The following is a 48,922-nucleotide window of genomic DNA, read 5'->3' as shown; positions in this document are numbered from 1 at the left end:
GTACACGTTTCTGACTTGTCATGGACTAAGAAAATCAAACATCCTTCGGACTTCGTTAAGGTAAATGACGAACTTGAAGTTGTCGTTCTTGAGCTTGACGCTGAAAACCGTCGTTTGGCACTAGGTCACAAACAACTTGAAGAAAACCCATGGGATACTTTCGAAACGATCTTCGCTATCGGATCAGTACACCGTAGCACAATCGTTGCAAAAGGAGACAAATTCGCAACTTTGGAATTGCCATACGGAATCGAAGGAATTTCAGCAGTGAAAAACCTTACGAAAGAAGATGGTTCAGTTGCTGAGGTTGGAGAAAGCCTTGACTTCACAGTATTGGAATTCCTGAAAGACGAAAAGAAAATCGTTCTTACACATTCAAAAGTGAAGCCTTCTGCTCCTACTGAAGACAAGAAAGAAGAAAAAGCTGCTAAACCTGCTGCAACTCAGGCTAAAAGCTCAGCTGGTAATACAGAAAGCGCTGCCAAAGAAGGAGAGAAATCTACCTTTGGTGACCTAAGTGTACTTTCTGCTTTGAAGGAACAATTTGAAGATTCAGAAAGAAAAGGAAAAAAAGTAGCGAAAAAAGACGACGAAACTGAAGAGTAGTCAATTTTTTTAATACTTTTGCACCCGGGTTAGCTGTTGGCAGCTAAATGTTACCAGCTAACCCGATATGGTTCCGTGGCCGAGTGGCTAGGCAGAGGTCTGCAAAACCTTTTACAGCGGTTCGAATCCGCTCGGAACCTCGCAGAAATATCTTGATAAAATACCATTTGAAGAGACCGGCTTTTCGGTTTTTCTCAAATGGTATTTTTTCGTTAATACATTGAATGTCAACGGTTACAATAATGTAGCGTAGTTTTGACACGAAATGTCAAATTAGAAGAATTATAAATAAGTAAGCCATCCAAAATATCCCTAAAATACTTTTGTGGATAAAAAATCGTGCACTAGATTTGTCTGTTGAAGTATAATGAATAGTTGATTATGAATATACCATTCCGAGAAGACTCTAAGTTTTGTTCCTTCTTTCCCCGCTCAAAATCGTTTCTGGCTATTTTTGTAGCTATTCTTTTAAGTACTTGTAGCCTTACCTGGGCTCAGGACAGCACGGCTGCTGCCGGAGCTGCTGCTGCCGCCCCTGCTGGTGGAGGCGATGCTGCAAAAGGCGAAACGTTATTTAAAAACAACTGTGCCCAGTGTCACGCAGCGTCTGACGAAAGAGTTGTAGGTCCTGGTTTGAAAGGTGCAACGACTCGTAACAACATTGCATGGCTTACGAAATGGGTGCACAATTCACAAGCGGTTATCGCTTCCGGCGATCCTTACGCTGTGAAAATTTACAACGAGTACAGCAAAGCACAAATGACTAGCTTCCCTAATTTGTCAGAAGATGACATCAAAGGGATTTTTGCTTACATTGATAACGCTGCTTCTGCTCCGGCCCCTGCCGCTGCTGCTGCTGGCGGAGCTCCTGCTGCCGGTGCTGCACAATCAAGCGGACCTTCTGATCTTTTCATGATCGTTCTGGTTGCTTTGGTTGTTGTAATGCTCTTAGTATTAGGTGTTTTAGTTGTTATTGTAACTATTCTTTCGAAAGCTGTTGCCGGAGATGAAGGTGCTGCCAAAGGCGACTTCATGACTCGTTTCGGTGCTTCGCTGAAAAGAATAGCAGGTGACCCTGCAATTCGTTCTGCAACGCTTTGGATATTTGTACTTCTTGTAATAAAGGCAACACTTGACGGAGCATATAGTGTTGGTGTTCAGCAGGGTTATGCCCCTAAACAACCAATTACTTTCTCTCACAAACTGCACGCCGGAGAATACAAAATTGACTGTAACTACTGCCATACAGGTGTAAACAGAGGTAAATCTGCACATATTCCATCTGCGAATATTTGTATGAACTGCCACGGTGTTATCAAAAAGGAATCTCCTGAAATCCAGAAGATTTACACTTCGATTGAAAACAATACCCCTATTGAATGGGTACGTGTTCATAACCTTCCTGATCTTGCTTATTTCAATCACTCTCAGCACGTTAACGTAGCCGGATTGGAATGTGAAAATTGCCATGGAGACATCGCTAAGATGGAAGTTGTTCAGCAACGCTCTTCATTAACAATGGGTTGGTGTATCGATTGCCACCGTAAGACTGATGTTAATACAAAAGACAACAAGTATTACGACAAGCTGGTACAGTTACATGCGTCAGATAGTAAAGAAGCTTTAAAAGTAGCTGATATCGGTGGTCTTGAATGTTCTAAGTGCCACTATTAATCACTGCAAATAGATACTAGAATACAACTCATTGTATTAACAGTTTTATGGAAAATACTAATAAAAGATATTGGAGAGGGCTTGAAGAGCTGCGTAATGATGAAAAATTCATTAAAAACGCAGGTTCAGAGTTTTCTGAAGCACCAACAGAAAATCAATATGAAAGTCTTGTAGACGGAGCGGGAACGCACCGTCGTGACTTCTTGAAAGTGTTAGGGTTTGGTATGGCAGCGGTTTCTTTGGCTGCTTGCGAAACTCCTGTGAAAAGAGCAATTCCTTACGTAAATAAGCCTGAGGGAGAATTCCCGACGATTGCTAACTGGTACGCTTCCACTTATTCAGAAGGTGGAGATTACGCCAGCATTTTGGTTAAAACGCGTGAAGGTCGTCCGGTTAAGATCGAAGGAAATTCATTAGCGAAAGATGCCTGTGGTGTAAGTGCACGTGTACACGCTTCATTGTTAGGTCTTTACGATAATGAAAAATTAAAAGGTCCTAAAAAAGGTGATGACACAAAAGTTGCCTGGGATACCATTGATAAAGATATCACAAGCCAGCTTTCTCAGATTGCTGCAAAAGGAGGAGCAATTCGCATTGTTTCTTCTACTATATTAAGTCCTTCTACAAAATCAGTTATCGCTGATTTTACAACAAAATATCCTACGACGCGTCACATTGTTTATGACGCGAACTCATCTTACGCTATTGTAAAAGGAAATGAGCTTTCATTTGGTAAAGCGGTTCTTCCTTCTTATGATTTCAGCAAAGCGAAAGTGATCGTAGCGGTTGACGCCGACTTCCTTGGTTCATGGATTTCTCCTGATACTTATTCTCGTCAATATGCTGAGACCCGTATGGTTAGCAGTGCAAAAGACGGTAAAAAGGATATGTCCCGTCACTACCAGTTTGAAGCTGTTCTTTCTTTGACAGGTTCAAATGCTGATTACCGTTCTGCTGTGAAACCTTCGCAGTTGGGATTGGTAGTTTCTTCATTATACAACAAAGTGGCTGCAAAATTGGGAGGTAAGGCTATCGCTACACCTGCTTTTGATGCACCTCATTTAGATAAAGCAGCAGCTGATCTTATCGCTGCAAAAGGAAACGCACTTGTTGTTTCCGGTATCAATGATCCTTCAGTTCAGGTTGTTGTAAACGCGTTGAATAACCTTTTGGGTAGCTACGCTTCCACAATCAACCTGGATGTACCTGTTTATTTCCGTCAGGGAAATGACATCGCCATGAACGAATTCGTTGAAGAAGTAAAAGGCGGAAAAGTGGATGCAGTTATTTTCTATGCTGCAAACCCGGTTTACGATCACCCACGTGGTGCGGAAATCGCAACGGCTCTTCCAAAAGTTGCATTGAGCGTTTCATTCAACGACCGTGCTGATGAAACAGGTTCTTTGGTTAAATTCATTGCGCCTGCTCCTCACTACCTTGAGTCATGGAATGATGCTGAACCAAAAGCTGGTTTTTACAGCCTGGGTCAGCCGACGATCAGCTTGATCTTCAACACACGTCAGGCTCAGTCAAGTTTATTGAAATGGGCTGGACAACCTTCTGATTTCCACGAATATGTGAAAGCATATTGGAGAAAAAATATCTTTACCCAAGGCGGTAACTTTGAGCAATTCTGGGTTAAGTCTCTGCATGATGGTGTTTATGCATCAGCTGCAACGGCTGCTCCGGCTGGCGCTGCTTTCACTGGAAATGTAGACGAAGCTGCTTCTGCACTTGCTAAAAAATACAAAGCATCTTCTACTGGCATCGAACTTGCTATTTTTGAGAACATCGGTATTGGTAATGGTTCTGCTGCAAACAACCCATGGTTGCAGGAATTCCCTGAGCCGGTAACAAAAGCTTGCTGGGATAACCACGCAAACATTTCTCAGAAAACCGCAAAAGATCTTGGTCTTGAGCAAGGAGATGTTGTAAAAGTTGACTTCAAAGGAAAATCTATCGACGTTCCTGTTATCGTTCAGCCTGGTTTGGCAAATGGTACAGTAGCGGTTGCGATCGGTTACGGTCGTGAAAAAGCTGGTAAATCAGCGAATGGTGTAGGTAAGAATGCTTATCCATTGGCAGCGTTTGCAGGCGGTTTCTTGTCATTCGCACCAGGTGAAGCGACTGTTACAAAAACAGGCGAAACACGTGAGATTGCACAGACACAGACACACAACACCGTAATGGGTCGTAAGTCTGTTCTTCAGGAAACAGTTCTTTCGCATTTCCAGAAAGATCCATTGGCAGGACGTTTCATTCCGAAAATAGAAACTTCGGAAGGGAAAGTAGATGCAACCGATCTTTCTCTTTGGAATGGACACCAGTACAAGAACCATTCATGGGGACTTGTAATTGATTTGAATACATGTTTTGGTTGCGGATCATGTGTGATCAGCTGCCAGGCAGAAAATAATATCCCTGTTGTAGGCCGTCAGGAAGTGATCAATGCACGTGAGATGCACTGGTTGCGTATTGACCGTTATTACAGCAGTGATGCAGAAGTTGGAGATTATACAGCAATGGAAATTGCTTCGGAAAATCCTGAGGTTACCTTCCAGCCTATGATGTGCCAGCACTGTAACAACGCACCTTGCGAGACGGTATGTCCGGTATTGGCTACAACCCACAGTTCTGAGGGCTTAAACCAGATGGCTTACAACCGTTGCGTAGGTACACGTTATTGCGCAAACAACTGTCCTTACAAAGTTCGTCGTTTCAACTGGTTCAAATATTTTGACAATGATAACTTCGATTATCACTTCAATAATGACCTGGGTAAAATGGTGATCAATCCTGAGGTAACGGTACGTTCACGTGGGGTAATTGAAAAATGCTCAATGTGTGTACACTTGATCCAGGAGGCAAAATTGACTGCTAAAAAAGAAAGAAGACGTGTAGTGGATGGTGATGTGTCCGTAGCTTGTGGTTCATCATGCCCTACCAATGCGATTACTTTTGGTGATATGAATGATCCTGAAAGTAAAATATCTAAACTTCTTGCGGTAGAAAGAGAAGGTCGTGCTTTCCACATGCTTGAAGAGATTAACGTTCGTCCTCAGGTTTCTTATCTGACCAAGATCAGAAATAAGGATGCAGCGCCGAAGGCAGAAGCTCACAAGGAACACGCCTAAGCAGAGTTGTTAGTTTTGTATTTGTTTGAAGATTAAATCATTATAAATTACAGTAGTATGCATGTTACTTCACCCGTAAGAGAGCCCCTTATTCAAGGCGGGAAAACGTATGCAGACGTAACGGAAGATATATGCCGACATGTCGAAGGAAAGCCTACAAAGGAATGGAAAATTGCTTTTGGGATTTCTCTGCTTGTTTTGGCTTATGGAACTTGTTGTCTGGCATGGACCTGGTGGGAAGGTCTGGGCGTGTGGGGATTAAATAAAACCGTAGGTTGGGCATGGGATATCACAAACTTCGTATGGTGGGTTGGTATCGGTCACGCCGGAACGCTGATCTCTGCAATTCTTTTACTTTTCCGTCAGAAATGGAGAACATCCATTAACCGTGCGGCAGAAGCGATGACTATTTTCGCTGTAATTTGTGCCGCATCATTTATCCTGATGCACATGGGTCGTCCATGGATGGCATATTGGGCTTTACCATTACCTAACGCATTTGGTTCTCTTTGGGTAAACTTCAACTCCCCTCTTGTATGGGACGTATTTGCGATCAGTACTTATTTCTCGGTATCTCTTGTTTTCTGGTATATCGGTCTTATTCCTGATTTGGCTACAATCCGTGACCGTGCAACCAGCAAAGTTTCCCGTTTTATGTACGGAACTTTCGCAATGGGATGGGATGGATCTGCTAAAACATGGTCTCGTTATGAGTACATTAGCTTAATTCTTGCCGGTTTATCTACTCCTCTTGTACTTTCAGTGCATACAATTGTAAGTATGGACTTTGCTACCTCGGTAATTCCGGGATGGCATACAACAATCTTCCCTCCTTATTTCGTTGCGGGTGCGATTTTCTCGGGATTTGCCATGGTGCAAAACCTTATGCTGATCACACGTGTGGTGTACAAGCTGGAAGATTATATTACCCTTGAGCACATTGAAACAATGAACAAGGTAATCACCCTGACCGGTTCGGTTGTAGGGGTTGCCTATATCACTGAGTTCTTCATTGCCTGGTATTCAGGAGTAGAATACGAAAGTTATGCATTTATCAACCGTGCTACCGGACCTTACTGGTGGGCATACTGGGCGATGATGACTTGTAACGTAATCTCTCCACAGTTGTTCTGGTCAAGAAAACTACGTCGCAGCATTACATTTACATTCTTCATATCTGTTATTGTTAACATTGGTATGTGGTTCGAGCGTTTCGTAATTATCGTTACGTCTCTTCACCGTGACTACATTCCATCAAGCTGGGCGATGTTCTCCCCTACCCGTTATGATATTGGGGATTATATATTCTCATTCGGATTGTTCTTTACGTTGTTCCTGCTTTTCTCTAAATATTTACCAGTTGTAAACATGGCGGAAGTTAAAGCGGTAATCAGATCAACTTCTGCTCAATTGCCTAAGAAAATTGCAGGGGTTGCCAAAGTAAGACAGCGCGAAGCAGCAGCTCCGTTATTTAACAAGGATATCGAATAAGTAAAAGATCGCTTACAGGCGAAGGAATAATATTTAACATTAGTATAAATATGGCAGAATTATCTGGTAAATATCTAGTTGGAGTCTACGACGATGACGATACTGTATTACATGCAGTACCAAAGCTTAGAAAGGCCGGAGTGAAAATACAGGAGGTTTATTCACCTTTTCCGATTCACGGACTGGATGATGCTCTTGGTCACCCACGTACAAGAATAGGGATTGCAGCCTTTATGTTCGGTGTTACCGGATGTTGCGTGGCCTTAACCCTGATGATATGGACTATGGGGATTGACTGGCCGATGATTATCGGTGGTAAGGATTCAATCTCTCTTCCTAACTACATCCCGATTACATTTGAGTTAACCGTACTTTTTACAGCATTCGGTATGGTTATTACATTCTTTATCTCAAATGGACTGGGACCCGGTACGCATTTCCACGAAAGATTTGACGCTCGTGCTACGGACAACAAATTTGTAATGGCAATCAACTTGGGTAGAAATTCAATGAGTGAAGATGAAATATCCCGTGCACTAAGAGATAGCGGTGCAGAAGAGGTTAACATCAAACAATTTTAATGTGCTTGGATCGATGAAATTGAAAAGTTTATATAAGTATTCAATAGCCTTTGCTATTATTCTGATTGCAGCTGTTAGTTGTAAGCGTGATCCTAGCAACCCTGGTAAAGAATATGCTCCGAATATGTACCTGCCTGTTGGTTATGAACCGTACAGACAGGAGAAAGCCAATCCAATTAACCCAATGGGATTGACAATGCGTCTGCCGGTTGAAGGAACTGTTGCCCGTCGTAATTACAAGACGACTTTTGGTGACGGAGATTCGGCGAAAGTAGATTTGATGGTTTACAACATTCCTGCTGATAGCATTTCTATCTCAGAAAGAGTATTGAAAAACCCGGTACCTCTTAACGAAAAATCTTTAGCTGAGGGTAAAGTTTTGTTTGAGAGATATTGCCAGCATTGCCACGGGGCAACCGGAGCAGGTGACGGAAAGGTAGCTGCTATTTATAAAGGGGTTCCTAATTACGCAAGTGACGCTTACAAAAACCTTAATGAAGGACATATTTTCCACGTAATTACCTACGGTAAAGCACGTATGTGGCCTCATGGTTCGCAAATTAATCCTGAGGAGCGTTGGAAAATTGTACATTATGTACAAAAGCTGCAAAAAGGAGCATAGTCTATTTTTGATAACTGAGAAATAATATTTGAATAATGGCATCAGCACATTCGATTCCTTCTATTGAAGAACGGTTTGAATTCACTTCGGGAGCTAAAAGAAACCTTATAATTGGAGGCGCTATTGGAGCGGCTCTGGTTGTAGTTGGTGTCTATTTAGCAGCAAACGGTGGAGGTGGACATGAAGCAGAAGCGGCACATGGTGCAGTGAACGCTATAACCGGTCACGCTGCGGCTGGACATGAGGCGGCAGGTCACGCTGAGGAACATCATGTTAGCTGGTTAACCCGTATCTGGGCAAACCTTTGGGTAAATGCAGTATACTTTACTGGTATATCTGTGGTAGGTATGTTCTTTATATCTTATAACTATCTTGCACAAGCAGGATGGTCAGCTGTATTTAAAAGAGTTCCTGAGGCAATGCCTGCATTTTTGCCAATTACAGGTATCGTAATGCTCGCAGTGTTCTTTTTAGGTGGTCACGATCTTTTTCACTGGACACACCCTGAGGTCTACGAAGTAGGCGGACCTGAATATGATGAAGTATTGGCTGGAAAAAGCGGCTACCTTAATACACCTTTCTTTGTAGGGCGTATGATCGTTTACTTCGTTGTATGGTATCTGATGTGGAGAAAGATTCGTCAGTTTTCTTTGGAAGAGGATCAAATCGGAGGTACAGAATTATATGATAAATCTATACGTTTAGGAACAGCATTTCTTGTTGTGTTCGGTGTTACATCTTCTACATCTGCGTGGGATTTTGTAATGTCAATCGATCCGCACTGGTTTAGTACCATGTTTGGATGGTATACACTGGCTAGCTGGCACGTAGCCGGACTGGCAGTGATTACATTGACAGTTGTAATGTTAAGAGAAAGAGGTTATTTGAAAGCGGTTAATTCAAGCCACCTTCGTGACCTTGGTAAATTTGTTTTCGCGTTCAGTATTTTCTGGACTTATGTATGGTTTGCTCAATTCCTTTTGATCTACTATGCCAACCAGCCAGAAGAGATTATCTATTTCATCGAGCGTTTCAGAGGACACGGAAGTATTTTCAAAGCTCCTTTCTTTATCACTTTGTTCCTTAACTTCTTCTTGCCATTCCTTGTATTGATGACAAGAGATTCTAAGTTTACGCATTCGATTCTTAAAGTAGCTTGCTGGAGTGTAATTATCGGCCATTATATGGATTTTTACACGAACATTATGCCAGGTAGTGCTGGAAATACAGCGGGATTTGGCCCGTTAGAGTGGGGATTCTTTATTGTCTTCATTTGTGGATTTGTTTGGTCAATGGCGACTCAATTGGAAAAGGCAAATTTGATTCCAAAGCACCATCCAATGTTGGAAGAGTCATTGCATCACGATATCGCCTAATTTGCTTAACCTGTTATTATCATGTATTTTATCATCGCATTAGTTGCCTTAGTTTTTGTGGTTCTCACGGTTGTCGTGGTAACCCGGCTGCAAGATGTTCTCAAGAATGTTAAGAAACCAGAATCAGCTGATGAGACTCCGTCAGGAAACAGCTGGAATGGTGCAATGTTTATTGTACTTATTATTGCTGCGGTAGTAGGGATAACCTGGTCTTATCTGCATGCCCGTGAACACTTCCTGCCGATCGCTTCTTCAGTACACGGTAGAAGAACGGACGACCTGTTCTGGTTCTCGATGGGAGTGCTTACGATTCCTTTCATATTTGTAAACTTTTTGATTTTCTTCTTCTCATGGAAGTATCAGTTTAAGAAAGGTAACAAAGCTGCCTTTTATCCTGATAACCACAAATTGGAGTTAATCTGGACTATTATTCCTGCAATCGTAATGGCCATGTTGGTTTTTACAGGTTGGAAAGCATGGTCTGATATTACATCTGAGGCTCCTGCCGATTCAGAAGTAATTGAAATTACCGGAAAGCAATTCAACTGGATTGTACGTTACGGTGGTGTTAACGACAACAAGCTTGGAAATTATAACTATAAATTGATCGACGCACAAAATGAAGTAGGTATCGATTTGTCTGACGAAAATTCTTTCGATGACTTCTTGAACCCTACGGAAATGCACATTCCTGTTGGCAGACCCGTTCTGTTGAAGATTCGTGCCCGTGACGTTTTGCATAGTGTTTTCATCCCACACATGCGTGTTAAAATGGACGCAGTGCCAGGTATGCCAACGAAATTCTGGTTTGTACCGGACAAAACAACAGCTGATATGCGTGCCGAGCTTAACGACCCTAATTTCAAGTATGAAATTGCTTGTACTGAGGTTTGTGGACAAGGTCACTTCTCAATGAAGATCAATTTGGTTGTTGAAGACGAAGCTTCTTACAAGAAATGGTGTGCTGAACAAGCTACTTTCTTGCAGACTTACCCGGAATATCTTGCGAAAGTGCCAGACAATTTGAAAGCTAAGGCAATGAAAGGTTTGCCAGCTGATACAGCTGCTCCTGCTGACAGTGCAAAAACTGCTTCGACAGGTGGAGGAATTGGAACAAGTGCGGCTCTTCGCTAATTTTATTAATTTAAATACAAAACAGGCATATGTCAGCTATTGAAGGATTGGACACCGCTGTACACCACGAGGAACATGCGCACCATCACGAGCCACAAAGCTTTTGGCAGAAATACGTATTTTGTGAAGACCACAAAGTTATAGCTAAGCAATACCTTATCACAGGTATCGTTTGGGCAGTTATTGGAATTTCAATGTCGGTTATTTTCCGTATCCAATTGGGGATGCCGGATTCTAACTTATCCTGGTTGAAACCTATTTTAGGAGGCTGGATCAGCGAAACAGGTAAATTGGATCCGAATTTTTACCTGGCTTTGGTAACAATGCACGGTACTATCATGGTATTCTTTGTACTTACAGCTGGTTTGAGTGGTACGTTCAGTAACTTCCTTATTCCATTACAGATCGGTGCACGTGATATGGCATCAGGATTTATGAACATGTTATCTTACTGGTTCTTCTTCCTTGCCAGTGTGATCATGTTTGGTTCTTTGTTCTTACAGGCTGGTCCTGCTGCGGGTGGATGGGTTATTTATCCTCCGTTAAGTGCATTGCCACAGGCACACCCAGGCTCTGGCATGGGTATGACACTTTGGTTGATCAGTATGGCGTTCTTTATCGTATCTCAGTTATTGGGAGGTATTAACTACATTACTACGGTTATCAATCTTCGTACACGTGGTATGTCATTTGACCGTCTTCCACTTACAATCTGGTCATTCCTTATCACAGCGGTATTAGGTCTTATTTCTTTCCCGGTTCTTTTGTCATCAGTATTGCTGTTGATCTTTGACCGTCACTTCGGAACAAGCTTTTACCTGTCTGAAATTTATATCAACGGAGAAGCACTGCCTAACGTTGGTGGTAGCCCAATCCTTTTCCAACACTTGTTCTGGTTCCTTGGTCACCCAGAGGTATACATCGTACTTCTTCCGGGTCTTGGTATCACATCAGAAGTTATCGCGACAAACTCACGCAAGCCTATCTTTGGTTACCGTGCGATGATCGCGTCGATGTTGGGTATTGCATTCCTTGCCTTTATCGTTTGGGCTCACCACATGTTTGTAACGGGTATGAATCCTTTCCTTGGATCGGTATTTATGTTCCTTACATTGATCATTGCGGTTCCGTCTGCGGTAAAAGGGTTTAACTACATCACCACTTTGTGGAAAGGTAACATCGTTTTCACGCCGGCTATGCTGTTTGCGATCGGGATGGTTTCCTTATTCGTATCAGGTGGTTTGACGGGTATTATCTTAGGTAACAGTGCACTTGATATTCAATTACACGATACCTATTTCGTAGTAGCTCACTTTCACCTTGTAATGGGTGCTGCATCGGCTTTCGGATTGTTTGCAGGGGTTTACCACTGGTTCCCTAAAATGTTCGGTAAGATGATGAACACTACTTTGGGACAGATTCACTTCTGGTTCTCATTTATTGGAATCTATCTTGTCTTCATACCAATGCACTATGTTGGTATCGCAGGTTTCCCACGTCGTTACTACCAGTTTACAAGTTATGACTTCACGCACAAGTTTATGGACATGAACATGTTCATCTCTGTTGCTGCGATCTTGTCATTCCTTGCACAGTTTATCTTCTTGTACAACTTCTTCAGAAGCATTTTCAAAGGCAAAACGGCTCCGAAAAATCCATGGCGTTCAAACACCCTGGAATGGACTACGCCAATCGTGCCTGGTCATGGTAACTGGGAAGGTGAACTTCCTGCGGTATACCGTTGGTCATATGATTATAGCAAACCTGGTGCAAAAGAGGATTTCATCCCTCAGAATATACCTTATTCTCAAACACTGGAATCTAATTTCCCGCATGAGAACGAGCTGATTGCAACAGAAAAAGAGATTGAGGCTCAAAATTTTAATGACCAGTTTAACACAGCTCATTAATTCACGTGTCAACCGTCGTTTCCGGCGGTTGACACTGAATACTGTCATTACGCTTTACTGCCTGATTATGGTCGGTGGCGTGGTAAGAAGTACAGGTGCTGGTATGGGTTGTCCCGATTGGCCAAAATGCTTTGGTAGCTGGATCCCTCCGACAGAGGTCTCTCAGCTACCATTAAATTATAAGGAAATCTACGGAGCTAAACTGAAAGGCGAAGTGATTTTTAATCCCGTGAAAACGTGGATTGAATATGTGAACCGTCTTTTCGGAGCTTTTACCGGGATAATGATTTTTATTACCCTGCTGGCTTCAATTCCTTATCTTAAATCCAATAGAAAAAGCCTTTTCGTTTATAGCTTACTGGCTTTTATTTTGGTAGGATTACAGGGCTGGTTGGGAGCAAAAGTGGTCTCTTCCGAATTGCATCCGGTAATGATTACAGTGCACATGCTGCTCGCGATTGTTATCGTTTTCATTTTGATTTATCTGTATATCCGGTCTTCTTATTCAGAAGGCAAAGACGGAAAACCAATAAGCGGGAAAAACGTTATCAACAGGATAAGTTTTTTAGTCCTTTCATTATCTCTCATCCAGATTTTATTGGGCACACAAGTCCGCGAGTTGATGGATGAGGCGATCCGGGCGCTCGGTTACGAAGGAAGGGCAGAATGGATTGGAGAATTAGGAGTACCTTTTTATATACACCGCTCGTTTTCGGTATTGGTCCTTGTTTCGAACGTTTGGTGGATTAATAAAATTAACCGGTCGATAGCAGGGGAATCCAGAATAAAAGAAATGGGCAAAGGCTGCCTGGCTATTTTAGGTTTGGAAATATTGACAGGAATACTCATGGCTTATTTCGGGGTGCCGCCTTGGGCACAGCCAGTCCACCTGACATTAGCCATTTTAATGATAGGTTTGCAGTTCATGATGTGGTTATTGATGAATGCGGACAGGTTCTCCTGGAATAAAGAAATCGTTGAACTGAGAGGAGATTTAGTGTAGATCGGAAATTGAGTAAAGTAATGACAACAGCAGAGGAAAGCTTAGGTTTTAGTAAAGTTGGAGATAAAGTGAAGGCTTTGTTTGAATTGTTGAAATTCAGACTGGCTTCTTTGATTGCTTTTTCAGGTGCAATGGGATACAGCTTAGGTGCTTCGGACGTGAGCTGGACCAAAATGGTTCTTTTCTGTCTTGCATCCGTAGGTATTACCGGCGCTGCGAATATCATTAACCAGATTCTTGAAAAAGATCTGGATAAAATGATGAAGAGAACAGAAGGCCGTCCGCTGCCGAGCGGAAGGGTGACAGTGGAACAGGCGATTGTCTGGGCGATCTTTTTAGGTGTGGCTTCGCTGTTTATTTTCGTGGTATATTTTAATATGATCAGTGCACTGCTGGCTTTGTTATCGCTGGTTTTATACGGATTTGTTTATACACCTTTGAAACGTGTCGGTCCTATTGCGGTTTTCGTAGGGGCTTTCCCGGGTGCGTTTCCTCCAATGATTGGCTGGGTAGCAGCAACAAATCATTTTGGTCTTGAACCGGGCATATTGTTCGCGATTCAGTTCTTCTGGCAGTTCCCGCATTTCTGGGCTATTGCATGGGTTTTGGATGACGATTATAAGCGTGCAGGTTTTAAGTTATTACCGGCAAACGGTTTGAAAGATGCAGATACGACGATGCAGATCATGATCTACACGTTGTTCTTATTACCAGTAGGATGGTTGCCATATAAACTGGGTATGACAGGGATCAATTCGGCTTTTATAGCAACAGTGTTTGGCGTATTGTTTTTAGCGCAGACGTTCCACCTGATGCGGAAGTGTACGGATAAAACAGCTAGACAACTGATGTTTGGGTCTTTCATTTACCTGCCTATTGTTCAGATCGCGTTTTTGTTGGATAAATTGTGATATTGTTTTAAAGTGAAATGGAAAATATTCAGCATTTAAAAGTAGATAAAGAACCCAAGGAGACATTGGCGATGGATCCAATGAAGTTTATCCTTTGGTTGTTTCTGGTAAGTATTATCATGCTTTTTGCATCACAGACGAGTGCCTACCTTGTGCGCAGAGCAGAAGGTAACTGGCTTGAATTTGAGATGCCAAGGATTTTCTGGTATAGCACAGCTGTACTGATTGTGAGTAGCCTTGCCATGCAATGGGCATACTTCTCAGCAAAAAAAGATGATTTCAAATCATTGAAAATAGCAATTTCTATTACTTTTGTACTGGGTCTGGCGTTTTTGTGGATGCAGTTTGAAGGATGGAAACAGCTCGTTGCAATGAATGTTTATTTCGTTGGTAACCCGTCTGGTTCGTTTTTTTATGTGTTTACAGGATTACACGGGTTCCATATCATCAGTGGTATCATCGTTTTGATCTATGCATGGAGAGCTGTGTTTAAGCAGAAAGTGCATTCGAAAAATTTACGACAAATACAGATTTGTGCCACTTACTGGCATTTCTTAGATTTACTTTGGTTATACCTTTTTGTTTTTTTATTGACTTTTAATTGATAATTTTTCACCAATGGCTGCACATGTAACAACACCTGGCACGGTAGAACCCAAAATGTGGATGGGCGGGATCGAGCCTATGAGAGCAAGTTACGGGAAATTGATGATGTGGTTTTTCCTCATCTCGGATACGTTTACTTTTTCCGCCTTGCTGGTGGCTTATGGAACGGCTCGTTTTAGTTTTCCATCTTATCTGGGAAAAGCAGCTGATTTTACTTTTTCCAATGTGTATTGGCCAATACCTGAAAAGGTATACGAATCGGTTCCTTTCCTTCACGGAATCTCATTGCCGCTGGTATTTGTAGGTATCATGACCTTCATTTTGATTGCAAGTAGTGTTACAATGGTACTTGCCGTTGAAGCTGGTCACCGCATGGACCGTGCAAACGTTGAAAAATATATGCTTTGGACAATTCTTGGAGGTTTTACTTTCCTTGGTTGCCAGGCTTGGGAATGGGCTCACTTTATCCACGGAACCGATGCCGGTTCAGTAATGAAAGTTATTGAAAACGGAACATGGGTTGAGAAAGTGATTCACGGAGCTAATCTTACAGAAAACCAATACGGACCTCCTGCATTTGCAGACTTCTTCTTCTTCATTACAGGATTCCACGGAACGCACGTATTTAGTGGTGTTATTTTGAATATTCTTATTTTCTTCCGCTCTGCGACTGGTTTTTATGACAAACGCGGAAGTTATGAAATGGTTGAGAAAGTTGGTCTTTACTGGCACTTTGTAGACCTTGTTTGGGTATTTGTATTTACGTTCTTTTATCTGGTTTAATCGTCAGCTTATTTAATTCTAAATCATATGTCAGAAGTACATCATATACACGAGCAGGATCCTAACGCAGGTGCAGAACAGCGTAAAGCAATCTGGAAAACATTCTGGATTTTACTTATCCTGACGGCAATAGAATTCTTAATTGCCTTTACCGTACCTCACGGTACTTTGAAAGTTACGATTTTCATCGTGATGACCATTGTGAAGGCATTTTATATCGTAGGTGAATTTATGCACCTTAAGCATGAAACTAAATCATTGATTTGGTCGATACTTGTACCGGTAATTTTTGTAGCCTGGCTGATTTTAGCGCTTCTTTTAGAAGGACATGCTATCTTTGAAGCCATATTCAAGTAGAGGCTAGTCGTTATGATAAACTTCCGTAAAGCCGGATTACTGATTGGAACATTAGTAATTCCGGCTTTAATTTTTGTGTTTTTAAAGTTGTTCGCAACAAATCACTACGATTTGCCCTACTATCATCCGGAAGTTAATGCTGATGGAAGTGTTGTGGTAAATAATGGTGATACGCTGTTTTATACAGTCCCGGAGATATCGTTGAAGAAACCTGACAGCAGCGCGGGAAACGTCGTGTTTGGACAGGGGAAAGTCACAGTGGCGGGGTACTTGCCCGAAACATGTGACGATAGCTGCAAACTGCTCGTTAATCAGCTCGAAAGGTTATCGGTGCTTCGTGAAAATATTCAGAACCTGAAATTTCTTACGATCTGTCAAAAATGGAATACAGGAGATACGGATTATCCGCAGGGAATCAATACACCCGGATGGGACGTGTTGACAGGATCCAAGGCTGAAATAGACAGCGTGCTTCAAAAGGTATTGAAACTGCAAACAAAAATAGCGGGTTCGAAAACCAATTCGCTGGAATCGAAGTTAGTATTAATAGATGCCAACGGACATGTCAGGGGCTATTACAACGGGGCCGATTCGGAGGAGACAGACAGGTTGATGGCTGAAATTAAAATTTTGGATTACGAGAAAAAATCGAATTAATACGAATTGTTATGGCAACTGTATTGGTTGAAGAAAATAAAAAGTATAGAAAAGTTATTAACATACTGGCCATCGCAATTCCGGTTGCGGTTGCAGTATTGATAGGAATTCGTCAGAAGATAGATCTGGGACCATGGACAAAAGTTTTGCCCCACGTTATTGGTATGTTAAATACGGCTACGGCTATTTTGCTACTGCTGGGATTCTATTTTATCAAGGTTAACAACAGAAGCGCACATCGTTTGATGATGACGGCTGCGTTTGCTTTGGGTGCTGTATTTTTGGTATGTTATATTCTTTATCACATTTCCAACGAGTCTACACCTTTTGGCGGCTCGGGATTTATCAGACCCATTTATTATTTCCTGCTGATCTCGCATATATTATTGTCCATTGTGGTCGTTTGGTTTGTACTGAGAGCCGTCTATTTCGGTTATAGCAACCAGCTGGCAGAACACCGGAAAGCAGTTAAGTGGGCTTTCCCAATATGGTTATATGTGAGCGTAAGCGGTGTTATTGTTTATTTACTTATCAGTCCGTATTACTCATGAAAAAGTTTTTGGTGGTTTGTGGATGTATGATTGCTTTTTTTATGCTGACGATTCCTTCCACAATGGCGCAATGTGCTATGTGCAGAGGAACGGTGGAGAGCTCGATGGGCAATGGCCGGAATAATGTCGGTGTAGGTTTGAACACGGGTATCGTTTATCTTTTCATGATGCCATACCTGTTGGTTGCGGTGATTGGATACATGTGGTACCGGAATAGTAAAAAAACACAGCAGGAACGTCAATTTGTGACTGCGCGTGTGCAACAGGCTTTACATCAGAAATAAGGCGTTATAGATCTTATATCAGGCGGAATCATTCATTGGTTCCGCCTTTTTTATTTAGACGATTCAGACGGAGTCTTTTTAGTGGAATAAAAAAAGTTAAAAATAATTCCCGAATGTAGGTGTGTAATGAAGGGTTGAAGTCTTTACTGGAAAAAACAAGTTTGTGATGCGATCGATTATTTTATTTCTGCTGCTGATATGTTCCTTATCCGGGAACGCGCAAAGTATTTCAACTGCCAAGCCATGGACATACTGGTGGTGGATGGGTAGTGCCGTTAACAAGGAAGATATCACAGCACAGCTCGAACAATTTTCCCGGTCGGGTCTGGGAGGTGTTCATATCATTCCTATTTATGGTGTGAAAGGATACGAGAACGAGTTTGTTCCGTTTTTGACCGATCATTGGCTTGATGTAATGCAGCACACGGTTATTGAAGGGAAACGACTGGGTTTGGGTGTCGATATGACAACCGGTACGGGCTGGCCTTTCGGCGGACCGAATGTGACAAAACAGATGGCGGCAAAAACGATCAGTTTCAAAGACGGGAAATGGATAATCGTGCCGACGAAACAGGAAGTAAAACGCGCGGCGCCGGGTGGTGAAGGGCTGGTATTTGACCCGTTCCATCCGACAGCGATGTCAACGTACCTGACCCGGTTTGATTCGGCTTTTGTGCATACCAAAGAGCGGCCGCGTTCGATGTATATGGATTCCTACGAGGCATACGGTGCAAACTGGACTGATGATTTTCTAAGGGAGTTTAAAAAGCGCAGAGGATATGATTTGTCCAACGAGCCGGCGATGCTGACGGATACAACGGGTAAGCCGGGATCGGTTCTCGTGAAAATCGATTATCATCAGACACTGGCCGAACTGCTGCGGGAGCGATATGCACAGGTATGGACAAAATGGAGCCGTGAAAAAGGATTTTTAACAAGATACCAGGCGCATGGTTCCCCAGGTAACTTACTGGATCTTTATGACGAGGCAGATATTCCTGAAACGGAATCTTTCGGGACCAGCCGGTTCCCGATTCCGGGATTGCGGATTGACCCTGATTACTCCATAAAGCAATTTGGAACACCGAACCCGCTTGCGATGAAATTCGCGTCGTCAGCAGCGCATTTTTCTGGGAAGAAACTCGTGAGCTCTGAAACAGGTACCTGGCTTGCCAACCATTTTAAAGTTTCCCTTTCTCAGGTAAAACCGCAGATTGACGAATTGCTGACAGCCGGAATCAACCACATTTTCTACCACGGAACGACCTATTCTCCCGTGAAAGAATCGTATCCGGGCTGGTTGTTCTACGCGTCCACCAATTTTGGGCCTGCGTCACATTTTGCTGAGCACTTTTCTCTTTTGAATCAATACGTAGAGCGTTGTCAGAAGCTGTTGCAGGGAAGCCGTCCGGATAACGATGTACTGGTTTATTTTCCAATCCATGATCTGTGGTCAACGCCGGCTAAATCGGGTGGCGGGGTACACTTGCTGGAAGTTCATCACGTGGACCGTTGGTTGCTGCAACTGCCGTTTGGACAGCTTACGACAAAACTTTGGCAGGAGGGTTATGCTTTCGATTATGTTTCGGACCGTCAGTTGACAAGACTGTCGGTTGACCAGGCCGGAAATCTGGCTTCAGAAGGTTCGACCTACAAAACAATCATTATTCCACCGTCGACCTTCATGCCGGAAGAAACATTACGCGAGCTGGAACGTTTGGCAAAGGCTGGTGCCCGAATCGTTTTCGCGGACCATTTGCCGGAAAAGGTGACAGGTTATAACCTCAATGAAAACCGGCAGAAACAATTTGTTGCCAGTCTTGCCGCGTTGAAAAGTAAACATCCCAAAGTGCTGGTGGATAAAGACTGGCAGGCGGCGCTGCGCAAGCAAGGTGTCGTGCAGGAACAATGGGCAAAACAAGGCCTGACTTTTATCAGGAAAATCGAAAATGGAAAAGCGCTGTATTTTATTGCCAACGTTGGTAATACTTTCAGAGAGGGCTGGATAAGTCCTGGTAAGTTCAAAGGCAACGTGGAGCGATATGACGCTTTAAGCGATCAGTCGGTGACGCTGGCAGCCAGAAAGGAAAAAGGAGAAAATCAGATATTCCTAACATTGTTACCGGGACAGTCGTGTTTTCTGAGAGAATCGGATCAGCCAGCCGAGCAGGTAATCTCTTCCATTAACCCCAAAGAATACCCGCTGACCGGATCCTGGAATATTAATTTTGTAAAGGGAAAACCCTCACTTCCGGCGTCAGGTCAGCTAACCAAGCCGGGGTCCTGGGTTATCTTATCCGATACTGCCCGTTATTTCTCCGGCACTGCCCGTTATTCACTGGAGTTTGACGTTCCCTCAGAACTTTTATCATCAAAGACGATAACGCTGGATTTGGGAGATGTCCGGGAAGTGGCAGCGGTGAAAATAAACGGCAGGGATATTGGCACGGCTTGGTCGATACCGTTTCAACTCAGGTTAATTTCAGAATTGCTCCGGGAGAAGGGAAATAAACTGGAAATTGAAGTAACAAACCTGTCTGCGAATTATATGCGCCTTCGCGACAAACAGGCCCCGGACTGGAAGAAATTTTATGATATCAATATTGTTGATATCACATACAAAAAATTCAATGCAGAAAACTGGGAACCGATGCCGTCGGGTTTGCTGGGGCCGGTTAAATTTTTGTATCACTAAACTTTTCTGTCACGAATTTTTACGAAATCAATTCGTGAAAATTCGTGACAGAAAGCATCTACTCCCACAACGGGTAATGTTCAAGCTGGATCTGCTGCCCGAAAAATATATTGGTGGATTGCTCGAATGAAAGGGTATAGTCAGAGACATAAAACTGACGTTTTCCCGTGCCTTTTTCATTGACAAGGTAATGCTGTTCCAGCCATGCCCGCAGCGAGTGGGCTACAATTTCCGAAGTATCCAGAATTTCTACATCTTTTCCATAATATTTGCTGATCTGGTTTTTAATCAACGGGTAATGTGTACACCCGAGGATTAAGGCCTCAATGCCATTCAGCGCGGGATCTGACAAATAGCTTTCGATGATGCTTTCACTGATGTTATTGTCGAAAAAACCTTCTTCGATCATCGGTGCAAGCAAAGGTGTTGCGAGCGATTTCAGATTGATGTTTTTCCCAAGCGCATCCACTTTCTTTTTATAGACATTGGACAAAACCGTTTGTTTGGTGCCGATCAGTCCCACAGTTTTGCCTTCGTAATGCTCCTTGATATAGTCAACCACCGGGTCAATTACATTCAAAACCTTTGCTTTACTCCCAACATACTCCCGTACGAGCTCAAAAGAAGCGGCCGAGGCAGAATTGCAGGCGATCAGTATCAGCTTACAATTTTGCTGCAAAAGCATATTGCAGATCTTGATTGAATAAGCCTGTATGGCTGCGGTTGATTTGTCTCCATAAGGCAAGTGGGCAGTATCTCCGAAATAAATGGTATTTTCATTGGGTAAAAGACGTGTTACCGCACTGGCGACGGTCATACCGCCGATACCGCTATCAAAAATGCCAATGGGCGCTGAGGAATCGAACATGGAGTTAATCAGGAAAAATAGTTAATCGGCTATAAAACTAAATGAAGGTTTGTAATAATTCCTTTGAATGAAGTAAATATATTTTATCGTGAAAAATTTAAAATCTGGCTATTTTGTAATGTTCTGATAATTAGCATTTTAATACTTGGTAGTAATTGAGAACGTGGCCAGAATGGAAATTATTTAAAAAAATGAAACCGGTTGTGCAACCTCAGGGATAGGTTTTCACATCTTACCATTGAAACAACATTAGAATGGGTCGAATTTTATCATTTTTTAACCAGGAAGCACAGCTGATCAAAGCACTCCGGCAGGAAGATGCCAGGGCGCAGAGACAGGTGTACGAAAAGTATGGCCCGCGCATGCTGGGGGTATGCTTTCGTTATCTGGGTGATGAAATGACGGCCGAGGATGTAATGGTGGAGGGTTTTCTGAAAGTGTTTGGGAAAATTGATCAGTTCAGTGGCGATGGAAGCTTTGAGGGGTGGATGAGGCGGATCATGGTGAATGAGGCACTTGGGTGGCTGCGGAAAAGAAAACAAATGCCGGAAGATATTTTATCTGACGAAGCGGCCAATATTCCGGACTACAATTACGCAGACCAGAATATTGAAACGCAGGAGCTCCTGGATATTATTGAAAAGCTTCCGGTTGGTTATCGCACAGTGTTTAATTTATATGCAATTGAAGGTTATGCGCATAGCGAAATTGCAGAGTTGTTAGGTATTACCGAAAGTACATCGAAATCCCAGTTACACCGCGCCCGGGCATTGTTGCAAAAAATGGTGGTGGAATGGGAAAATGATTTCAAAAAAAAATTGAATTATGAAAAAGCATCCGGTTGATGATCTTTTCAAAAAGAGACTCACTTCATTGGAGAAAAAACCTACTGAACTGGCTTGGAAACGGATTCAGGAAGGACAGAAGAACAAATCGCGGCGAATGGCGGCGTGGGTATGGTATGCAGCGGCGAGTGTGATGCTGACGATGATCACGGGTTATCTCGTGTGGCAAAGTAGGGATAGTATTTCTTCTCCTGGCGGCAACGTCGAAATGGCCAGGACGGAAAAAGTTATTCCGGATATAAAACCATCGGCCGATTCATTAACCGGGGAAAGGCAAACCGCCGAAGACGGACTTATCGCAAATCTGCCGGCTGTGAAGCCACCTGTTTTGGCGGGAGTAAAAGTGGAAAATAAGGAGATCGTTAGAAAACCTTCTGTTAAAACCAATGTAGAAGAAAACAAACCGGATAACCAGCCGCAGATACAGATCGCTAAAATTGAAACGGCAAAAACAAACGAGGTAAAAGTGGATAAGCCTGAAATTCAGCAATCCATAACATCAGAAAAGGTTATACCGAAAGCGCCGGAGCTTGCCCGTGTTGACGAGAAAAAACCAGACCGTACGATTATCGTAGAGGTTGAAGAGCCGGTGAATGAGCAGAAAGAAAAAGGAAAACCCTCACGGTTTGCCCGGGTATTTCGTCAGCTGAAAAATGTAAGAGAGGCTGAGCCGGTGGATTGGGATGATGTTGGATTTAATCCGAAAAGTATAATTGCAAGAGCAGATGACCGAACTAATGATGATGAAAAAGTTTCAGGAAAACGTGAACGGAAAAATTAATCGGTAACCCCCTTAAGTCATGAAAACTAGAATCATTTTGGTATTTGCGCTGCTGATGTCGCTGACAGAAGTGATGGCGGTAAAAACAATTCCTCCAACGGACAAGAAACCATCACCCAACGACTCCATTATCGTAAGATTTGGTAATAAAACGAGAATGGTCATTTACGGAGAGAATAAGAAAGAATTGGAGAAAATCCTGAAATACGATCTGAACGCTTTGCTGAAAGATTTGAAAGTCCGTCTGGATAGTACGCAGCAGGACACCACGCTGATCGTGGAGGAGTTTAGCGGGGACGATTATCTCAAAAATAAGCCAGACCTGGGAGACGACAAAAATTATGTCCGGATCGGGAGACGGGGCTTGCAGATTAAAAACGGGAATAAGCGTGTGGCCGTTAACGATGATGACGTGGATGTGTCGGACGATAACAACGGAAATTTCAACTACGGAAGGATCGGGCAGGCAGCCAAAGCATATGTCCCCACCTGGGGATCGAGTCCGCGCAAAGGCTTTAACATCGGGCTGGGGCTGAACACCTATGGCAGCAATACGCCCATGACATTAAGTTCGGGTGCGGTAAATGAAATGCCTGATCTAAAACCATTTGCATCACGATACATCAGCCTTGGATACATTGCTTCCACCACGATTGCCCGGGGTCAAAAAGCGAGGCTGAGCTTCGATTTCGGAATTGATTTTTCCTGGTATAACCTGATGTTTGAAGGCAACAAAAAAATAGTAAAATCGCCGGATGGTATTGTCAGGTTCGAACCGCTTATGGACGAGCAGGGGAATAATGAGATCGCGTTAAAGAAAAACAAATATGTGCTGCCGTTTGTGAACCTGTCGTTCATGCCGACGCTCAGTTTCCGGAGATCGTTCATATCACACATCACGGCTGGTGTTTATGGCGGGTATCGCCTGGGGAGTTATTCCAAGATTGTTGCGGAAGGAAGTAAGGACAAGAAATTCGATCGTGTCAACTTTTTTGCCAATGATGTCAGGTATGGCGTGGGATTTGAACTCGGTATCCGCAGGTTCCCCGATTTGTTCGTGAACTACGATTTAAACGAACTTTATGAGACAAATCACGGACCGGCCGTAAAAATGTTGAGTTTTGGAATAAAATTATTTTAATTATAACCTGTTGATTTAGTGCCTGCTAGAATTTTATTTCTGGCAGGCACTAAATTTTTTTGAAAATATTTTTCCAAATAAGTTGCAGCGTATTGAAAAAGGACATAATTTTGCAGCTCCAAAAGTGAGACAAGAGATTTTCACGGTTGTGTTGAAATGTTGAAAGGGGGTGTACCAGAGTGGCCAAATGGGGCAGACTGTAAATCTGCTGGTGTATGCCTACGGTGGTTCGAATCCATCCGCCCCCACAGTTAGTGTCGAAGTTTTCTTTGTGATTTACCAGAATAAAGAAAGACACAAAACAAATGCGGAAGTAGCTCAGCTGGTAGAGCGATAGCCTTCCAAGCTATAGGTCGCGAGTTCGAACCTCGTCTTCCGCTCAATTAAGACACCGTCAAGCGATCAGCGAAAAACATTCATTTTGAAGCCCTTTCGCTGGTCGCTTTTGGCTGTTGTTTAAATTGGGCCATTTTTGATTTAGGTCAAAAAGAGCCCGGCGAAATGTTAAGCGTAACGTTTCGGGAAATGATGAATTTTTGCTGTTGTAGCTCAGGGGTAGAGCACTTCCTTGGTAAGGAAGAGGTCAGGGGTTCAAATCCCCTCAATAGCTCAGAGAGAGGAAGATTCACTCGATAGAGCATTTCCTTGGTAAGGAAAAGGTCAGGGACGGTCCGCCGCCCGGTTCAAATCCCCCATAGCTCAGGAGTATTTACTCTTTAAGATTTTGATTCTTTGCATTTAGTTTTATTGGTTTTGAAGGGCTTGGTAAATGTAAGCTAAACGGAATCAATCATTAGTGTTTAATAAATTCGTAATAACTTCAAATTTTAAGCGTACTTAGGACATGGCAAAAGAGACGTTTGACCGCTCGAAACCCCACGTGAATATTGGTACTATCGGGCACGTTGACCACGGTAAAACTACCCTTACAGCGGCAATTACAACTGTATTGGCAAAAAAGGGTTTAGCAGTATTGCGTGATTTCTCATCAATTGATAATGCACCTGAAGAGAAAGAACGTGGTATCACAATTAATACATCACACGTAGAATACGCAACAGCAAACCGTCACTATGCACACGTTGACTGTCCAGGTCACGCGGATTACGTGAAGAACATGGTTACTGGTGCTGCTCAGATGGATGGAGCTATCATTGTAGTTGCTGCAACTGATGGTCCTATGCCTCAAACTCGTGAGCACATTCTTTTGGCTCGTCAGGTAGGTGTTCCTCAACTAGTAGTATTCATGAATAAAGTGGATATGGTTGATGATCCAGAACTACTTGAACTTGTTGAAATGGAAATCCGTGAGCTTTTGAGCTTCTACGATTATGATGGAGACAACATTCCAGTTATCCAGGGTTCTGCTTTGGGTGGATTGAATGGCGAAGACAAATGGGTTAAAACAATCGAAGAATTGATGGACGCTGTTGATAGCTACATTCCAATTCCTCCACGTATGACTGATCTTCCTTTCCTTATGCCTGTTGAAGACGTATTCTCGATCACTGGTCGTGGTACTGTTGCAACTGGTCGTATCGAACGTGGTGTGATCAACTCTGGTGAAGCCGTTGATATCTTGGGTATGGGAGCAGAAGGTCTTAAATCAACCGTAACTGGTGTTGAGATGTTCCGTAAAATCCTTGACCGTGGAGAAGCTGGTGATAACGTAGGTCTATTGCTTCGTGGTATTAACAAAGAAGATATCCGTCGTGGTATGGTTATTTGTAAACCAGGTTCAGTAAAACCTCATGCGTCTTTCAAAGGTGAAGTTTATGTACTTTCGAAAGAAGAAGGTGGACGTCACACTCCATTCTTTAACAAATACCGCCCTCAGTTCTACTTCCGTACAACTGACGTAACAGGAGAGATCACTCTTCCTGCTGGTGTTGAAATGGTTATGCCAGGTGATAACGTTACAATCGACGTTAAATTGATCAGCAAAATCGCTATGGAAAAAGGTCTTCGTTTCGCGATTCGTGAAGGTGGACGTACCGTAGGTGCAGGTCAGGTAACTGAGATTGTTGACTAATCGAGATAAAAATAAAAAACAAGTGCGTTTCTTTTGAAATGCACTTGTTTTTTATAAAAATAGTGTATCTTTGCAGCCCGAAACATTGGTTCGCACGGAATACGGGTGTAGTTCAAGGGTAGAATAGCGGTCTCCAAAACCGTTGATGGGAGTTCGAATCTCTCCACCCGTGCAAAAGTAAAAAGCAACAATGGATAAATTTACTTCGTTTCTAAAAGCATCTTGGGAAGAAATGACCGAGCATGTTACGTGGCCTCCCTTTAACGAGCTTCAGGCGAACACAACATTAGTGCTTGTTGGATCTCTCATTTTTGCCTTCGTGGTAGGAGTGATGGATTTTGTCTTTGAAAACGCACTCAGACTGTTTTATCAGTCTTTCTAAGGTATTTTTTTTAGCGACACCCCCTGAATGGTATGAGTGGTTTAAATTGGTTTGTATTACGTGCTGTGTCAGGACAAGAGAAAAAAATCAAGTCCTATATCGAGAATGAGATAACACGGCAAAAACTCACAGAATTCGTTCCGCAGATTCTTATTCCTTCTGAGAAGATCTATGAGATGCGTAACGGAAAAAAGAGAGTTCGGGAAAAGAATTTCTTTCCTGGATACATTATCATTTCAGCTGATTTATCAAAAGGTGAAGTGTTACACATCATTACCAGTATTCCTGGTGTGATTGGTTTCTTAGGAAACGCGGAAGGAAATTCCAAAGTGCCGGTGCCGTTACGTCAGTCAGAGATCAACCGGATTTTAGGTAGAGTTGACGAAGCGGAACAACACGAAGAAGCACCAAACATGTCTTTCATGAAAGGCGAAACCGTAAAGGTGGTAGATGGTCCGTTCAGCGGGTTTATCGGTTTGGTGGAAGAAGTATTTGATGAGAAGAAAAAACTCAATGTAGTTGTAAAAATATTCGGGCGTAATACACCCGTTGAATTAAGTTACGCACAAGTAGAAAAGGATAATTGATCAAGAGAACGGGCAGGGTAAGCTTCCACTTGCATGTAAGCCGTTTAATTAATCAGTGAACCGCACAAATTCCAAAACAATGGCAAAAGAAATAGGTGGATACGTCAAACTTCAGGTAAAAGGTGGCTCAGCCAACCCTTCACCTCCAATCGGTCCTGCATTAGGATCGAAAGGTTTGAATATCATGGAGTTTTGTAAGCAATTCAATGGCCGTACTCAGGATAAACCTGGTGTGGTATTGCCGGTAGTTATTACATACTATAAGGATAAGTCTTTTGACTTCGTCATTAAGACTCCCCCGGCCGCAATTCTTCTTCTGGAAGCATCAAAAGTAAAAGTTGGTTCGGCTCAGCCAAACCGTCTAAAAGTTGGTTCAGTTACTTGGGATCAGGTTCGTACGATCGCTGAAACTAAAATGCCTGACCTTAACTGTTTTACAATTGATTCAGCTATGAAAATGATAGCGGGAACGGCTCGTAGTATGGGTATTACCGTAGCTGGCAAAGCCCCGTGGGAAGAAAACAACTGAGCGTAGTTTAATTACGCCAAAGAAACAAAGAACATGGGAAAATTGACCAAAAAGCAAAAAGAAGCTCTTTCGAAATACGACGCAACCCAGGCTTATACCTTGGAACAAGCAGCGGAAGTCCTAAAGACGATTTCTTATACTAAATTTGATTCTTCTGTTGATATCGACGTTCGTTTGGGCGTTGATCCTCGTAAAGCTGATCAAATGGTACGTGGCGTGGTAACATTGCCACACGGAACCGGAAAGGATGTTCGTGTATTGGTTTTGTGTACTCCTGATAAGGAGGCTGAAGCGAAAGAAGCAGGAGCAGATTTCGTTGGTCTTGACGAGTTTATCACAAAGATAGAACAAGGCTGGACTGACATCGACGTGATCATCACAATGCCTAGTGTAATGGCAAAAGTGGGTAAGTTAGGTAAAGTATTAGGACCTCGTGGTCTTATGCCAAACCCTAAATCAGGTACAGTTACACCAGATGTAGCTAAAGCTGTGAAAGAAGTGAAAGCAGGTAAGATCGATTTCAAGGTTGACAAATCAGGAATCATCCATACCAGCGTAGGAAAGGTTTCTTTTGGACCAGACCAGCTTGCACAGAACGCGACTGAGGTTATCAACACCTTGATCCGCCTTAAGCCATCTTCGGCAAAAGGTACTTACGTAAAAAGCATTCACTTATCTTCTACGATGAGCCCGGGTGTGACTATTGACAAAAACACGATTCCAGGATTATAATATGACACGGGAAGAGAAAGCAGTAATTATTGACGAGCTAAGTCAGAAATTCTCGAACACGCCATACTTCTATATTACCAGTGCTGCCGGCATGTCCGTAAGCGAGGTTAACATTCTTAGAGGCCTTTGCTTCGAGCGTGGTATTGAGTATCGTGTTGTTAAGAATACACTGATTAAGAAAGCATTAGAAACACTAGATACGGATTATTCTTCTTTCGACACAGTTTTGAAAGGTTTTTCCGGTGTAATGTTTCACCCGGAGTCAGGTAAAGTTCCTGCACAGCTGATTAAAGAATTCAAGAAAAAAGGAGGTAGCGACAAGCTTAAATTTAAAGGAGCTTCTGTTGATTCATCTGTTTTTGTTGGTGAAAGCCAGCTTGACGTTCTGATCGCTCTTAAATCTAAACAAGAGATGGTTGGAGAGATTATCGGTCTGTTGCAATCTCCTGCCAAAAACGTTATCGGCGCTCTTCAAAGCGGTGGAAACAAATTGGCTGGTATTCTTAAGACTTTATCTGAGAAAGAAGACTAATATAAATAGCCAGGCTGAGCTCTCCGGGTTTATAATAAATCGAGCTTTTAAAATCATCTTATTGTATAATCACAAAATCAAAAATAAAAATGGCAGATTTGAAAGCTTTCGCGGAACAGCTTGTTAACCTAACGGTTAAAGAAGTTAACGAATTGGCTACAATTCTTAAAGACGAATACGGAATCGAACCAGCTGCTGCAGGTGCAGTTGTGGTTGCAGGTCCAGCAGGTGGCGGTGACGCTCCGGCAGTAGAAGAAAAAACGTCTTTTGATGTAATTTTGAAATCAGCAGGTGCTAGTAAACTAGCTGTTGTGAAATTGGTTAAAGATCTTACAGGTCTTGGACTTAAAGAAGCAAAAGAACTTGTTGACGGTGCACCGAAACCAGTTAAAGAAGGAGTTGCTAAAGACGAAGCAGAAGCTTTGAAAAAACAACTTGAAGAAGCTGGTGCAGAAGTTGAAGTGAAGTAATTTGCTTTATACCAATCATCAATAATATCTTGGGAACAAGGCCTGACTTACGTCAGGTCTTTTCCTATTTTGCATATAAACCAAACAAAATGTACTTCCTTACGTTTGGTATATATGGCCGAAAGTAAAATTTTATACTTCGGTTAACTAATTCTCCTTCCGGATAATTGGTCTGAAACACTTCTTTACTCGTAGAAAAGAAGAAAAGGGGCCATTATTCTATTTTTCTCTACGAGGCAAACGATTAAGGTTTTAAACTAATTAGTACGATTGCGTGTTGTAAAGAGTTACACCGTCGCTTTGTTTTCGTTCTACTAACCCAAAATCAGACATAGCCTTGGCTACAATTAAAGCAACTCCCAGAATAAATTTCTCCAGGATCAATCAAATCATTGATTATCCGGATCTGTTGGGAATCCAGGTACAATCGTTCCGGGATTTCTTCAGTCTTGATACATCAGTAGAAGATCGTTCTGATGAAGGATTGTACAAAGTTTTCGCTGAAAACTTTCCTATTGCCGATTCTCGCGACAACTTCGTGCTCGAATTTATCGATTATTTATTAGAGCCACCAAAGTATTCTGTCGACGAATCAATTGATCGTGGGTTAACTTATGCAGTTCCACTGAAAGCAAAATTACGTTTGATATGTAATGATGCAGATCATGAAGAATTTGAAACCATTGAACAAGAGGTATTCTTAGGGAATATCCCTTACATGACCGACCGCGGTTCATTTGTAATCAATGGTGCTGAACGTGTTATTGTTTCTCAGTTACACCGTTCGCCGGGTGTGTTCTTCTCAATGAGCAAGCACACAAACGGTTCTAAATTATATTCGGCACGTATTATTCCGTTTAAGGGTTCATGGATTGAATTCTCTACTGACGTGAATAATGTCATGTATGCATATATCGACCGTAAGAAGAAATTCCCGGTTACTACGCTTTTAAGAGCCATCGGTTTTGGTTCTGATAAGGATATCCTTGATCTCTTCGGACTTTCTGAGGAAATCGGAGCGACACCGACAAACTTGAAAAAAGCTGTTGGCCGTCGTTTGGCTGCGAGGGTTCTTCGCACCTGGACAGAAGATTTCGTGGATGAAGATACCGGTGAGGTAGTTTCTATCCAGCGTAACGAAGTATTGCTGGAACGTGATTCAACTATCACTCCTGACGATATCGAAGTGATCGTGGAATCTGGCCAGAAGTCAGTAATCCTTCACAAAGAAGACATGAATGTTGCGGATTATAACATCATTTATAATACGCTGCAAAAAGATAGCTCAAACTCCGACAAGGAAGCTGTTGAGCAAATTTACCGCCAGCTTCGTAACGCAGAAGCACCGGATGAACAAACGGCAAGAGATGTAATCCAAAGCTTGTTCTTCAGTGATAAACGTTATGACCTTGGTGATGTTGGTCGTTACCGTATCAACAAAAAATTGGGTTCTGACACAAGTCTTGACGTTCGCGTTCTGACAACAGGTGATATCGTTTCGATCGTTAAGTATCTGATCGGTCTTATCAATGCGAAAGCAGTTGTCGATGATATTGACCACTTGTCAAACCGTCGTGTTCGTACCGTTGGTGAACAACTTTACGCACAGTTCGGTGTAGGTTTGGCTCGTATGGCTCGTACCATCAAAGAACGTATGAACGTTCGTGATAACGAAGATTTCAAGCCTGTTGATTTGATCAATGCGCGTACGCTTTCTTCTGTTATTAACTCTTTCTTTGGTACCAACCAGTTGTCACAGTTCATGGATCAAACGAATCCATTGGCTGAGATTACCCACAAAAGACGTATGTCTGCGCTTGGGCCTGGTGGTCTTTCCCGTGAAAGAGCAGGTTTTGAGGTTCGTGACGTTCACTACACGCACTACGGTCGTCTGTGTACAATCGAAACGCCTGAAGGACCTAACATTGGTTTGATTTCTTCTCTTTGCGTATTTGCCAAAGTTAACGGAATGGGTTTCATTGAAACTCCTTACCGTGTGATCGATGGCGGCGGAAAGCTGACAGATGATATTATATACATGACTGCCGAAGAAGAAGATTCCAAATATATTGCTCAGGCTAACGCCTCTGTGGATACAGACGGAAACTTTACGGTAGAAAAAATCAAGACGCGTTTTGAAGGTGACTTCCCAATGGTTGATCCTTCTCAGGCTTCTTATATGGACGTTGCCGCTAACCAGATCGTATCGGTAGCAGCTTCTCTTATTCCTTTCCTTGAACACGATGATGCTAACCGTGCTTTGATGGGATCGAACATGCAGCGTCAGGGTGTTCCATTGTTGCGCCCACAAGCGCCAATCGTTGGAACGGGCCTTGAAAAGCGTGTTGCGATGGATTCACGTGCACTGGTAGTAGCTGAGGGTGATGGTGTGATTGAGTATGTGGATGCAACGAAGATTGTTGTTCGCTACGAAAGAACAGATGAAGAGCGTCTTGTTAGCTTTATTGAAGACAGCGTTTCTTACGACCTTGTTAAGTTCCGTCGTACCAACCAGGATACTTGCTTAAACCTGCAACCAATGGTTCTTAAAGGCCAGAAAGTTTCTAAGGGAGAAGCATTATGCCAGGGATACGGTACAGAAGGTGGAGAACTTGCATTGGGTCGTAACCTTTTGGTTGCGTTCATGCCTTGGCAGGGATACAACTTTGAGGATGCGATTGTAATCTCTGAGAAAGTGGTTCGTGACGATATCTTTACTTCTATTCACATTGAAGAATTTGAACTGGAAGTTCGTGATACGAAACGTGGAGAAGAAGAACTTACTGCTGAGATTCCTAACGTAAGCGAGGAAACTGTTAAAAACCTTGATGAAAACGGTATCGTACAAGTTGGTACAGAAGTAAAAGAAGGAGATATTCTTATCGGTAAGATCACACCAAAAGGTGAGTCTGATCCGACTCCGGAAGAAAAACTTCTTCGTGCAATCTTTGGTGACAAAGCCGGTGATGTGAAGGATGCTTCGAAAAAAGCACCACCATCGATGAAAGGTGTAGTTATCGATACCAAACTTTTCTCTCGTCCTACGAAAGAAGAGCGTGCGAAACACAAAGACGAACTGAAGTTGCTTATGAAGAAATATGGCCGTGACTTGACAGCACTTCGCGGACGTATTATCGAGAAATTAGTTTCTCTTACAGACGGCAAAACAAGTCAGGGTGTTAAGCACAAATTCGGTGATGAGTTGATTTCAAAAGCGGTTAAATTCAACGTGAGAAATATCTCTGAGAATTTATTCCCTGCAAACAACCCATACCGTGACGAAAGCCAGTACGCAGTGGTTGAGGAAGTAAACTTGATCGGTGACGTATTGACAGATTCATGGACTGAAGATGCGCATACAAACCGCCAGGTTTCTCTTGCATTGAAGAATTATCTTAACGCTCGCAGCGAGTTGATGGGCCGTTTCAAACGTGACCGTTTCGCTCTTGAAGTTGGAGATGAACTTCCGGCAGGTATCGTGAAACTTGCGAAAGTATATATCGCTAAGAAACGTAAATTGAAAGTAGGGGATAAAATGGCGGGTCGTCACGGTAACAAAGGGGTTGTTGCCCGTATTGTACGTGATGAAGATATGCCATTCCTTGAAGACGGAACACCAATGAACATCGTGTTGAACCCACTTGGGGTACCTTCACGTATGAACATCGGTCAGATTTATGAAACCATCCTTGCATGGGCAGGTCTTAAACTTGGTCGTCGCTATGCTACTCCGATCTTCGATGGAGCTACGGAAGCAGAAGTTGCAGCTGAATTGAAAGAAGCTGGTTTGCCGGATTGGGGACGTACTTATCTATACAACGGACTTAGCGGAGAGCGTTTTGACCAACCAGTTACAGTCGGACTTATGTACATGATGAAGCTGGGTCACTTGGTTGACGATAAAATGCACGCTCGTTCGATTGGACCATACTCGCTTATTACACAACAGCCGTTGGGTGGTAAAGCACAGTTTGGGGGTCAGCGTTTTGGAGAGATGGAAGTGTGGGCACTTGAAGCATTCGGTGCATCTCATATCCTTCAGGAAATCCTTACCGTAAAATCGGATGATGTAGTGGGCCGTGCCAAAGCATACGAAGCTATCGTAAAAGGTGAAAACCTTCCGAAACCAAATATTCCGGAGTCATTCAATGTACTTGTTCACGAACTTCGTGGATTGGCATTGGAAATTACGCTGGACTAATTTTTAGTCGTAAGCAGAGCGGCAGAAATGCTGCTCTGCTTAGAAATGCAATACAAATTGAGTTTCGACTAACAGACAAACGACTCTTTAATTATGTCTTTCAAAAAGAACAAAAAACTAAATAGTGATTTTTCCAGAATGACAATCAGTCTGGCCTCACCTGAATCGATACTGGAAAGTTCATTCGGTGAAGTAACCCAGCCTGAAACTATCAACTACCGGACTTATAAGCCGGAAATGGGTGGTTTGTTCTGTGAGCGTATTTTCGGTCCTGTAAAGGATTGGGAATGTCATTGTGGAAAATACAAACGTATCCGTTACAAAGGTATCATCTGCGACCGTTGCGGTGTGGAAGTTACTGAGAAAAAGGTACGTCGTGAGCGTATGGGACACATTGAGCTTGTGGTTCCTGTTGCACACATCTGGTACTTCCGTAGCTTACCGAACAAAATCGGTTATTTGCTGGGATTGTCTACCAAAAAACTGGATCAAATCATCTACTACGAGCGATATGCCGTAGTACAGGCTGGTGTTAAAGAAGAAGATGGCGTTAGCTACCTTGACTTCCTTACAGAAGACGAATATCTTGACATCATCGACAAACTTCCTCGTGAAAACCAATTGCTTCCTGACACGGATCCAAACAAGTTTATCGCGAAGATGGGTGCTGATGCGCTTGAAATGCTTTTGAACCGTATCAAACTGGATGAGCTTTCATACGAACTTCGTCACCAGGCTGCAACAGATACTTCTCAGCAACGTAAAGCGGAAGCGCTTAAACGTCTGAAAGTTGTTGAAGCTTTCCGTGATGCAAATACGCGTGTTGAAAACCGCCCTGAGTGGATGGTGATCAAAATGGTTCCGGTAATTCCACCAGAACTTCGTCCGCTTGTACCTCTTGATGGTGGTCGTTTTGCGACTTCTGATTTAAATGACTTGTATCGCCGCGTTATCATTCGTAACAACCGTCTGAAACGTTTGATCGAGATCAAAGCTCCTGAGGTAATCTTGCGTAACGAAAAACGTATGTTGCAGGAAGCGGTTGATTCGCTTTTTGATAACAGCCGTAAAGTGAACGCGGTACGTTCTGAAGGGAACCGTGCTTTGAAATCACTTTCTGATATGCTTAAAGGTAAGCAAGGACGTTTCCGTCAAAACTTGCTTGGTAAGCGTGTCGATTATTCTGGTCGTTCTGTAATTGTAGTAGGACCTGAATTGAAACTGCACGAGTGCGGTTTGCCGAAAGATATGGCTGCTGAATTATTCAAGCCGTTTATCATTCGCAAGCTTATCGAGCGCGGAATCGTTAAAACTGTAAAATCAGCTAAGAAAATCGTAGATCGTAAAGATCCTGTGATTTGGGATATTTTGGAAAACGTTTTGAAAGGACACCCTGTTCTTCTAAACCGTGCTCCAACGCTTCACCGTTTAGGTATCCAGGCGTTCCAACCAAAGCTGATCGAAGGAAAAGCAATCCAGTTGCACCCACTTGTGTGTACTGCATTCAACGCTGACTTTGACGGTGACCAGATGGCCGTTCACGTGCCATTGGGTCAGGAAGCCGTTTTGGAAGCTTCTATGTTGATGCTTTCTTCACATAACATCCTTAACCCTGCGAATGGTGCACCGATTACGGTACCATCACAAGACATGGTTTTGGGTCTGTATTATGTAACAAAAGGCCGTGTAAGTACGCCTCAGTATCCGATCATTGGAGAAGGAATGACTTTCTACGGACCGGATGAAGTAATCATTGCGATCAATGAAGGCAAACTGTCTAAGCATGCCAACATCAAATGCCGTCTGCGTGTACGTAACGATGACGGAACATTTGAAATTAAATTAGTCGAAACAGTTGCCGGCCGTATCCTGTTCAACCAGGCGGTTCCAGCTGAGGTAGGTTATATTAATGAGTTGCTTACCAAGAAAAAGTTACAGCAGATCATTGGTCTGGTATTCAAACTTGCAGGTGTTGCGCGTTGCGCCCAATTCCTGGATGAAATCAAAGAACTCGGTTTCCAAATGGCCTTCAAAGGTGGTTTGTCAATGGGGCTTAATGATGTAATGGTACCGGATGAAAAAGTTAAACTGATCGAGCAGGCGAAAGTGGACGTAGAAAACGTCTGGAGTAACTACTTGATGGGTCTTATCACTGAAAACGAACGTTACAACCAGGTTATCGATATCTGGACACGTGTTAACTCACGTATCACAGAAACGTTGATGAAGCAATTGGAAACGGATCAGGGTGGATTTAACTCCATCTATATGATGATGCACTCAGGTGCGCGTGGTTCCCGTGAACAGATTCGTCAGCTGGGTGGAATGAGGGGTCTTATGGCTAAACCTCAGAAAAACATGGCTGGTGGAGCAGGTGAGATCATCGAAAACCCGATTCTTTCTAACTTTAAGGAAGGTCTTGACGTTCTTGAGTACTTTATCTCAACACACGGTGCACGTAAAGGTCTTGCGGATACGGCCTTGAAAACAGCGGATGCAGGTTACCTGACCCGTCGTTTGCATGACGTAGCGCAAGATGTAGTAGTAGTAGAAAACGACTGTGGTTCTCTTCGTGGTATCCAGATCTCAGCTTTGAAAGACAACGAAGATATCGTTGAGCCTCTATCTGAGCGTATCCTGGGCCGTGTAAGTGTTCATGATGTTTTTGATCCTTTGTCAGGAGAAATTATCCTTACATCAGGTCAGGAAATCACAGAAGAAATCGCTGCTTATATTGATGAAACAAGCATCGAAAGCGTAGAAATCCGTTCTGTACTTACTTGCGAAACACGTAATGGTGTTTGTGCAAAATGTTACGGCCGTTCTCTTGCTTCGGCGCACATGGTTAACATCGGTGAAGCTGTTGGTGTTATTGCATCGCAGTCAATTGGTGAGCCAGGTACGCAGCTTACACTTCGTACATTCCACGTGGGTGGTACGGCATCCAACATTTCTGTTGATGCCAACATCAAAGCGAAATTCGACGGAACAATTCAGTTTGAAGAACTTCGTCTTGTGGAATCGGTGAACTCAGAAGGCGATCCAATCACAGTTGTAATGGGTCGTTCGGGTGAAGTGAAAATTGTAAATGTAGAAACAGGTCAGCTTTTGATCTCAAACAACGTTCCTTACGGTGCTCAGCTTTTGGTTAAAGAAGGCGAAAAAGTTACCAAAGGACAGGAACTTTGTACCTGGGATCCATATCACGCAGTAATCCTTTCTGAATTCACTGGTACCGTTTCATTCGATGCTATTGAAGAAGGTATTACTTACCGTGAAGAATTTGATGAGCAAACAGGTTTCCAGGAATCAGTGATCATTGAAACACGTGATAAAACCAAAAACCCGGCGATCGTGGTGAAAGGTAAGAGCACGTTGTTGAAAGATCAGACTGAGAAAGGTTATAACCTTCCGGTTGGAGCTCGTTTGGTAGTGAAGGCAGGAACCAGCATCAAATCTGGTCAGCCTTTGGCGAAAATCCCACGTGTGGTTGGAAAAACCCGCGATATTACGGGAGGTCTGCCACGTGTAACGGAATTATTCGAAGCACGTAACCCATCGAACCCTGCAACTGTTTCTGAAATCGACGGTGTTGTATCTTATGGTGGTGTTAAACGTGGTAACCGCGAGATTCATATCGAATCAAGAGATGGTACACAACGCCGCTACATGGTTGCGCTTTCGAAACACATTCTTGTTCAGGATGGTGACTTCGTTAAGGCAGGTGATCCGTTATCGGATGGAGCGATCACACCAGCTGATATCTTGTCTATCAAAGGACCAACAGCAGTTCAGGAATATCTTGTGAATGAAATTCAGGAGGTATACCGTCTGCAAGGTGTGAAGATCAATGACAAGCATATCGAGTGTATCGTACGCCAGATGATGCAGAAAGTAGAAATACTTGATGCAGGTGATACCAACTTCCTGGAAATGCAAGCGGTTGACCGCGTTGTGTTCCGCGAAGAAAATGATAAGATTCTTGACATGAAAGTGGTTGAAGACGCTGGTAGCTCAGAAACACTTAAGCCAGGTATGATTATCTCTGTACGCCGTCTGCGTGACGAGAATTCAAGTCTGAAACGTCGTGACTTGAAACTTGTTGTAGCACGTGATGCACAGGCAGCTGTTGCGAAACCTACTTTGATGGGTATCACACAAGCTTCATTGGGTACTGAAAGTTTCGTTTCTGCGGCTTCGTTCCAGGAAACAACCAAAGTATTGTCTGAGGCAGCTGTACGTGGAAAACGCGACGAATTGAAAGGTCTGAAAGAAAACGTGATCGTAGGTCACTTGATCCCGGCCGGTACAGGTATGCGTAAATACATAGACATCATTGTTGGTTCGAAAGAAGAATATGATGCTTTGGCAGAATCCCGCGAAAAACAGTCACGTAAAAAACGTGAATTAGTTTAGTAGGAATTCTAATAAGATAAAAGAGTCGGTTCTGCGCAAGCGGAACCGACTCTTTGTTTTTAGATGCTGTATAATTTTAGTAATTTTCACTTTCGAAAAGCACGAATAACTACAAGTAATTATCCAGCACCTGAGTAAATATCGAAAACCTTGACGATGGAAGACAACAACAAAGAAAACGAACAGCAGATTAATGTAGAACTTTCGGAAGAAATGGCCGAGGGAGTTTACTCAAACCTTGCGATGATCGCTCATTCCAACAGCGAATTTATACTAGACTTTATCCGTCTGATGCCAGGTGTTCCCCGTGCAAAGGTAAAGGCGCGTATCATCATCACACCGGAGCATGCAAAACGTTTGGTTGCCGCTTTAAAGGATAATATCGAAAAGTACGAAGATCAGTACGGGCCGATCCAGAGCAATCACGACAGCGATCCATCCTTTAACTTTCCGATCAGTTTCGGAGGACCTGGCGGAGAAGCTTAACTGTTATATATTTTTACTGAAATCCTGTCGTATGAATACTTTTACGGCAGGATTTTTTGTTATAAGACAGCTTGTGAAATCGGTCCTGTGTAATCTGCTGATATTTAAATATCCGAAGAAAGAGCAAGTCATTTTAACGATTCTGCGGATGTTGTGTGAAAAAGCAACGAGTTTCCGTACCACTCTATTAAAGTTTGTTAAAATGGCAATTCCATGGCAGTATTTTACATAACTTCGACTTAATGTCAATCAGTTAGATAAACCTTTATGTTGAAAATTCTTTGCCTTCCTCTATGGTTGCTCCTACTAATGATGGCAAGTTGCGGTGCCGACAACAATAGCCATCAAAGATCCACAGACAGTACAATAGTTTACCAAGTAGGATACCGGGTTATCTCATTTGTTGATAGTGCGAGAACCTACAGACCAAACGTTGAGCAAAGCGATCGTTTGTATTTTCGACCGATTGATATTGATCTGTGGTATCCTGCTCAACCGGTTTCTTCTGATTCGACGCTGCGATTTGGGTATTTTTTGCAATTGCTACAACACCGGGCTAATTTCTACGGTGCGCCTCAGAAGTTTGACAGTTTACCAATGACCATAGCTAAATCATTTTGTGATGGGTTTGGCTGCTCACGGCCAAACCTTCTTTTACAAAATCCTACCTATACATTTAATCAGGCTAAGTCAGTATCTAAACGATTTCCTTTAATCCTATACTTTGCAAGTTTTGGCTCGATGGGGTATGAAAATTACTTATTGTTTGAATCGCTGGCACGCCAAGGCTACATCATTGCATGCATTAATTCAATTGGCCGGTATCCTGGCGATATGACGATGAAGAATGCTGACTTGATGGAACAGGTTAAAGACGCCGATCAAATTTTGAACCTGTTAAGTCATGATAATAGAATAGACATAACTAAAATAGGCGTATTAGGTTATAGTTGGGGAGGTCTGGCTGGAGTACTATGGGCTATGCAGCGGGACGAGGTAGATGCTATTGTCTCACTGGATGGCTCCGAAGTCCATCATTATGGCTATTCGAAATCAGAGGATCGAGATTTTGAGGAGACCATCAATACACCTTTCTTCAAAAAAGAAGCCTTAACTGTACCTTACTTACGTTTAGAGAGTAACCCACAACCTAAAACCTCAAAGAAGGATTCTACCTATAATTTTTTGAGCAAGGTCAATGCTATAAAACAGGTTGTGAAAATTGACTCTGCTGGTCACCAAGATTTTTCTTCGTTGGCATCCGTTGTCAGGTCGTCGGGTAAATGTTCTGTTCCCGAGGTATATCACACGATCTCTACGCTTACTATTTCACATTTTAACAGCTACCTAAAAAGCAACACAACAGCGACGAGATAGCGCCGTGCTTAGATACCACTCGGGTTAAATAAAAAAAGGAGAAAAACCGTGGTGATTGGTTTTGTTTCGTAAGCCGCGGCGTATCGAATTCTTACGCATTATTCCGACATTTATGCTCCAACTTATTATAACCATTGGAAATAGTTAATTGGTCTAATACGACAAGGTAGACAGGCGTTGCCATTTATCATGCCGTACTATTTTCTAAATATGCCTGTAAATTATGCTTAAAATCAGAAAGACGAAATGTCGATCAGATATTTCGCTACACAAAAGCCGTGGCGTTTTTTGCACTAACTTTTAATTTAACCCATATTGCAGCCAAATTGTAAAACACCTTTTATGAATCCGCGTAACACACATTTTCTTCTTGTTATATTGATAGGCCTGGCTGTGTTTTCTTGCAAGCAGGAAAAAAAAACGGAATCAAATCCTGAGGTGCCTCAGAAAATTCCGGTGGCTGTTATTACCAAAAGCAGATTTAAAATCGGGGATTCTGTTGCGGTGGGTTTTTCGCAGGCTGTCGACAAATTTGAAGTGCAGTGGAATGGTGCGGTAGTGGCAGAAGCTAAACAGGTTTCTGATTCTATTTTTATTAAAGCGGACTCCGAAAAACCGGGCTGGAAAAAACTGATTGTAAGCGGGACAACCAAGACGAAAGAGCCGTTCGCGGATACGTTGTCCGTAGAGCTCGTCTCAGATGTTGCACCGAAAGAAATGACTTATAACGTTTTGTCATCTTATCCGCATCAGAAGACGAGTTTTACCGAAGGACTGGAATTTTATAAAGGCGAATTATACGAAAGCACAGGAGAAAACGGGAAATCGCTTTTATTGAAAATAGATTTAAAAACGGGTGCGACAATTAAATCAGTACCGTTGACTGATCAGTATTTTGGGGAAGGCCTGACGATTTTTAATGATAAAATTTATCAGCTGACCTGGACAACCGGCGTAGGTTTCCGTTATAATATGGATTTTACGCTGGATAAAACCTTCACCTATTATACACAGGGCTGGGGAATGACGCACAACGATTCGACGATCATCATGGGTGACGGGTCGAATAAACTTTACTTTTTCAACGCTGACTTTCAAAAAACAGGTGAAATTGAAGTGTACGATGACAAAGGCCCTGTGATCAAAATCAATGAGCTGGAATATGTAAACGGTTATGTTTTTGCCAATGTCTGGGAAACCGATCGGATCGTTCAGATCGACCTGAAAACCGGGAAGGTTGTTGGCAGCATGGATATGAAGAAAATCATTCCTGCTGAGGTAGATCAAACGGGATCAAGTGTTTTGAACGGAATTGCTTACCAGCCACTGGAAGACGCCTTTTACATTACGGGCAAAAACTGGCCTACTTTATTCAAGATCAAGATTTCAGGAGCAGCCAAAAGCAACCGCAAAACGCTGGCTAAAAATTAGAATAACAAGGAAGGAGGCAGCTCATGGTAACCCTCCTTCAACTTGCCTGTCCGGAACAAATTCACAAACTCATGCGCTCTCCGCGTCGGTTCCGGCAAGCGATAACTCCCGACGCAGCGGCGGGCAATATCCAGACTGTCCTGCAAGCTCATTTTGTTTCCCGGAGAAATAAAAACAGGATTGGTCTTGAACTTCGAGCGAAACGCATAACCAATCATTTCTTCCTTCGCCATAATGGGCGAAAAATTCCCCTTCTGAATTCCCGGTTCAAGCCATTTCCCATATAGGATGTTTTTTGCACAACCCATCGAGGCAATACCCGTCAATGCGCCGAAGTGGGCGGCAATCCCCATTCTTCTCGGGTGTGCGATGCCGTGACCGTCAATCATCATCACGTCGGGCCGGACGGGCATTTGTGCCAGTGCCTGCACCAAAGCCGGCACTTCCCGGAAAGCGAGGAAACCCGGTACATAAGGGAACGTCGTTTTACTTTGAACGAGCGAATACGCCACCGGTTGTAAATCCGTATACCGAAGTACGACAATGCCGGCGAAAATAGTTTCACTGAATCGGTTCAGTGAAATATCGGCCCCTGCAATCGTCAGTATAGGTTTCGCTAACGGCGTTATTTGAATTCTGTCGCGCAGTTCAGACTGAATGGCCTTGGCTTCTGCCAGATTCAGGTTATCATACTGCAAATCATCTTCTTCCATAAGATTATACTTTCAAAACTTGGGATACAAAAGCCCCAACCTCGCGAATATTTATAGATATAATTAAAAATTATATTGTTTCAGTACTGCTATTAATCATTTATTAACTATTTCTTAATAGCTCCCGCCTTATTTTGACCCCATGGTTTGGCCAAAACCGATTAACACAAGCTTACTTATTATCAAAAAAATCAGACGACCGTGATGACTTCCGACAGCCAGGCTGTGCACGATTTTAACCGGGCCTTCGTCTGTTTTAACGCTTAACAAATCCTTGCCTATGACAAAATAAGATTACAAATCCCATTCCACGAAACCCACTTTTACCATTCGTTCAGTCGGATAATTACTCACCAATTTATTTATATGGAAAATCAACCTTTATTAAAAAAGAGAATAAAGGTCTGTGTGAAAGTTTTACAGCAAGTCATGATGGCGTTGGCTGTGTTACTTTCTTCTCAGGCCTATGCCCAAACCCAGTCAGCCGGTGCCGATGAAATCATAATTTCCGGCGAAGTGGATGACGAGAAAAATCAGCCGGTTCCCGGTGCGAGCGTTGTGCTGAAAGGCTCGGTAAAAGGAACCACAACGGATGTCAACGGAAAGTTTTCGTTAAGTATTCCCAAGTCGGGTTCAACGCTGGTGATCAGTTTTCTGGGTTATAAAAAACAGGAAATAGAAACCGGCAATAAAACCTCTTTCCAGATAAAACTGGAACTCAGCACGGACGAACTTCAGGAAGTTGTCGTGGTGGGTTATGGTACGCAGCGCAAGCAAACACTAACCGGCGCGATTTCCAACATTGTATCGGAGGCGATCAAAACCACAACCCACACCAGTTTGGCACAAAGTCTTCAGGGGAAAGTTGCCGGGGTACAAATTCGCCAAAATTCAGGCGAGCCGGGTTCGTTCAGTACTAGCATCAACATCCGTGGATTTGGCGAGCCGCTTTATGTGGTAGATGGTGTGGCGCGGGATGGCGGATATGAATTCCAGAAGATCAACCCGGACGATATCGAAAGCATTTCCGTACTGAAAGATGCTTCTGCGGCTATTTTCGGGATTCGGGCCGGAAACGGTGTGGTAATCGTTACCACCAAAAAAGGAACAAAAGGAAAACCAAAGTTCAGCTACAACGCGGTATATGGTCGCCAAAGTCCCACCGACGTGCCCAATATGACCAGCGCTTTGCAATGGGCGGAAATGCGTAATGACGCAGCGAAAAACCTGGGTGAGAAACCCGTTTACTCAGCGGAGGAAATTGAAAAATTCAGGGTTGGTGCGCCGGGTTATCAGAACACGGATTGGTACAAGGAGGTTTTGAATAAATCTGCTTCCCAGCAGCAGCATTTTATTTCGGCCTCGGGCGGTGAGGGTGCTGCGACTTATTTCACAAGTTTCGGATATCAGAATGAGAACGGGCTTTTGAAAAGCAATGACATGGGGTACAAGAAATATACTTTCCGTACCAATGTGGGTATTGATCTGACCAAAAACCTGAAAGCGGATCTGATTTTATCTGGACTTTTTGATAAAAGAACACAGCCCGGTGACAACTTCTTTAATATTTATAAAGGAACACGTATCGCTTTGCCAACCGAAAGACCCTATGCCAACGACAATCCGAAATATCCGGCCTTGCTCAGCGGTGGTTATAACCCGGTTGCCCTGGCAGACGGTGCTTTGACAGGTTATAACGAAGAAGCTAATAAATTCTTCCAGTCGACTTTCGCTTTGACTTATACCGTTCCGTTTGTTCCCGGACTTAAAGTGAAAGGTCTCGTTGCTTATGACAGCAATAATTACCGCGCGAAATCGGTTTCAAAAAGCTACAATCTTTATACCTACGATGCCGCAACGGATAAGTACACGGCACATGCGCAGCGGAATCCGTCGAGAATCGGTAACAATTTTTCCGATAACAACCGGATTACCTTTCAGGGACAATTGCTTTACAACACGGTTATCGCGAAAAACCATAACATCGGTGCCACGCTGGTTTATGAACAGCAGGAATCAAAAAATCGCTGGGCAGGACTGGGAAGGGAATATGCCTTTTTTACCAACGACCAGATCGACCAGGCCGGTTTGAATAACCAGACCACCAGCGGATCCGAAAGTGAATATGCAAGCCAGTCTTATGTCGGCCGTCTGAATTATGATTTTAAGGAAAAATATCTGCTGGAAGTAGCCGCCCGCTACGATGGATCTTACCGTTATCATCCGGATCGTCGCTGGGGATTGTTCCCGGTTGTTTCTGCCGGATGGCGTGTAACCGAGGAAGGTTTCATGAAAAATATTCCTTTCATTTCAACGCTTAAACTAAGAGGTTCTTATGGCCTGGTAGGAGCGGATGCCGGAGCTCCGTTCCAGTATGTGCCCGGATTTTCTTTGAGCGGAGGCGGTGGATATGAATTCACGAATGGAAATTATACCACAGGAGCGGCTTCGCCGGCGATTGTCAATGAAAAACTTACCTGGTTTAAATCGAAAATTCAGGATGTTGGTATTGATGTCGGACTTTGGGACAACAAGATTGACCTGACCTTTGACATCTATCAAAGGGACCGAAGAGGATTGTTAGCCCGACGGAATGTGTCTCTGCCCAATACTTTTGGAGGAACCCTGCCCGATGAGAACCTGAACAGCGACCGCGTGAGAGGGATCGAATTTACAGCCGGATACAGCGGCCAGATCCGTGATTTTAAATATGGTATTTCCGGAAACTTCAATTTCGCGCGGACGATGAACCGCTATATCGAAAGAGGAGATTTTCTGAGCAGCACGGATAAATGGCGTAACGGTGGAGCAAACCGCTGGAATGACGTCGTTTGGGCATATCAGCTGGAAGGCCAGTTTCAAACCAAAGACGAAGTTATTTATGCGCCGATCCAGAACGGCGACCTCGGTAACACGCGCGAGCTTCCGGGAGATTTTAAATACAAAGACGTTGACGGAAACGGCGTGATTGACGGTAACGATGCCATGCCATTATTTTTCGGGGGCGATCCTAAAATGTATTATGGTGTCACGTTAAATGCTTCGTACAAAGGTTTCGATTTTACCGCGTTGTTTCAGGGATCGGGAAAATACAGCGTTCGTTTTCGTGAAGTGTATGCGGAGGTCTTCGCGTTCCGAGGAAACACGCCGGAGTATTTCCACGACAGATGGCATTTATCAGAGGATAATCAATGGATTCCGGGTAAATGGCCGGCTTCTCGTTTCAACTATAATGTGGGCGCGATGTACGCTGAAAGTTCGGCGTGGCGGAAAGATGCTTCTTATCTGCGATTCAAAAGTGCACAGCTGGGATATACCTTCAAACTGGGCTGGCTGAAAAAGATCGGTATCGAGGATGTGCGGATTTATGGAAATGCACATAATATTTTCACCTGGGCCGATCCTTTCGTAAAGCCATTTGACCCGGAAAAAATCGAAGGCCTGTTTGGTGCCGGATTGACCTATCCGGTAACGAGAAGCTACAACTTTGGTATTAACGTTAAATTTTAAGTACGCGAAACATGAAATTAATCAGATATATAATATTGCTGCCCATCCTGTTTTCGCTGAGCTGCGGAGACGTGCTGGACAAACAGCCTTTGGACAAATTGCAGGGTGAGAATCTTTTCTCCAACCCGGAAGGTGTGAAACTTTACATGGCAAATCTTTACTACCAGCTGCCCATTGAAGATTTTACCTTTTTCAGACAGGGTTTTAACTGGAACACGGGTGACCCGAACAACGGAGGTTTCGCACCTGCGATGGTTACTGATGAAGCAGTTCATACCGAATTTGGCGATTTTATAGGCAATGATGATTTTCAGTGGTGGGATCAGGGATACAAACTGATCCGTGACACAAATATTCTTATTGACATTATCCCGACACTGACCGTAACCGCGGAAGAAACCCAGGCACTTGTCGGAGAAAGTGCGTTCATTCGCGCCTATGCCTATTTTGCTCTGGCGAAAAGATATGGCGGTGTGCCATTGATCACGTCCGTGCAGAAGTATGAAGGTAGTGTGGAGGCACTGAAAGTACCAAGAAGTACGGAAAAAGAAACCTGGGACTTTGTTTTAAAAGAATGTGACGTAGCGATTCAAAACCTGGCAGAATCCTGGCCGGGAGGTGAGCGGAGAGCTACAAAATGGGTGGCTTATGCGCTGAAATCAAGAGTTGCATTACACGCGGCCTCTCTGGCGAAATACGGAGATAGGGCTCCGATTTCCGGAACGGCGGTTGACCAAAAGCTGGTAGGACTGGATAAGTCGGCTGCGGCAGGTTATTATAAAGCTGCTATGGAAGCTTCTGAGGCACTTATCAATTCTGGCAAGTTTTCGCTCTATAAGCCTGCGCCGGCATCGCCGGAAGAGGCAGCTGACAATTACAGAAAGCTTTTTGAAGATCCGAATATTGCACCGAACGAAGCCATTTTTATCAAAGGTTTTGCAAGACCGGGCTCGGGAACGGGACATAACTACGGAATCTGGTATCAGCCAAACCAGACTGCAAACGGCTGGCCGCATCCGGGTCGTATGAACCCGACGCTGGATCTGATCGACGCTTATGAAAGTTACACCGATCCGGGAAAAAGCGCACCGGTTGTTACCAGTGACGCAGGCAATGATCTGAATGATTACAATGGTTTCAACGCTTCGAAAACCTACAAACGTTTCGATGATCCGGCGGGTATTTACAAAGATAAGGACGCACGGCTTTGGGCAACGGCGGTTTTGCCGGGAACATCCTGGAAAGGCCAGAAGATCATTATCCAGGCCGGATTTATCAAACCGGATGGAAACGCTCAGCTTTTCGGTGGAGAACCTGTTACGACCAACGGAAAAACCTATTATCCTTACGGCGCCGCTGATCGTACGCAATATTCGGGTTTTGACACCTGGGGCGGTAATAACACCCGCACGGGAGTAAGTTTTAAGAAATTCCTGAATGAAGGGGTCAATGTGGCACCGGGCTGGAACCAAACGGTATCGGATTGGGCTGATTTTCGTTATGCTGAAATTCTGCTGATTTATGCCGAGGCCATCGTGGAAAGCGGTACCGGTGCAGCTGACAAAGGGGCTAAGGCATTAAATGACATTCGTCGCAGAGCAGGCCATACCAAGGATATTCCGTTGACCATCGACAACGTGATCCGTGAACGGAGAGTCGAGCTGGCTTTTGAAAACAAACGTTTCTGGGATCTGGTGAGAAGACGGGAATATCATACGCTGTTCAATAACTCGGTTCGTCACGCGCTGATTCCCGTTCTGGATTTACGCGTTTCGCCGGCGAAGTACATTTTTATTCGTCAGACCATCCAGCGTTTGAATCCGTCTACTTTCGATTACAAGCAATATTACCGGTATATCCCGGGTGTCGGTTCAAACGGTTTGGTTCAGAATCCACAGTATTAAGCCCAGTCGACCATTCTTAAAAGTTATAAAAATATGAAAAAGATAAAACTGTATATACCGGCGCTGTTATTGCTTTTTGCTGCAAATGCATGTAAAATCGATAACTATCCCGCGCCTGATTCGCAACTGCACGGAACATTTCTTGATATCGAAACGAACGAACCTGTGGAGCAGGATATCATTCGTGGCAGCACGATTGAGTACATCGAGCAAGGATATGCGTCACAGACCAAACAGGTCATGATTGTCAAAAATGATGGTACTTATCGCAACAATCTGATTTTTGCAAATACCTATACGATCACACCGGTTCGCGGAAATTTTGTGCCAACGCAACCTCAGGAAGTTACCGTAAAAGGCGAAACGCAGCTTGATTTTAAAGTACAACCTTACATCCGCGTGAAAGAAGCCAAGATTGAAAAGGTAGGAACAAAAGTGGTGGCTACGTTCAAATTGCAGCAGACTGTGATCAATAATGTAAAAAAAATCGGGTTGTACGCCCATCCGGAACCTGCCGTTGGTGAGCCTATGCGGACTGTGCTCGCGGATCAGGAAATCAATGCGGTCATTGATCCGAACAAGGTGTATAAGCTGGAAATTGATTTGCCTTCAAACAGCAGCAATCTGAAAACAGGAAGCCAGTACTTTTTCCGGGTTGGCGCTATCATTGATGCGCCGGAGTCCAAGTTTAATTATGCAAAGGCAGTAAGACTGACCTTGTAAAAGACCAAATCGCCGGATCAGCAAATGTTTGATCCGGCGATTTTCGTATAGCAAACCTTAGTAAATCAATTAAAACCAGTTTCGGATTAATGAAAATTCTAAAAATTCTTTGCCTCATTTCGATTGTTTCCATGAGCTGCAAGGTTGATGATGAAAAAAAGACGGATGTCCCCAAACCTGTTGAGGAGGTGAAGTATGATCAGACCGGCGTATTGTTTCCGAGTTATAAGGGGCTCGTCATGGCAGGATATCAGGGCTGGTTTACGGCGGAAGGCGACGGAGCAGGCCGTGGCTGGCATCATTACCAAAAATCAGGGAAGTTTGAGCCGGGTTTTACATCGATTGATTTCTGGCCGGACGTTACCGAATATACCAAAACGTATTCAACGGCTTTCAAATATCAGAACGGAGAACCTGCTAAGGTATACAGTCCTTATGACGAAGAAAGCGTGGAGCTGCATTTCAAATGGATGAAGGAGCACAATATCGACGGCGTGTACATGCAGCGTTTTGTGAGTGAAGTAAGGGGAGAGAGCGGTAAAAGGCATTTTAACAAAGTCCTGGCCAATGCACTAAAAGCTTCCAAAAAATACGACAGGGCCATCAGTGTCATGTACGATCTGAGCGGTGCTACTTCTGCGGATATGGATTTTATCGTTAAAGACTGGGAAGAACTGCAAAAACTTTTCAACCTGTACGATAACAAAGAGAATCCGACTTATCTGCGTCACAACGGTCGGCCGCTGCTGGCAATATGGGGTGTGGGATTCAATGATGGCAGAAAATACACGATTGCCGATATTCAAAAACTGGTTGACGCTATCAAGGGACCCACCAAAAAAGCTTCGATTTTACTGGGCGTTCCTTATTACTGGCGCACACTGACA

General features: G+C 43.4%; 39 protein-coding genes and 5 tRNA genes (1 of these 44 running past the window's edge). 42 read left to right on the top strand and 2 right to left on the bottom strand.

Going from position 1 to position 48,922, the window contains the following annotated elements; all coding sequences use genetic code 11:
• From M1L62_RS27875 to M1L62_RS27785, 19 genes are all read left to right on the top strand, one after another.
• Positions 1-606 (top strand): S1 RNA-binding domain-containing protein (locus M1L62_RS27875; RefSeq protein ID WP_254562922.1); only part of this gene is annotated, 606 nt, incomplete at its 5' end.
• Positions 607-675: 69 nt separating this feature from the next.
• A tRNA-Cys gene (locus M1L62_RS27870) sits at positions 676-746 on the top strand.
• Positions 747-987: 241 nt separating this feature from the next.
• The gene (locus tag M1L62_RS27865; protein WP_254562921.1) at positions 988-2,280 is read left to right on the top strand and encodes a c-type cytochrome; all 1,293 of its coding nucleotides are present in this window, start codon (positions 988-990) and stop codon (positions 2,278-2,280) included.
• A gap of 47 nt (positions 2,281-2,327) precedes the next feature.
• Positions 2,328-5,414: a TAT-variant-translocated molybdopterin oxidoreductase gene (locus M1L62_RS27860; protein WP_254562920.1), complete on the top strand. Its 3,087-nt coding sequence runs from the start codon at positions 2,328-2,330 to the stop codon at positions 5,412-5,414.
• A 57-nt stretch (positions 5,415-5,471) separates the two neighbouring features.
• On the top strand, positions 5,472-6,905 hold the full coding sequence (gene nrfD, locus M1L62_RS27855) for an NrfD/PsrC family molybdoenzyme membrane anchor subunit (protein ID WP_254562919.1): 1,434 nt from the start codon (positions 5,472-5,474) through the stop codon (positions 6,903-6,905).
• A gap of 50 nt (positions 6,906-6,955) precedes the next feature.
• Entirely contained in the window at positions 6,956-7,486 is a 531-nt protein-coding gene (locus tag M1L62_RS27850; protein WP_254562918.1) for a DUF3341 domain-containing protein, read from the top strand.
• A gap of 13 nt (positions 7,487-7,499) precedes the next feature.
• Entirely contained in the window at positions 7,500-8,108 is a 609-nt protein-coding gene (locus M1L62_RS27845; RefSeq protein WP_254562917.1) for a c-type cytochrome, read from the top strand.
• Positions 8,109-8,143: 35 nt separating this feature from the next.
• Positions 8,144-9,484 carry a quinol:cytochrome C oxidoreductase gene (locus tag M1L62_RS27840; RefSeq protein ID WP_254562916.1) on the top strand — a complete coding sequence of 447 codons (1,341 nt, stop codon included), beginning with the start codon at positions 8,144-8,146 and terminating at the stop codon, positions 9,482-9,484.
• A 21-nt stretch (positions 9,485-9,505) separates the two neighbouring features.
• The gene (locus M1L62_RS27835) at positions 9,506-10,618 is read left to right on the top strand and encodes a cytochrome c oxidase subunit II (protein WP_254562915.1); all 1,113 of its coding nucleotides are present in this window, start codon (positions 9,506-9,508) and stop codon (positions 10,616-10,618) included.
• Positions 10,619-10,647: 29 nt separating this feature from the next.
• Complete coding sequence (locus M1L62_RS27830) at positions 10,648-12,528, top strand: cytochrome c oxidase subunit I (protein ID WP_254562914.1); 1,881 nt, start codon at positions 10,648-10,650, stop codon at positions 12,526-12,528.
• Positions 12,503-13,531: a COX15/CtaA family protein gene (locus tag M1L62_RS27825; RefSeq protein ID WP_254562913.1), complete on the top strand. Its 1,029-nt coding sequence runs from the start codon at positions 12,503-12,505 to the stop codon at positions 13,529-13,531. The genes M1L62_RS27830 and M1L62_RS27825 overlap by 26 nt, the downstream gene beginning before the upstream one ends.
• 20 nt (positions 13,532-13,551) lie before the next feature.
• A complete protein-coding gene (cyoE, locus tag M1L62_RS27820) occupies positions 13,552-14,442 on the top strand; it encodes a heme o synthase (RefSeq protein ID WP_254562912.1) in 891 nt (296 codons plus the stop codon).
• Positions 14,443-14,459: 17 nt separating this feature from the next.
• Positions 14,460-15,047: a cytochrome c oxidase subunit 3 gene (locus M1L62_RS27815; protein ID WP_254562911.1), complete on the top strand. Its 588-nt coding sequence runs from the start codon at positions 14,460-14,462 to the stop codon at positions 15,045-15,047.
• 13 nt (positions 15,048-15,060) lie between these two features.
• Positions 15,061-15,831, top strand: coding sequence for a cytochrome c oxidase subunit 3 (locus M1L62_RS27810; RefSeq protein ID WP_254562910.1), 771 nt, complete (start codon positions 15,061-15,063; stop codon positions 15,829-15,831).
• A 27-nt stretch (positions 15,832-15,858) separates the two neighbouring features.
• Entirely contained in the window at positions 15,859-16,188 is a 330-nt protein-coding gene (locus tag M1L62_RS27805) for a cytochrome C oxidase subunit IV family protein (protein WP_254562909.1), read from the top strand.
• 12 nt (positions 16,189-16,200) lie between these two features.
• Positions 16,201-16,845, top strand: a complete 645-nt coding sequence (locus M1L62_RS27800; protein ID WP_254562908.1) for an SCO family protein — start codon at positions 16,201-16,203, stop codon at positions 16,843-16,845.
• Between the two features lie 11 nt (positions 16,846-16,856).
• Positions 16,857-17,396 (top strand): DUF420 domain-containing protein, encoded by a 540-nt coding sequence (locus M1L62_RS27795; protein WP_254562907.1) that lies wholly within the window; start codon positions 16,857-16,859, stop codon positions 17,394-17,396.
• Positions 17,393-17,680 (top strand): CAMCR motif-containing small membrane protein, encoded by a 288-nt coding sequence (locus M1L62_RS27790; RefSeq protein ID WP_254562906.1) that lies wholly within the window; start codon positions 17,393-17,395, stop codon positions 17,678-17,680. The genes M1L62_RS27795 and M1L62_RS27790 overlap by 4 nt, the downstream gene beginning before the upstream one ends.
• A 166-nt stretch (positions 17,681-17,846) precedes the next feature.
• Positions 17,847-20,375, top strand: coding sequence for a glycosyl hydrolase (locus tag M1L62_RS27785; protein WP_254562905.1), 2,529 nt, complete (start codon positions 17,847-17,849; stop codon positions 20,373-20,375).
• A 58-nt stretch (positions 20,376-20,433) separates the two neighbouring features.
• Here M1L62_RS27785 and murI read toward each other — a convergent pair whose 3' ends face one another.
• Positions 20,434-21,243, bottom strand: a complete 810-nt coding sequence (murI, locus tag M1L62_RS27780; RefSeq protein WP_254562904.1) for a glutamate racemase — start codon at positions 21,241-21,243, stop codon at positions 20,434-20,436.
• Positions 21,244-21,497: 254 nt separating this feature from the next.
• On the opposite strand from murI, the gene M1L62_RS27775 reads away from it, so the two are divergent.
• The 19 genes from M1L62_RS27775 (at position 21,498) to M1L62_RS27685 (ending at position 41,185) form a co-directional block, all read left to right on the top strand.
• Positions 21,498-22,088: an RNA polymerase sigma factor gene (locus tag M1L62_RS27775; RefSeq protein WP_254562903.1), complete on the top strand. Its 591-nt coding sequence runs from the start codon at positions 21,498-21,500 to the stop codon at positions 22,086-22,088.
• A complete protein-coding gene (locus tag M1L62_RS27770) occupies positions 22,069-22,869 on the top strand; it encodes a hypothetical protein (RefSeq protein ID WP_254562902.1) in 801 nt (266 codons plus the stop codon). The genes M1L62_RS27775 and M1L62_RS27770 overlap by 20 nt, the downstream gene beginning before the upstream one ends.
• A 19-nt stretch (positions 22,870-22,888) precedes the next feature.
• On the top strand, positions 22,889-24,010 hold the full coding sequence (locus M1L62_RS27765) for a hypothetical protein (protein WP_254562901.1): 1,122 nt from the start codon (positions 22,889-22,891) through the stop codon (positions 24,008-24,010).
• A 165-nt stretch (positions 24,011-24,175) separates the two neighbouring features.
• Positions 24,176-24,258 (top strand) — tRNA-Tyr (locus M1L62_RS27760).
• Positions 24,259-24,317: 59 nt separating this feature from the next.
• Positions 24,318-24,390: transfer RNA gene (locus tag M1L62_RS27755), tRNA-Gly, on the top strand.
• Between the two features lie 158 nt (positions 24,391-24,548).
• Positions 24,549-24,620: transfer RNA gene (locus M1L62_RS27750), tRNA-Thr, on the top strand.
• A gap of 234 nt (positions 24,621-24,854) precedes the next feature.
• On the top strand, positions 24,855-26,042 hold the full coding sequence (gene tuf, locus M1L62_RS27745) for an elongation factor Tu (protein WP_254562900.1): 1,188 nt from the start codon (positions 24,855-24,857) through the stop codon (positions 26,040-26,042).
• Positions 26,043-26,143: 101 nt separating this feature from the next.
• Positions 26,144-26,214 (top strand) — tRNA-Trp (locus M1L62_RS27740).
• A gap of 18 nt (positions 26,215-26,232) precedes the next feature.
• On the top strand, positions 26,233-26,424 hold the full coding sequence (gene secE / locus M1L62_RS27735; RefSeq protein WP_137341234.1) for a preprotein translocase subunit SecE: 192 nt from the start codon (positions 26,233-26,235) through the stop codon (positions 26,422-26,424).
• 32 nt (positions 26,425-26,456) lie between these two features.
• The gene (gene nusG / locus M1L62_RS27730) at positions 26,457-27,011 is read left to right on the top strand and encodes a transcription termination/antitermination protein NusG (protein WP_254562899.1); all 555 of its coding nucleotides are present in this window, start codon (positions 26,457-26,459) and stop codon (positions 27,009-27,011) included.
• Between the two features lie 79 nt (positions 27,012-27,090).
• Entirely contained in the window at positions 27,091-27,540 is a 450-nt protein-coding gene (rplK, locus tag M1L62_RS27725; protein WP_131960413.1) for a 50S ribosomal protein L11, read from the top strand.
• 33 nt (positions 27,541-27,573) lie between these two features.
• Positions 27,574-28,272 (top strand): 50S ribosomal protein L1, encoded by a 699-nt coding sequence (rplA, locus tag M1L62_RS27720; RefSeq protein WP_254562898.1) that lies wholly within the window; start codon positions 27,574-27,576, stop codon positions 28,270-28,272.
• Between the two features lies 1 nt (position 28,273).
• Complete coding sequence (rplJ, locus tag M1L62_RS27715) at positions 28,274-28,804, top strand: 50S ribosomal protein L10 (protein WP_159469236.1); 531 nt, start codon at positions 28,274-28,276, stop codon at positions 28,802-28,804.
• Between the two features lie 89 nt (positions 28,805-28,893).
• Positions 28,894-29,274: a 50S ribosomal protein L7/L12 gene (rplL, locus tag M1L62_RS27710; protein WP_254562897.1), complete on the top strand. Its 381-nt coding sequence runs from the start codon at positions 28,894-28,896 to the stop codon at positions 29,272-29,274.
• A 337-nt stretch (positions 29,275-29,611) separates the two neighbouring features.
• A complete protein-coding gene (rpoB, locus tag M1L62_RS27705) occupies positions 29,612-33,475 on the top strand; it encodes a DNA-directed RNA polymerase subunit beta (protein ID WP_254562896.1) in 3,864 nt (1,287 codons plus the stop codon).
• A 93-nt stretch (positions 33,476-33,568) separates the two neighbouring features.
• Positions 33,569-37,891 carry a DNA-directed RNA polymerase subunit beta' gene (rpoC, locus tag M1L62_RS27700; protein WP_254562895.1) on the top strand — a complete coding sequence of 1,441 codons (4,323 nt, stop codon included), beginning with the start codon at positions 33,569-33,571 and terminating at the stop codon, positions 37,889-37,891.
• 156 nt (positions 37,892-38,047) lie between these two features.
• Complete coding sequence (locus M1L62_RS27695) at positions 38,048-38,377, top strand: DUF3467 domain-containing protein (RefSeq protein WP_254562894.1); 330 nt, start codon at positions 38,048-38,050, stop codon at positions 38,375-38,377.
• A gap of 267 nt (positions 38,378-38,644) precedes the next feature.
• Positions 38,645-39,754, top strand: coding sequence for an alpha/beta hydrolase family protein (locus M1L62_RS27690; RefSeq protein WP_254562893.1), 1,110 nt, complete (start codon positions 38,645-38,647; stop codon positions 39,752-39,754).
• Positions 39,755-40,096: 342 nt separating this feature from the next.
• Positions 40,097-41,185, top strand: coding sequence for a glutaminyl-peptide cyclotransferase (locus tag M1L62_RS27685; RefSeq protein WP_254562892.1), 1,089 nt, complete (start codon positions 40,097-40,099; stop codon positions 41,183-41,185).
• Here the strand turns inward: M1L62_RS27685 and nfi are convergent.
• Positions 41,182-41,898, bottom strand: a complete 717-nt coding sequence (gene nfi / locus M1L62_RS27680; RefSeq protein WP_254562891.1) for a deoxyribonuclease V — start codon at positions 41,896-41,898, stop codon at positions 41,182-41,184. The genes M1L62_RS27685 and nfi overlap by 4 nt on opposite strands.
• Positions 41,899-42,264: 366 nt before the next feature.
• Between nfi and M1L62_RS27675 the strand changes: the two genes are divergently transcribed.
• The 4 genes from M1L62_RS27675 to M1L62_RS27660 all read left to right on the top strand — a co-directional run.
• Positions 42,265-45,408, top strand: a complete 3,144-nt coding sequence (locus M1L62_RS27675; RefSeq protein ID WP_254562890.1) for a SusC/RagA family TonB-linked outer membrane protein — start codon at positions 42,265-42,267, stop codon at positions 45,406-45,408.
• 11 nt (positions 45,409-45,419) lie between these two features.
• A complete protein-coding gene (locus tag M1L62_RS27670) occupies positions 45,420-47,312 on the top strand; it encodes a RagB/SusD family nutrient uptake outer membrane protein (protein ID WP_254562889.1) in 1,893 nt (630 codons plus the stop codon).
• 33 nt (positions 47,313-47,345) lie between these two features.
• Positions 47,346-48,035, top strand: coding sequence for a DUF3823 domain-containing protein (locus tag M1L62_RS27665; RefSeq protein WP_254562888.1), 690 nt, complete (start codon positions 47,346-47,348; stop codon positions 48,033-48,035).
• An 89-nt stretch (positions 48,036-48,124) separates the two neighbouring features.
• A protein-coding gene (locus tag M1L62_RS27660; protein WP_254562887.1) for a glycoside hydrolase family 99 protein crosses the window boundary here: on the top strand, positions 48,125-48,922 show its 5' portion. 510 nt of this gene lie beyond the right edge of the window; only the first 798 of its 1,308 coding nucleotides appear in the window; its start codon is at positions 48,125-48,127; its stop codon lies beyond the right edge, outside the window.

This window comes from Dyadobacter diqingensis, from assembly GCF_024220585.1.
GTDB classification, from domain to species: Bacteria; Bacteroidota; Bacteroidia; order Cytophagales; family Spirosomataceae; genus Dyadobacter; species Dyadobacter diqingensis.
Note: the sequence above shows the minus strand (reverse complement) of the source record. Positions and strands in the feature narration are given on the sequence as shown.

Coding starts and splice junctions, on each gene's coding strand:
- M1L62_RS27765 (WP_254562901.1), top strand. CDS start 22,889: ATGAAAACTAGAATCATTTTGGTATTTGCGCTGCTGATGTCGCTGACA.
- M1L62_RS27695 (WP_254562894.1), top strand. CDS start 38,048: ATGGAAGACAACAACAAAGAAAACGAACAGCAGATTAATGTAGAACTT.
- M1L62_RS27845 (WP_254562917.1), top strand. CDS start 7,500: ATGAAATTGAAAAGTTTATATAAGTATTCAATAGCCTTTGCTATTATT.
- tuf (WP_254562900.1), top strand. CDS start 24,855: ATGGCAAAAGAGACGTTTGACCGCTCGAAACCCCACGTGAATATTGGT.
- rpoC (WP_254562895.1), top strand. CDS start 33,569: ATGTCTTTCAAAAAGAACAAAAAACTAAATAGTGATTTTTCCAGAATG.
- M1L62_RS27825 (WP_254562913.1), top strand. CDS start 12,503: ATGACCAGTTTAACACAGCTCATTAATTCACGTGTCAACCGTCGTTTC.
- M1L62_RS27675 (WP_254562890.1), top strand. CDS start 42,265: ATGGAAAATCAACCTTTATTAAAAAAGAGAATAAAGGTCTGTGTGAAA.
- M1L62_RS27850 (WP_254562918.1), top strand. CDS start 6,956: ATGGCAGAATTATCTGGTAAATATCTAGTTGGAGTCTACGACGATGAC.
- rplA (WP_254562898.1), top strand. CDS start 27,574: ATGGGAAAATTGACCAAAAAGCAAAAAGAAGCTCTTTCGAAATACGAC.
- M1L62_RS27860 (WP_254562920.1), top strand. CDS start 2,328: ATGGAAAATACTAATAAAAGATATTGGAGAGGGCTTGAAGAGCTGCGT.
- rplK (WP_131960413.1), top strand. CDS start 27,091: ATGGCAAAAGAAATAGGTGGATACGTCAAACTTCAGGTAAAAGGTGGC.
- M1L62_RS27685 (WP_254562892.1), top strand. CDS start 40,097: ATGAATCCGCGTAACACACATTTTCTTCTTGTTATATTGATAGGCCTG.
- M1L62_RS27830 (WP_254562914.1), top strand. CDS start 10,648: ATGTCAGCTATTGAAGGATTGGACACCGCTGTACACCACGAGGAACAT.
- M1L62_RS27815 (WP_254562911.1), top strand. CDS start 14,460: ATGGAAAATATTCAGCATTTAAAAGTAGATAAAGAACCCAAGGAGACA.
- murI (WP_254562904.1), bottom strand. CDS start 21,243: ATGTTCGATTCCTCAGCGCCCATTGGCATTTTTGATAGCGGTATCGGC.
- M1L62_RS27835 (WP_254562915.1), top strand. CDS start 9,506: ATGTATTTTATCATCGCATTAGTTGCCTTAGTTTTTGTGGTTCTCACG.
- nrfD (WP_254562919.1), top strand. CDS start 5,472: ATGCATGTTACTTCACCCGTAAGAGAGCCCCTTATTCAAGGCGGGAAA.
- nfi (WP_254562891.1), bottom strand. CDS start 41,898: ATGGAAGAAGATGATTTGCAGTATGATAACCTGAATCTGGCAGAAGCC.
- M1L62_RS27810 (WP_254562910.1), top strand. CDS start 15,061: ATGGCTGCACATGTAACAACACCTGGCACGGTAGAACCCAAAATGTGG.
- cyoE (WP_254562912.1), top strand. CDS start 13,552: ATGACAACAGCAGAGGAAAGCTTAGGTTTTAGTAAAGTTGGAGATAAA.
- M1L62_RS27795 (WP_254562907.1), top strand. CDS start 16,857: ATGGCAACTGTATTGGTTGAAGAAAATAAAAAGTATAGAAAAGTTATT.
- M1L62_RS27775 (WP_254562903.1), top strand. CDS start 21,498: ATGGGTCGAATTTTATCATTTTTTAACCAGGAAGCACAGCTGATCAAA.
- rplL (WP_254562897.1), top strand. CDS start 28,894: ATGGCAGATTTGAAAGCTTTCGCGGAACAGCTTGTTAACCTAACGGTT.
- M1L62_RS27665 (WP_254562888.1), top strand. CDS start 47,346: ATGAAAAAGATAAAACTGTATATACCGGCGCTGTTATTGCTTTTTGCT.
- M1L62_RS27805 (WP_254562909.1), top strand. CDS start 15,859: ATGTCAGAAGTACATCATATACACGAGCAGGATCCTAACGCAGGTGCA.
- M1L62_RS27770 (WP_254562902.1), top strand. CDS start 22,069: ATGAAAAAGCATCCGGTTGATGATCTTTTCAAAAAGAGACTCACTTCA.
- M1L62_RS27790 (WP_254562906.1), top strand. CDS start 17,393: ATGAAAAAGTTTTTGGTGGTTTGTGGATGTATGATTGCTTTTTTTATG.
- M1L62_RS27690 (WP_254562893.1), top strand. CDS start 38,645: ATGTTGAAAATTCTTTGCCTTCCTCTATGGTTGCTCCTACTAATGATG.
- nusG (WP_254562899.1), top strand. CDS start 26,457: ATGAGTGGTTTAAATTGGTTTGTATTACGTGCTGTGTCAGGACAAGAG.
- M1L62_RS27800 (WP_254562908.1), top strand. CDS start 16,201: ATGATAAACTTCCGTAAAGCCGGATTACTGATTGGAACATTAGTAATT.
- M1L62_RS27840 (WP_254562916.1), top strand. CDS start 8,144: ATGGCATCAGCACATTCGATTCCTTCTATTGAAGAACGGTTTGAATTC.
- M1L62_RS27670 (WP_254562889.1), top strand. CDS start 45,420: ATGAAATTAATCAGATATATAATATTGCTGCCCATCCTGTTTTCGCTG.
- secE (WP_137341234.1), top strand. CDS start 26,233: ATGGATAAATTTACTTCGTTTCTAAAAGCATCTTGGGAAGAAATGACC.
- M1L62_RS27865 (WP_254562921.1), top strand. CDS start 988: ATGAATATACCATTCCGAGAAGACTCTAAGTTTTGTTCCTTCTTTCCC.
- M1L62_RS27785 (WP_254562905.1), top strand. CDS start 17,847: ATGCGATCGATTATTTTATTTCTGCTGCTGATATGTTCCTTATCCGGG.
- rplJ (WP_159469236.1), top strand. CDS start 28,274: ATGACACGGGAAGAGAAAGCAGTAATTATTGACGAGCTAAGTCAGAAA.